The sequence below is a fragment of the Bradyrhizobium rifense genome, from assembly GCF_008123425.1.
Classification (GTDB): Bacteria; Pseudomonadota; Alphaproteobacteria; order Rhizobiales; family Xanthobacteraceae; genus Bradyrhizobium; species Bradyrhizobium rifense.
On sequence record NZ_VSSS01000040.1, the window covers coordinates 1 to 56,240 of the forward strand.

Genomic DNA, 56,240 nt, shown 5'->3' on the forward strand with positions numbered 1-56,240 from the left:
AGATGTGTATAAGAGACAGAAACACCGGCATTCTGCGATGATGGCGTCGTTCGCAAGCGAGGCTGACGATTGGCGCCGCCGCGATGTCCAAGCCACCCCTTTCAGATCCTCACGACCGCGCCACCTCCGACAGTACGGGCAACGCGCCGCGCGACGGCTTCGCCGATCTCGTGCCTGAGCTCAGCGTCTCGGACATCCAGGCCAGTCTGTCGTTCTGGCGAGACCTGCTTGGTTTCGAGATCGCCTATGACCGCCCTGCTGCGCGATTTGCCTATCTCGTCAGGGGACGCGTGCAGGTGATGCTGTGCGAATTGAACGGACGCTGGGAGACGGCCGAGATGCAACGGCCGTTCGGGCGCGGCATCAATTTCCAGATGGTCATCGACCACATCGCACCGATCCTGAGCGCGCTCGGCGAAGCGAAATGGCCGCTCTACGAACCGCCGAACGAGGCCTGGTATCGCGTCGGTGACCAGGACGTCGGGCAGCGTGAAGTCCTGGTCCAGGATCCCGATGGCTATCTGATCCGCCTCGTCGAACGCCTGGGGACACGCGCACCGTCGTCATCCCAAGAGCGCTAGGAGAGCGCCAGGGAGAACGCTAGGCGTTGGCGATGCTCTCGCCGGCCGTCTGCAATGGTGAAACTCCGAGCGTCTGCGACGGACGCTCGCCGAACATCGCAAGGTAGTACTGCGAGAACCGGCCGAGCTCGTAGAACCCCTGCTGCATGGCGACGGCTGCCACGGTGGTCGAGCCGGGCGCGCAGTCGCGCAGGATGGAATGAACCGCACAGAGCCGTTTGTGCCGCAGGAAGCTGACCGGGCCGAGGCCGAACACTTCCTGAAAGGCGCGGTGCAAGGTCCGCCGCGATACGCCAAGCGCCGCGCAAATCTCCGACACATGCACCGGGCGCGTGCCGGTCTCGTCGAGATAATCCTCGACCCTGCGGATCAGCCGTCGCGCCGACGGCAGCCAGCCTTCGTCGTCGGGCGGCAACGATGACATGACATTGGCCGCCATGCATTCAACGATCGATCGCTTCCAGAAATCGGAGGTCGACGGCGTCAGGCTTCCGTTGCACGTGCGCAGATGCGACATGATCCGGACCAGGCGGCGCGAGGCAATCGCACCGGTTTGGAGATCCGCCCGGAAATGACCACGGCTGCGCCAGGTGTCGGGATCGCTGAGCTGCGCTTCGCCACCGAATAGCGAAGTGACCTCGGCGAGGTCGAAGCGCATGGCGGCGTAAGCGGACGCACCGTGGAAAACGCCGTCATGCTCGAGCAACGGCGGTATCACGAGCACGTCGTTGAGCTGCATGTCGAACGACCAGTGCGCGACACGATCTTCGGCTGCGAGCAGCATCCCGATGATCAGCTTGTCGTCACTGGAAACGCGCTGTGTGCGCATGCCGACGTTGAAGGCGCCGATGCTGAGCGAAAAATCGTCGATACCGATATGCGACAACGTTCCGCGCAGCCGCCCGCGGCCGAGCTGCATCACATCGACATGCGAACCGTGAACGGCCTGATGAAGTCCTTCGAAACCGTCCAGCTTGCGCGAATCAACCAGAAGGAATTGCCCCATGGCTGTACCCTGTTACTGAAGGGCGACAATTCTGGGGCAATCAGCCTCAAAATACCACCACAACGCGAAGTGGGTGCGACAATCAGCCTTCGCGTTTTGAGACAAACGCTATCGAAATCAGGCACGCCAAACTCTCTGCATCGCACTGCAGTTTCAAGTCTTTTCGCGATGGGTCGCTAAGTCTCACCCATCCCTCCTGTGTACTGGCACAAACTGCACATCACAGCAGGCCAATCTTCCGATACCGTTTTCAACCTTAGCGTTATCGATCGATAGCGCTCTGCGGATAGCAGAGCGCACGCGGCAAGTATTTGCCGCGTGCTCGAAAGCGTGCGCGCGATGGGAAAGAGATGTTGACGCAATGAAGCGTCGTCCTCTCCTCAAAGCGCCCAAAAGAGGGGACCAGACAATGCGTCCAATGTACCGGGCAATGTGCCGTCGTCGACCTCTGCCAAAGTCTGCGCCGTAGCGTCAGGTGGACTACGTGTATCGGGGTCTCCACCATGCTGCGCGCGGATCTGGATCACTGCGAGTGGTTGCCGGATGATGTGAAGACCGGCGAGATGGTCTTCATTCCCGGCGGAACTTTTCGCATGGGATCCGACCATCATTATCCCGAGGAGGCGCCGAGCCATCGCGTCGCCGTCGACGGCTTCTGGATTGATCGCACGCCGGTCACCAACCGGCAGTTCAAGCAATTCGTCAACGCGACCGGCCATGTCACTGAAGCGCAGATCGTTCCTGATCCCAGGGATTATCCCGGCGCACTGAAGGAAATGCTTTACGCGGGATCGCTGGTGTTCTCGCCCCTGCCCCGCATCACCGATCTCACTGACTGGAGCCAGTGGTGGTCCTTCCTGCGCGGCGCCAACTGGCGCCACCCCTACGGCCCCGGAAGCAATATCAAAGGCCTCGACGACCATCCGGTCGTGCACGTCTCCTATAGCGATGCGACAGCCTATGCGCGCTGGGCCGGCAAGGATCTGCCGACCGAGGCTGAATGGGAGTTCGCCGCGCGTGGCGGCCTCGAGGCCGAAGAGTTCGCCTGGGGCGATGCACTGATGCCGGGCGGCAAGCACATGGCCAATATCTGGCAGGGAAACTTCCCCGTCCAGAACCTCGGCGAGGATGGGTATGAGCGTACCTCGCCGGTCATGGCCTTCCCGCCGAACGGCTACGGCCTCTATGACATGATCGGCAATGTCTGGGAGTGGACCTCCGATTGGTGGTCGGCCCGGCACACAGCCGACGCCGCAAAGCCCTGCTGCATCCCGAGCAATCCGCGTGGCGGCCGCGAGGACGCAAGCTTTGATCCATGTCAACCCAACATCCGCATCCCGCGCAAAGTCTTGAAGGGCGGCTCGCATCTCTGCGCCCCCAATTATTGCCGTCGCTATCGTCCCGCGGCCCGGCACGCCGAGCCGGTCGATACCTCAACCAGCCATGTCGGCTTCCGCTGCGTGATGCGGACGCCTCTCGTCGTTCACCGCGAACAAGAAGGATCTGCTGCAACATAGACATACTGACGGAGGCACAGCGCAGGTCCGATGACGGACGAGAAGACCAACAAGCGCACGATTCGCATCGGCTTCCAGACATCGATCATCACGGTGTTCGTGGCCGTGGTGCTGCTTGTCGGCCTGACCCTGGTCTATCTCAGTTTTGAGCGCGTGACCTCGATCACGCGAACCGCGGCGAGCGGCTTCATCGAGAAGGTGGCGCAGTTGGGCGCCGACCATGTCGACGAGCAGTTCAAGAACGTCCGGGACAATCTCGACATTCTCTCCGGCATCCCGTCGATCCAGGAAGCCGACATCGCCGACAATTCGCGGCTGTACAGCCTGATGGCGGCGATGCTGCGCAACAACCCGCAGCTGTTCAATCTCTATGTCGGCTATGAGGACGGCTCGTTCATCGAGATGGACGTGATCGACCGCGCCAAGCCGGCGTTCCGGGTGGGCCTGAAGGTCGAACAGGATGCAGCGTTCCGGCTGGTCGTGATCTCGCGCACGGGAGGAGCCACGCCGGTCACGCAATATCTGTCGGAGAACCTGATCCAGGTGGCCGAAGTCCCCGGCCCCACCGGCTACGACCCGCGGCAACGGCCCTGGTATGTCGAGGCGTTCAAGAACGACAAGACGCTGCTGACCGGGCCTTACGTGTTCTACGCCACCGGCGAGCCCGGCTACACGCTGCGAACGCCGCTGAAGGAAGGCCGCCGCGGCGTCGTCGCCGGCGACGTGCTGCTGAACCGGTTCGAGGACATGCTGGCGGCGCAGAAGCTCGGCCAATCGGGGCTCGCCTTCCTGTTCAACGATGCCGAGCGCATCGTCGGCCATCCCGAGATGACCCGCCTGATGGCCGAGATCCCGGAGCGGCAGGACGACCTGCCGCAGATCGGCGCGCTCAAGCTGCCAGAGCTCACCCCGATCATCCGTTCCTGGCGCGAAGGCGCTCCGGCGCAGCAATTCTTCGACGATGCCGCGGGCCGGATCTATGTCGCGGCGGTCCACCAGCTCGATACCACGGGCTCGGCCGTTGTCCGGCTCGCGCTGGTCGCCCCGCTCGACGAATTCTATGCCCGGATCATCAGCGAGCGCCGCACGCTGTTTGCGCTGGCGCTGGCCTTCGTCGGCGCCACGCTGCCGTTCGCGTTCTGGCTGGGCTCGCGGATGGCAGAGCCGCTGCGCAAGCTGGTCGAGGAGACCGACGCGATCCAGCGCTTCGACATCGCGGAACGGCCGCGCATCCATTCCGCCATCGCCGAGATCGAGGAGCTCGGCCGCTCGGTCTTCACCATGCGCAGCGTGGTCAGCAGCTTTGCCAGCTTCATTCCGCGCCCGATCGTGCGGCAGCTGATCGAGACGGGCTCCTCGCTCCGTCTGGGCGGCTCAAGGCGTCAGGTCACGGTGCTGTTCACTGATGTCGCCGACTTCACCGCCAAGACGGAGCTGGCCGATCCGTCGCAGGTGATGATCTACACCTCGCGCTATTTCGCGGCGCTGTCGGACGAGATCATGCGGCACCGGGGCACGGTCGACAAATATATCGGCGATGCCGTGATGGCGCTCTGGAATGCGCCGGCGGACGATCCCGATCATACCGTCAACGCCTGCCGCGCCATTCTCGCCTGCCTTGCGGCGAACGAGGCCCTCAACAAGGAATTTCGGCGCGAGGGCTGGCCGTCTTACGACACGCGCTACGGCCTGCATGTCGGCGACGCCGTGATCGGCAATGTCGGCTCGAGCGACCGGATGAACTACACCGCGCTCGGCGCCACCGTGAACCTGGCCTCGCGGCTGGAAGGCCTCAACAAGAACTACGGCACCCGCGTGCTGGTGAGCGCTGCCGTCCGCGCGCGCGTGGGCCATGCGTTCCTGTTCCGCAGCGTCGACAGCATCACGCCGAAGGGCTTTGCCGAGCCGATCGCGGTCAGCGAGCTCCGCGGCGAGCTTGCACAGGCGGGCGAGGCCGAGATCATCATGTGCCAGCGCTGGGACGAGGTCTTTGCGGCGATTGCGCAGGATGGCGCGGCCGACACCACGCTGGTCCGGCTCTCCGGCTTCCTGCACGACTATCCCAAGGACGCCATCGCGGAGTTTCACGCCCAGCGTTTTCGCGGCGCGGCCCGGAATGCGGGAGCAGCGGCATGAGCGCCCGCCCCTTCAGCCGACGGCGACTGCTACGCCATGGCGCGGCGCTGGCCGCGGCCTCGGTGCTCGGCATGCCCGCCCTCGCGCAGGCCCGGACAAAACTCCGGCTCGGCTATCTCCATGTGGTCGCCGTGGACGGGCACATCTGGACCGGGCTCGATCGCGGCTCGTTCGACCGCGAGGGCATCGATTTCGAACTGCACGCGTTCAACACCGGCCCTGAAGTGTTCGAGGCAATGATGCGGGGCGAACTCGACGTCGCATCGAGCGGCGGCGTGATCTCCAACTATCTGGCGCTCGGACGTGGTCGCGGCTTTCTCATCAACGACATCGAGGTCGCGACCGCGCAGCTCTGGGTCCGGCCGTCGCTCGGGGTCAACAAGCTGGCAGATCTCAGGGGCAAGCGGATCGCGACGACCATGAAGACGACCGCGCACATCTTTCTCGGCCGCGCGCTGCGCGCCAACAACATCGCTCCATCCGAGGTGGAGATCGTCAACGCCAGCATGCCCGATGCCGTCAAGGCGTTCATCGCCGGCGAGGTGCCGGCCGTCGCGCTCTGGGTGCCATTCAATATCGCCGTCCGCGAGGCGCTGCCCGACGCCGTGAAGCTGGTCGATGCCTCCGCCTTCTATCCGCAATCCGCCGTGCTCGGCGGCTGGGCCGCGCGGATGGATTATTACACAAGGAACAGGGACGTTCTGAGCCGGATCATCCGTGGCTGGATTGATGCGAACGACCACATGGTGCGCAACCCCGCTTCAGCCGCGGAGGCGCTCCAGGCTCACTACACGCCGTCGCGCCCTGCCGACATCGCGGAAGCCTTCAAGGCGCAAAAGCTCTACTCCGCGCGCGAATGGCGGCGGCTTTATGCTGACGGCACCGTGGTGAAATGGCTGCAGCAGGTCAGCGACTTCTTCATGACGGATGCCGGCATCACCGGCGCGCTGCACGCGTCGGACTATTTTGATACGCAGCTCTATCTGGCTGCGGTTGGATAGAGGCGCGGATCTAGACGAGCCCGGCCACAACGGCGTCGACGTCGATGCGCCCCTTGATCGACGCCGCTCCGCGATCCCTGAATTCGATCCATCCCTCGTTGAAACCATCCAGCATGCTGATGCGCGGCTGAGGGTTTTTCATGCCCTGCGAGCGAAACAGCGCCTCCCAGCTTTCGCGAGGGACAATTTCGACTCGAACCGGCTTGCCGAGCGCGCGGCCGAACGCGGCAGCAAGATCGTTCGGCGAGACCCGGCGCGGCCCTTCCAGTTCGACGATCCGCGTGCCGCGATGGCTCTCCTGGATAAGCTCGCCGGCGACGCGCCCCACGTCCCGTGTGGCAACCATCGGAAAAGGCTTGTCCACCGGTTGCAGGAAGCTGTAGATCACGCCGGCATCCCTGGCGGACGGCAGGTCCCAGAGCGCGTTTTCGATGAACCAGCCGGGATGCAGGATGGTCAGGGGCATCCCAAGCGCCTTCAGGGCATCTTCCATCATCGTCCGCTGCGAGAGCAGATTGTCCCGCGTGGCGTCGGCGCCGATCGTCGACAGGCAGAGCACACGCTCCGGCGCCGCGGCCTTCAGCGCGCTGACCACGCTGTCGATGACGCGCCGGGCTTCGGGATAACCGGGCTCAGGATCGAAGTCCGACGGCGGCAGGATGAAGGCAGCGGTCGCGCCGGTGAAGGCCTTTGTCAGCGCCGCGGCGTCCTCCATCTCGGCCAACGCCAGCTCGCAGCCCAGCCTGGCCCAGGCCTCGCCCTTGTTCGCGTCCCGGACCACCGCCCTCACCGGCGCGCCCTGCGCTAGAAGGTTTTTGGCGAGTTCGCCGCCGACTTTTCCGGTGATGCCAGTAATTGCGTACATGATGGCGCTTTCATTCGTTTTGTCATCGGGCGATGCCCGCGCGCATTCGATAGCTCCGAACCGAAGATTGCTGTGAGTGCCATTATGTCATAGGATTGGTGATCTCTACGCAACGGTGGTCCCCATGACCTTTGACGGCCGCATCATCTCCAATGTCGGCGTGCTCGCCGCGATCGTCGAAGGCGGAAGTTTTGCCCGAGCGGCGGATGCCCTCGGCCTGTCGCGCTCCGGCGTCAGCCGCGCCGTATCGCGGCTGGAGGCTCGCGTCGGCGTGCAACTGCTCGATCGGACCACGCGGGTCGTGTCCCTGACCGACGAGGGCCGGCGCTTCTATACGGGCGTTGCCCCGCTTCTGACCGGGATTGATGAGGTCGTGTCGTCGACCTCGAAATCCGCCGTGTCCGTGCGCGGCCGATTGCGGGTGAATGTCGACGCCTTCTTCTCCAGCCTGCTGCTCGCGCCGCACCTCAGCGAATTTCTGACACGCCACCCCGACTTGAAGCTCGACATCGTCGCGCGGGATCAGCTGGGGGATCTCATTGGCGACGGCTTCGACGTCGCCGTGCGATTTGGCGCACCGCCCGATTCATCGCTGGTTGCCAGGAAACTCCTGGAGACGCGTACCATCACGGTGGCGTCTCGCGGCTATCTCAAGCGTTACGGCAAGCCGGAGCATCCCCGCGATCTCGCACGCCATGCCTGCATCCAGGTGCGGGACTCGCTGACGGGCCAGCCGATCGACGCGTGGGTGTTCAGACAGGGCAACAAGCGAGAGCGGATCGCCATCTCCGGCAGCCTCATGGTGGCCGAATTCGGCACCATGCTGGGCGCCTGCGCGGGCGGCGTCGGGATCGCGCGCGTAAAGGCGATCGGCGTGCAACGCCTGCTGGAGCAAGGCACCCTCGTCGAGCTCTTGCCGGATTGGAGCGGCGACAGCTTTCCTCTCTATGCGCTCACCGCGTCCCGCCAGTTTCCCGCCGCCAAGGTGCGGGTGTTCGTCGACTTCATCCACGACCGGCTGAACGGGCGGAACACAACAGCAGACCGCAAATAGCGACATTCACCCGCAACGATCGTTCGTGCGAGCCAAAGGGAATAATCTCTTACCGAATTTTTCCCGAACGCACGTCTTCGCGCATTTCCGGCAAGTTTCGCCCGTTACAGGCAAGAGCATGCCCAGCAACTCTGTTAAGATGCATCCCGCATCACGTTCGCCAACGTGAGAGCGTGGGAATCCGCTGGATTTGGTCAACTCACGTTGCCTAATGTCGAGGAGAGACGCCATGAAGATCGTCGTGATCGGCGGAACCGGGCTGATCGGATCCAAGCTCGTAGCGAAACTCAAGCAGCAGGGCCATGAGGTCGTCGCGGCCTCGCCGAAGTCCGGCGTGAATGCCGTGACAGGGGAAGGCCTCACCACAGTGCTGGCCGGCGCGGATGTCGTCGTCGACGTCGCCAATTCACCATCCTGGGAGCCTGCCGCCGTGCTTGAATTCTTCGAGCGTTCGAGCAAGAACCTCGTCGCTGCCGAGGCCAAAGCTGGCGTCAAGCATCATGTCGCCCTGTCGATCGTGGGGACCGACCGCTCGCCCGACATCGCCTATTTCCGTGCCAAGCTCGCGCAGGAGACGGTCGTCAAGACTTCTTCGATCCCCTACTCGATCGTTCGCGCCACCCAATTCTTTGAATTCCTCGGCGCCATCGGCGAAGCGGGTGCGACTGGCGGCAAGGTCGTCGTCCCATCGGCACTGTTCCAACCGATCGCATCCGATGACGTGGTCGATTGCCTTGCCGAGGTTGCGACGGCGCGCCCACTGAATGGCACGATCGATCTCGCTGGTCCCGAGAAGGCTCCCTTCAACGAGTTCGTTGCGCGGCGCCTGAAGGCGGCCGGCGACAGCCGTCCGGTGATCGGAGACCCAACCGCGCAGTACTATGGCGCACCGATTGTCGACACGTCGCTCAACCCGCTGGGCGAGGCCCGGCTCGGGAAGACGCCGCTCGCAACGTGGCTCTCGACGATCTGAGGTGAGTATCCCGTCACGACAGCCACGAAGGGAATCCCATGCGTCAAATCCTGATTGCAACGACCGTGTGTGCCGCGTCTCTGCTGACGGCACATGCGGCCGAAACGCCGCCGACAGCTCCATTGGCCAAAATAACCATGGTGTTCGACCAGGCCCTGCCCAACGTCCCCGGCAAGAGCATGAAGGGTGTACTGGTCGAGTACGGTCCCGGAGGCTCGTCGCCGGCCCACATCCACGCGCCGTCGGCCTTCATCTATGCCACGGTCCTGGAAGGAGCGATCCGCAGTCAGGTCAATGACGGACCCGCAAAGGTCTTTCGCAAGGGCGAGAACTTCTCCGAAAGACCTGGCGACCGCCATGCCGTCAGCGCCAATGCCAGCGATACCGAGCCGGCGAAGCTGCTGGCTGTCTTCGTGGTGGATACGGCCGACAAGGACCTGACGATGCCGATGCCGAAATAGCGCGCCGTCGGCACGCGCCGGTCCGAGAGTGGCACGCACTATCCGCCATCCACGAACGCGACCGGCGTCCCTTTCGCGACGCTGGCTGCGACACGTTCGGCGTCCCAATTGGTGAGACGCACGCAACCATGCGATTGTCCCTTGGAGATATTTTGCGGCGACGGCGTGCCATGGATGCCATAGCCGTCGGCGGACAGGTTGATCCACATCGTGCCGACGGGATTGTTCGGGCCGGGCCTGATCTTGAACGGTCTTCGGGAATGAACACCCTTGAAGTGATAGGCGGGATTGTAACGATAGATTGGATTGGGATCGATCTCGGTGACCTTCAGCGTGCCCGAAGGTGACGGCTTCTCCTCGCTGCCGACACTCGCCGGATAGAAACCGATCAGCGCATTCGACTTGTCGAACAGTTTTACGGTTTGCCGCTTCTTGTCGATCTCGACCCTGTCGGCCTTGACAGGCACAGCGCTTCGACCGTCGCTCGTGTCGACGACGGCGATGGTCTCACCGGCGCGGTCGAAGTGGCGCCCAGGGTTGAGCGTCGCCAGCAGCTGCTCGCTCATGTGAAACTTCTCGGCCAGTGCCTCGCGCGGACTGGCGTAGCCGAGCTCGGGAATGTTCTTCATGTCCTCCATCCTTGAAGGAAGCTTGTGCAGGAACGGGCCTGCGACGTCCTTGTCGGTGATTGTGTAGGTCGCCATCGGCGGTCGGCCATCCGCCTGCAGCGCCTTCCAGACGTCATCCGTCAATTCATCCGAGCTCGGCAATTGCCGCGCCTCCGCATAGGCGCGCAGCGCCTTCTTTGCGTTCTCGCCGAATTTGCCGTCGATCTCGCCCGGCGAGAAATGCGCGCGGTCCAGCAGGACCTGCAGGCGCACGCCCGCCGGGGTCGGCTTCTCGTTCGACAGGGTCTTCTTCGAGGGCTCGGCGGAACCGATCGAGGCCGCGTCCATCCCGGCGGCGAACGCCGGTGCGGCCGCCACGGCAAGGAGCGCGGCAGCGAAAGCAATCCTCATTGCCGCGCGTCGCGGCCCCTTCGTGATCATGGTCCAGCTCCGAGTGGAGACATTCGTCGGATTGGCAACTCGATTGATCGCGGAAGTTTCCAGTTTTTCCTGAAAAGCGCCCCGGCCCGGATTAGCCGCCCGGCCGCGCCGCCATCTCCGCCGCCAGCAGCACCGCGGCGCGGCTCGCGCCGGTGGATGCGACGCCCTGCCCGGCGATGTCATAGGCGGTGCCTTGGGCGGGCGTGCAGATCGGAAACGGGAAGCCGCCGAGCAAGGTGACGCCACGATCGAACCCCATCAGCTTCATCGCGATCTGGCCCTGGTCGTGGTACATCGTCAGCACCGCATCGAAGGCGCCGGCCTTCGCGCGCAGGAACACGGTGTCGGCCGGAAACGGCCCCTCCACGGCGATGCCCTCGCGCTGGCCGGCCGCGACCACCGGTGCAATGACATCGATCTCCTCGCGGCCGAAATTGCCGCCGTCGCCGGCGTGCGGATTGAGTCCTGCGACCGCAATGCGCGGCCGCGCGAAGCCGGCGTTGCGCATGCAGGCATCGGTCAGTGTGAGCGCACGATGGATGCGCTCGCTGGAGAGCTTCGCAGCCACATCCCTCAGCGGAATGTGCGAGGTGACCCGCGCGTTCCAGAGCTCGCCCAGCACGTTGAACTCGCTGGCCGGCGTCTTGAGACCGGCGACCTCCGCGGAGAACGCGATCTCGTCGTCATAGTCGGCGCGGGCATACCGCATCGCCTGCTTGTTGAACGGCGTAAAGCAGACGGCGTCGACGCGGCCGTCGCGGGCGAGCTCGAGCGCGTGGCGGTAGTTGGCCAGCGCGAACTTGCCGCCGGCAAGGGTCGCGGTTTTCGGCTGGACGTCCCTGGGATCGAGATGGCCGAGATCGACGAACAGCGCATCGCCTTTCGCCGCGCGAAAGTCGGCGCTGCTCTCCACCGTCGTCAACTGCGGCGCGACGCCGGCGACGCGCGCGCCCTCGTCGAAGATGCGACGGTCGCCGATCACCACGAGCCGGGCACGATTGCGGACGTCGTCCAACGCCACGAGCTTCGCTGTCAGCTCCGGGCTGATGCCGGCGGGATCTCCCATTGCGAGCGCAATGAACGGCTTTGCGGTCATATGATCACCTTTTCCTGGGCTGTTGTCTCGGGTGCGGGCAAAGCGGGCTTGCGCCAGAGGCCCACGAACTGGAGCACGAGCGGAAGCAGCAGCAGCGCGATACCGCCCACCACCAGGCACGTCACCAGCTTGTTGGCAAAGAAGATCCCGAGCGATCCCTTGGACATCAGCATCGATTGCCGGAACGCATCCTCGGCCTTGTCGCCGATGACGATGGCGAGCACCAGCGGCGCCAGCGGATAGAACAGTTTTTTGAAGAGATAGCCGACAATGCCGAAGCCGAGCATCATGACGACGTCGAGATAGGAGTTCGACACCGAATAGGCGCCGACGACGCAGATGATCACGATCAGCGGCGCGATGATCACGAAGGGAATTCGCATCAGGGCGGCAAAGACCGGCACGGTGAGCAGCACGAGCACAACCGCGACGATGTTGCCGACATACATCGAGGCGATCAGGCCCCAGACAAAGTCTTTCTGGTCGACGAACAGCATCGGCCCGGGATTGAGGCCCCAGATCATCAGCCCGCCCATCATCACGGCCGCGGTGGCCGAGCCGGGAATGCCGAGCGAAAGCATCGGCAACAGCGCGCTGGTGCCGGCGGCATGATCGGCGGTCTCCGGCGAGATGATGCCTTCGACCTCGCCCGTGCCGAAATAGCGGCCGCGGCGCGAGAAGCGGCGGGCGATGCCGTAGCTCATGAAGGACGCCGCGGTCGGGCCGCCTGGTGTGATCCCCATCCAGCAGCCGATCGCCGCGCTCCGCAGCAGTGCAACGCTATGCCGCGGCAGGCGGCCGACCGCACGGAACACCTCGCGCCAGTCGATCTTCGAGGAGACGGCGCGGGCGTGAAATTCTTCTTCGACCGCGACCAGGAGCTCGCCGATGCCGAACAGACCCATCACCGCGACGACGAAATTCACGCCCTTGACCAGCTCGTCGATGCCCATGGTGAGGCGCACGCTGCCGGAGACGGTGTCGATGCCGATGGCGGCGATGGCAAAGCCGATCGCGAGCGCCACCACGGTCTTGATCGGCGCCGCGCCGCCCATGCCGACGAAGCTCGCGAAAGCCAGGAAATAGACCGCAAAGTATTCCGCCGGTCCGAAGGCGAGCGCAACCTGCGCCACCCATGACGCCAGGAAAGTGATCAGGATGACGCCGACGAGCGCGCCAAACGCCGCCGAGCCGAAGGCGGTGGCGAGCGCCGTGGTCGGTCGGCCGTCCCGCGCCATCGGATAGCCGTCGAAGGTGGTCGCGACCGAAGACGGCTCGCCCGGAATGTTGAACAGGATCGAGGTTACCGATCCCCCGAACAGCGCGCCCCAATACATGCTGGAGAGCAGGATGATCGCCGACACCGGCTGCATGCCGAAGGTCAGCGGCAGCAGCAGCGACACCCCGTTCGGCGCACCCAGCCCCGGCAGCACGCCGACGAGAATGCCGAGCAGAACGCCCACGGCCATCAAGGCCAGATGCGGCACGGTGACCGCGATGGTGAAGCCGTGGAGGAGTTCCTGGAGATTATCCATCGCCCGCTCCCCCTAGAATCCGAGCGCGGCGGCGAGCGCGCCGTGTGGCAGGCTGACCTGGAACAGGCGCTCAAACACGACGTAGAGCGCGAGCGCGGTCGCGGCCGCCGTCACCGCCGAACGCACCACGGATTGATGACGGGGGATCGCGAGCACCGCGAAGACATAGGCTGCCGACGCCAGATACATCCCGAGCAGCGGGATGGCGGCAACGAAGATCGCGGCCGGCACGAACAGGCCCGCCAACCGCCGCAGCTCAATGGACGTGATCGCGATGGGCACGCTGGCCAGCGAAACGGCCGGCACGATGCCGCGCGCCAAATTGTAGAGGCTGCCGGCGACGATGATGATGCCGGTCAGAAACGGAAATGTGCCGGAATCCACCCCCGCGCTTGACCAGCCGATGCCGTTGTCCAGGCTCTGGACCACCACCGCAACACCAAAACTACCGGTGAGGATGGCGGTTGCAAGTTCAAGGGCGCGTCGCGAGATCATCGAAGGCTCCGGTCGAGTTGCGGACCCAACATTCGACGTCGTCCCGGCAAAGGAGTTTGAGGCGCGCCCTGACTCACTTGACCAGCCAGCCCTGCTCGCTTGCAACCTGCCTGAGGTGCTCAAGATCCTCCTTGATGAATTTGTCGAAGTCCGCACCAGTGAGGAATGTGTCGATCTGCGAGCTCTTGTCGATGTAGTCCTTCCACTCCGGTGTCGCCTGCACCTTCTTCATGAGATCGACATAGTAGGCGGCCTGCTCCGGCGTGACCTTGCCGGGCAGCCAGACCGTCCGCGGCTGCTCATATTGCTTGATGTCGAGGCCCTGTTCGGCACAGGTCGGCACGTCGCCCCAACCTTCGCTTGCCGTGACCTTGGCGCCTTGTGGCAGTCGCTTCGGACTGAAGACACACAGCGGGCGTTGCGTGCCGCCGCGCCATTGCCCAATGCTTTCGCTGGGATTGTTGACGTGAGAGTCGAGGTGTCCGCCGGCGAGCTGCACGGCCGTTTCGGCACCGCTCTTGAAGGGGATGTAGGTCAGCTTCACATGGCCGGCCTTCTCGATCATGCGCGTCAGGACCTCGTCGGTGTCCTTGGACTGCGCGCCACCCATCTTGAAGTCTCCCGTTGCGGCCGCCTTCAGATAGTCGCCCGCCGTCTTGTAGGGCGAGTCCTGCTTGACCCAGAGCAGGAATTCATCCTGCGCCATGGCCGCGATCGGGGTCAGATCGGTGTAGTTGAAGGCGACCTTGGAGACGAGCGGCTGCTGCCACGCATTCGAGGTGCCGAAGATCACCTTGTAGGGATCGCCGGCAGAGGCCTTGCCGTAGACATAGCCTTCCGCACCGCTGCCGCCGGCCTTGTTGACGACGACGATCGGCTGGTCCGTCAGCTTGTACTTGGTGATGATGTTCTGCACCGCGCGGGCGATGTTGTCGGTGCCGCCGCCTGGGCCGGCGGTCGCCACGAACTCGATCGGCTTTTGCGGCTGCCAGGCAGCGCACGCCGGCGCGCTGCCTGAGACAACAGCCGCACTGACGGACAACAAGAATAGCGACGTCCCACGCATGATTTCCTCCAACTGATTTTTTCTGTTTTGTTTGATCAGTCGTCTCGACGTCCGTTCAGGCGACGCGTGCGCTGCGCTCCCTGGATGCCGAGACGATTGCGCCTTCTTTTTCGAGCGCTTCGATTTGCTTGTCGTCGAACCCGTGTTCGGCCAGCACCTCGCGCGTATGTTCGCCATAGACGGGAGCGCCGGACAGGACCTTGCCCGGCGTTTCCGAGAACTTGACCGGCAACCCGATCGTCTTGACCGGGCCCAGCGTGGAATGCTCGACCTCGACGACCATCTCGCGCGCCAGCGTCTGCGGATCGCTGAGCGCCTCCAGCATGTCGTGCACGGGGCCGCAGGGCACGCCCTTCTCGTCGAGTGCCGCCAGCCAATGCGCGCGCGGCCGGGTGCGGAAGCGTTCGCTCAGGACGGCTTCGAGTTCCTTCAAATTCGCCATGCGATCGGCGCCGGTGACGAAGCGCGGATCGGCCGCGAGCTCGCTCGCGCCGAGCGCTTCGAGCATCAACAGCCAGTGCTTTTTGTTCGCGCCGCCGACCACGAGCCAGTCGTCGGAGGCTTCAAACGCCTGGTAAGGCGCGTTCAGCGGATGGGCCGAACCCATCGCGCGCGGCGCCGTGCCCGCGGCGAGCGCGATGGTCGATTGCCAATAGGTCTGCACCAGCGCCGCCTCGTAGAGCGAGGTCTCGACCCACTGCCCCTCGCCGGTCTTGAGACGGTGGGTATAGGCCGCAAGGATACCCATGCTCGCAAGCAGGCCGGCGGTGATGTCCGACAGCGGCGGGCCGCATTTCACCGGCGGGCCATCGGGGCGTTCGCCGGTAAAGCTCATGATGCCGCTCATGGCCTGCGCGACCAGGTCAAAACCGCGACGGTGCTTGTAGGGACCGGTGCGACCGAAGCCCGACAGCGAGCAGTAAATCAGCGCCGGAAATTTTCCGTGCAACGCTTCATAGCCAAACCCAAGGCGCTCCATCGCGCCCGGCGCAAAATTCTCGACCAGCACGTCAGCGTCCGCGATCAGCCGCCGCAGCACCTCCTTGCCCCCGTCGGTCTTCAGATCCAGCACGATGCCGCGCTTGTTGCGGTTCATCATCAGGAACGAGGCCGCCTCGTCGCCGATCTTGGGCGGCACGGAATGGCGGGTATCGTCGCCGTTCGGAGATTTCTCGATCTTGATGACGTCGGCACCCATGTCGGCGAGCATCAGGGTGCAGGTCGGCCCCGCCATGACATGGGTAAGATCGATGACCTTGAGGCCGGCGAGCGGGCCTGCGCGGCGTGAGCCAGATTGCGATCGATCGCTTTGCATCAGGGGGCGCCCTATTGACCGCGCCACTGCGGGGCGCGCTTGTTGAGGAAAGCATCGAGCCCTTCACGAAAATCCTGGCTCGTGTAGCACATCAGGATGAGGTCTTCGCCCTCGTCCCGCGTCAGCCTCTTTTGCAGGCGGGCCACCGCCTGCTTGGTCGCGTTGAGGGTCAGCGGCGCATGGCTGGCAACAAGGCGCGCGACCTCATCGGCGCGCTTGTCGAGCGCTGGAAGATCGTCGACGACCTCGCCGAGCAGCCCGACCTGGGCTGCCTCCGCCGCATCGACCAGACGTGCCGTGAAGATCAAATCCTTGACCCGTGCAGCCCCGATCAGCGCGGTGAGACGGCTGACATTGGACATCGACAGGCAATTGCCGAGCGTGCGGGCAATGGGAAAGCCGATTTTTGTGCTGCGTGTGCCGATACGCAGATCGCACGCTGCGGCAATGCCCGCCCCGCCGCCGGTGCAAAAGCCGTTGATCGCAGCGATGGTCGGCACCCGGCATTGCTCGAGCGTGGTCAGCACACGGTCGATCCGGTTCTCGTAGTCGATGGAGTCCTGCGGCGTTTTGAATTCGCGGAACTGGTTGATGTCGGTGCCCGAGGCGAAGGCCTTGTCGCCGGCCCCGCGCAGCACCAGCACCTTAATGGAGCGATCGTCATTGGCCTGCTCGCAAATAGCGGCGAGCCGCTCGTACATGGCGAAGGTGAAGGCGTTGCGCGCCTGCGGGCGGTTGAAGGTGATCTGCCCGATGCCGTCTCTGCATTCAAAAACGAGGTCGTCCGCCGCTACGGCCTGGTCCATTTCCTCGATCCTTCCTGTTTTTTGTATTTTTGAATGCAAAATTTGGAATTTACAAGATATAATTACTGCTACATCCTATATTGGAACCTTTTTGCATTCAAAAAGAGATATCGCATGCTGCATGAGGAGGTTGTCGGCCGCATTCGCGACATTCTGCTCGACGGCGAGATCCCGCCAGGCGCGCGGATCCCCGAGCGCGAACTATGCGAGCGGCTCGAGATCTCGCGCACGCCGCTGCGCGAAGCGCTCAAGGTGCTCGCTGCCGAGGGCCTCGTGCAACTCCTGCCCCATCGCGGGTCGCGTGCAGCAAAACTGACTGACAAGGACATGCGCGATCTCTTCGAGGTCTGCCAGGGCCTCGAAGCATTGGCAGGCGAGCTCGCCTGCGAGCGCATCACCGATCGTGAGATCGCAGAGATCGCGGCTGCGCACGCCGCGATGGTGCAGCATTATCGCGAGGGCGATCTGATCCAGTACTATCGTGGCAACCGCACCATCCACGAGGGGATCGTCAATGCGGCCGGCAATCCCGTGCTGACCGGGCTCTATGCATCGGTGACCGCGCGCATCCGCCGCGCCCGCTACGTCACGCCGATGACGCCGCAGCGCTGGGCGTTCGCCGTCAGCGAGCACGAAGCGATCCTCAACGCGCTCCAGCGCCGTGACGGCGCCGGCCTCTCCCACATTTTGCGCGCGCATCTGCGGCACAAGCGGGAAGAGGTTTTGCAGGCGGGATTTGCGGAGGCGGACGGGAGCGAGTTCACGCTGAAGATTGCGTGAGACTTGTCACGCGACCCGCCCGCCCCCCCGGGCGCCCCCCTTCCCGGCTGCCTCCTCCGCGACAAGCAGGACGCTTGCCTCGCGCAACCACCGGGAGCATGATCGGGCCAGTCGTGCCGAAGATCGAGACCCCGTGAGGTGAACCGTGAATCTTCCGCAGGGACCAGACCTTCTGATCGAACTCGATGCGTACCGGAACGTCCGGGAGCTGCGCCATTTGCAGACACCTGCGAAGGGCGAGTCCGGCCAATCCGCCAAGCAGGCCGCCCTCGCCTACCTGCAGGATGCTGGTGTGCATCGTCATCTGTTGCCTATCAACGATGACGACTGGCAGCACCTCGAACGTACCATCAACGACGACGGACCGACGAGAGCCGGTGGTTTCAGATTTCGATGGGTGGCCCCTCGCGAACTGAAACGGAATTCGACCATCGAGACCTCGATCGTCTGGGTCCAGCAGACGGCTCCACTGGCAGCCTCCGATTTTGTCCCCGATGTCCTGGGCGGCAGCATACGGCTGGTGGTCCATCACCACGGCGCGATCCCACTGATCACCAGCGCGCGATCGACGACGATCGAGAACGCACAATTGTCGATCGCTCCTGAGTTCATCGAGCGAACATTTCGCCGCCGGGTCCTGGAACCGGCATGGGCAGACTTCCTTCCTCGCGATCTGACCGAGAGCCTTCTGGCTCCCTTGCTTGGCCTTTCCGACGACAAGGCCGGCATCGGAGACGCGCGGCTTGTCGCCTATCGCCTGCGCAAGCGCAGTGCCGTCTATGGCGGCACGCTGGGCGTCGCGGTCAGTGCAACTGCATTCCTGTCCGTGGCAGGCGAGGAGATCGCGCATCGGGTTCTCCTCGATCCTTTCGAGAACGAACTCTTGCGCAAGGCGCCAATCGCGTCGGCATGCGCCGGATACGCCTTTCTCAGCGATCCCGACAGCAAGACCGGAGCTTTCGAGCTGCGTCCCGATACCGGAGCCGACTTGCTCGATCCCGAGCGCGATCCGGTCGCACTGCTCGACCTTGATCACGCCCCGGGCGGCCGCCGCAAGCTCTCCGGTCCGCGCGTTCAAGTGCTGACGCCGGCGGCGCTGGGTGCCGACTACGATCCACCTGTGCAGCGACCGCCTTTCGCGTTCTCGGCGCGCACCAACGCGTTCGCTGCGGTCAGCGCCTATTGTCATTGCGATTCCATGATGCTGCTGGTCGAGCAGTTCGGGTTCACGAACGCCGACTACTTCGCCAAGATCAGGCGGCCTTTGGTCGTCGAGCACAGGGCCAAGATGCTGGCGGGCTCCGGCGCGCGCGACGGCCGCGGCATCAATGCCTATGTGACACCGTTCCGCTCCGATCCGGTCGGGCCGCCCTGGGACGCCCGGATGCTGTTCGGGCTCGCCGATTTCGCCGACACCTGGAGAAATCCGCTCGGACTCGTCGCAGATGTGCGCTTCGTCTGGCACGAATTCTGCCACGTGATGATCCTTGCCGCGACGGGATCGACGGAATTCGATTTCGCCCATAGCGCCGGCGATGCGCTTGCGGCGATCATGGACGATCCATCCTCCAGGCTGGTCAAGCTCGACGACGATGCATGTCGCGGCGTGACCTTCCCCTTCGTTCAACTGCCGCTCCGGCGTCATGATCGCAAGGTCGAGGACGGCTGGGGATGGAACGGAACGCTCTATGAGCGCCCCAATCCCACCTACGGGTTGCGCGATCCGGCCGGATACAATGCGGAGCAGATCCTCTCAAGCACCCTGTTCCGTCTCTATTGCGCGCTGGGCGGGGATGCTCGCCGCACCAACGCGGCAGGTGTTGTCGAGCCGGACGTCGAACGCCGCCGGGCTGCGGCCTATTATTGCGCGTACCTCATCGTGAGCGCGATCGGCTCGCTCGGCTGCGTCCAGACAGAACCGACCAGCGAAGCAAGCCAATTCGCCACGGCGCTCATGGAGGCCGACGTCGGCACCTCAGAAGTCGACGACGACGGAACGCCCCGGCTCGGTGGAATGGTGCACAAGGTCGTGCGCTGGGCGTTCGAACAGCAGGGCCTGTACCAGATCGCATCGAACAGCCCACGCAATGAACCGGGACGCCCGCCGGCGGTCGATATCTATATCGACGACGGCCGCGCCGGGGGCTACGGCTACAGCAACAGCGGCTGGCACGCTCTGCCGGGGGCGGTGTGGGTCCGCCCCAATCCCGATGCCGGCACCGCGGACACACAGCCGACGCCGGGACAGCCCAACTACGTCTACGTCAGTCTGCGCAATCGAGGCGATGATGCGGCGATAGCGGCATCGGTGGATGTTTTCGCCGCCACCGACTCTCACGCCGATACTTGGCAGCCCCAAGCGGGCTATTGGCACAAGCTGCCACCGAACAACGCCCCACAGACCGCTCCAAGCGGAGGCTCCTACACATTCGGCCCGTTCGAGTGGACTCCACAAGCAGGCACCAGGAATGCGCTGCTGGTCCGCACCACCGTTGCCGGCGACCGCAGCAACATCGACGACGACTCCCCGCTGCGCTGCGCCACCGGCCCGACGCCGGTGGAAGATCTCGTCCGCAGCGACAACAACCTCGGTTACCGGGAGTGGCGCCTTCCATAGGGCGTCCGCTACGGCGGGGGAAAGCCCGGGAACGGTTCATTCGTAAGTGGCGCGACCGTATTTGGCGTGACCGATGCGGCCCACTCCGCCACCACAGCGTCGAATAGATGACCGGTCTCCGGACATCGGGTCCGGTCCTTGATCAGGTCCACGCAAGCACGGGCAATGACTTTGCCGGCGGCGCTGTCGCTCGGATAGTGCACGCCCGCGCGCTCGCGGTTGAATGCGACCCGGCTGGCAAGCCATTCGAGCTGATCCGTCCAATGCGGCAGCACCTCGGCGAGCAGGTACGACATCAGCCAGCTCTGGAGCGAATGGCCGCTCGGGAACGAGGCATGGGCTGGCGGGCCGAACGCCGGCAGGAGACCGGGACATATGAACGAGGGCCGCGGCCGCTTGTACTTCTTCTTATAGTAGACCGCGACGACCTGACCGATGCGAACGGCAAGGTTCATGAGCACCAGCGTGTAATAGTGAGCGCGGTTGTTGACCGCCAGCATGCTCACCCAGTAGCCGGGCGCATTGTCGTGCTGAAAGACGATCTCGCCCATATACCGCTCGCGGTCGATCTGCATGAGCTGCTGGAGGTGATGAAGCTCGGCATTGATGAATCCGGTCGGGTTTGCACTGCCCTGCTGCCAGCCCAGCAAATCGGGGGTATGCCCGGCGAGATTGACCTGTTTCCAGCCGGGGCCGCAGTTCTCCATGAACTCGGTGAGGAAGAGCAAGCAGAGCACGTCGGGATCCCAGGGTCCGATCCTGCCCTGCCAGTCCCCCGATGGCAGTGTCTGCGGAGGGAAGCTTGGCGCGCAGTTCGGGCCGAGGTCGAATTGCAGGGTCAGGGGCCGGAAGCTGAGCTCGGCCGGGGTGGCTCCGAAGGCCATCCCCATACCCATCCCCATACCCATGCCCATCCCCATTCCCATACCCATACCCATTCCCATTCCCATGCCCATTCCCATGTCATCCTCCAGAGCTTGTTCTGCGGGAACTTGTTTGTTGACGGCTAGCAGACGTCGCGGCGCAACTCGTCTCGCTGTTAGCGAGGCAGCCCAGCTTCAATCAATCGTTCGGCAAGCAGAGCGCGACGCGCCGGCTGCTTGATCGGGTACCAGCTGCAATATTTTTCGACCGAGAATGACGGATCGATCCGCATGTGCGCGGCGCCCACCTCGCGCGCCCGCTCGAGCGAACCGGCGGCGACAAGGCTTGCCGCAAGCAGTCGCAAATTGGCGACAAACTGAGGAGCCCCCGCCATGACCTTCGTGCCCCAGTGCACGGCCTCATCGAAGGTCTCGTTGGTGTAGTGCGCGTTGGTGAGCGCCGATTGATAGAAATAGGCGTACGGATCGAGCGGTGACAACGATATCCCGTACGATGCGCGTGCCACAGCACGCGGCCCGTCACCGAGATAGCAGTATGTCGACGCGCTCAAGGACCAGGCGATTGCGGAATTCGGCGTTCCGCCGATCGCGCGGTCAAAGGCATCGATGGCGCGGTCATACGCGGCGAAGAGAAAGGAGTTGATATGGCCGAAGATGGCCAGCGCCATGGGATCCGACGGCTCGAATTCGAGCGCACGCGATGCAAGCCTGAGAGCTTCGCGGGAGTCGGCCTTGAAGTCGGTCGTATGCCCTTCGCCGATGTGCAGGATGTACCACTTTGCCATCAGCGCGTAGGCCCCCGCATAATGGGGGTCATGGTCGAGCGCACGCTCGAACAGGGTTCGTGCCACCTGCATGTCGTCATAACCAAGACGATAGAGGCGGTACATGCCCTGCAAGACCAGGTCGTAGGCGTTCATGCTCTGCGGAATCTTGCGCTCGGCATGCTTCAGTTCGGATATGTGGATGTGCGGCAGGAGCGCATATGCGATGTTTGTCGCGATTTTCTCCTGCACGTCGAACAACTGGCTGATCGACGCGTCATATTGGTTGGTCCACAGCATGGACTTCGTATCGACATCGATCAGCTGCACCCGCATCCGCAACAACTCGCCGCTGCGCGTGAGCGTCCCCGTGACGAGATATCGCACGCCCAGGTGATGGCAGACGCTGGCAGCGTCGATGGTCGGGTCGGTGAAACCGAGCGTCGACGTGCTGGACACGACGAACAGATCGCGGATTCCCGCCAGTGACGCCACGATATCGTGGACGATGCCCTGCGCCAGATAGGCATCTGCCGCTTCGAGACCGAGCATCTGCAACGGCAGGACCGCCACGGACGGCTTCAACGCATGAGCCACCGAGATTGTCGGAGCTCGCAGCTCGTGATGCGCGATCTTGAGTGCCCGGATGCGCCGCTCGATATTCTTGAGCGTCAGGAACCCCAGCTCTGCGGCCTGATAGCGCAGATGATCCTTCACCTGATCGTGGATCGCCCCCGAAATCACGATCCCGCCCGGGCCCGCGAATTCCTGAAGCCGGGCCGCAATATTGATGCCGTCCCCGTAGATATCGTCGCGCTCGGCTATGATGTCGCCGACATTGGCCGACATCCGCAGTTGCAGCGGGTTGCCCCCGTCCGATGACGATTTCTCCAAATGGAGCTGCGTGCCGAGCGCGAAGTTGATCGCGTCCAGCGGGCTCTTGAATTCCAGGAGAAGCCCGTCGCCGGTGCTTTTGATGACCTCGCCGCCGTTTGAGGCGACGCGCGGCTCGATCACGTCCGTTCGCATCGACATCCATCGTCGATGCGTGCCTTCCTCATCGCCTCCCATCAACCGGGAATATCCGACGACATCGATGAAGACAGCAGCAGCAGTACGCCTCTTCGGCCGGGTCTGATCCGAGCCGTTGTCCGGGGACCTGTTGTCGACACTGATCATCATGACAGGCACAACAACTGCTGGGCGGCCACAGTGAGTGTGGCGCCGAGAGATTGTAGCAGACAGGGGCTGCCGGGCAAATGTAAGGCCTGCACATCGACTGGGCAGAAATTGCGGTTACGCTAATTGAATTGCACAATTAAAGCGTGCGTATCTATAAAACCTCGTTCAAGAAGGGAATGGAAACACTGGGCTCTTTTCCAAGATGCGAAGGCGCGTCCAACGGAATACCGAGAGCCGTCGCGGACCGGTACCCCGCGACCTCAAGACGCACCACCGGTGGGGTCCTTGATCGCGCTAGGCACGATTGCCGAACAAATCGAGCGTGATCGACCGCAGCCAGCGGTGGGCGGGATCGCGATGGTAGCGCTCGTGCCAATATTGCGCGATCTCGATCCGTGGCAATGCCACCGGCGTCTTGAACACGGTCATTCCGAGCGGCTCGGCGATGATCGCGGCCAGATTCGCGGGCAAGGTCGCGACACCATCGGTCTGCGAGGCCACGATCGCGCCTGCGATGAAGCTCGGCACCTGCAACAGGATGTTGGCGCGGGCGATCGCTCCCGTCAGCACGCGCTGCGTCTCGAGATGAGCCGCATGGCCGGTCTCGGACGCCGTGATCAGGATATGCTTCTCATCGAGAAATCCCCGGCGCGTGCGCGCCGCTGCCGGTCTTGGATGGCCTCGCCTCACGACGCTGGCATAGCCATCCGAATAGAGCCGCTGGGAGCGAAGATGCCCCGCTGCACGCGGCAAGGCGCCGAGCGCGAGGTCCGCCTCTCCCGATTCGAGCTTGAGGGCGAAGTGCCGGGAGTCGAGCGGGATTGCGCGCACCTGAACGCGCGGAGCAAGTTCGGACAGGCGCGCGACCAGAGGCGGCAGGAACCGCACCATGCCGACGTCGGTCAGCAGCAGGCTGAAGGTCTTCTCGGATTTCCGCGGATCGAACGGCAACCGCTCCTGCCACAACCGGTCCGCCATTTCGAGCAAGGCGCGGATCTGAGCCGCCATCTCGACCGCGCGCGCCGTCGGCTGCACGCCGCTGCCGCGCCGCACGAACAGGGGATCGTCGAAACGCAGCCGCAATCTCGCCAGCAGCTTGCTGATCGCCGGCTGCGTGGTCTCGAGGCTCACGGCCGCGCGCGTGATGCTGCCCTCGCGGATCAGCGCATCGAGCACGCGCAGATCGCGAAAGTCGATCCCGGAATATTCCATTTTCGACATGTGAAACATTCCCTTCTGACTATGGATTGAGTTTCACCCTTTGCTATCCTGCAGTCAATCGAACGGCCGAACGGCCGAACGGCCACGCGGAGACGGAGGACGCCATGACCAAATTCGTGATCGAGTCTCACTTTCGCCTGCAGGAATGGGTGGCCGAGGAGAAGGGCTACTTCCGCGACGAAGGGCTCGACTACGAATTTCGCGAGCTGATCCGCTCGACCGAGGGCCAGCATCACAACAAGGTCAATGAGGGCGCCTTCCAGAGCATCGAGAAAGGGCGCAAGGCCGACGTCAGCTGCGCCTGCCACTGGACCGTCAACGTCGCCGCCTCGAACGGCCACGCCAAGCTCTATGCCGACGTCTATTCGGTCGCGCCTTCGGGCATCTTCGTTCCGGCGGATTCGAAGATCCGCACACCTGCCGATCTCGCCGGCGTGCCGATCTCGGTCGGCTTCCAGTCAGGCAGTCATTATTCGGCGATCCAGGCGCTCGAACCGTATCTGGCGCCTGGCCAGATCAACCTGACCTTCGAGGACGGCATGCTGTTCCGCCGGATGGAGCTGCTGTTCGACGGCAAGAGCGAGGCAGCCTCGCTGTTCAACGGCCCCTATTATTTCGCCGAGCAGCTCGGCTACCGCAAGATCATCGACACCACGTTCATGATCGCGTCCATGATCAATGGCGATCCGGCGCCCGAGGACATCAAGCGCTACTTCCGGGCGCTGAAGAAAGCCCAGCGCGACATCGACCTGCGTCCGGAGCTTTTCACGCGCTACTACAAGAACGAATTTCCGGATCGTTTCCACGCGGCCATGGACACCAGGCGCTGGGGGCCCGGCGAGCGGATCGTGTTCGAGCCCTATTCGCGCGAGATCTACGAGCAGTCGTTCGACTGGATCGAGAAGCACGGCATCTTCGAGGCCGGCACGATGGGCGACGGCGCTTACGACAAGGCGACGGTCGCATTCGGGAGGATTTGAGGGGCGGGCGAGGATATGCGCTCGCCCGGGGCTCGCTAGCAACGCGCTTCGCCGCGGCAGCCGCGGTGAAGGCCCCTCACCGCCCCCTTTGCCTGACCGACGGTCACGCTTGTCGTTTCATGCCGTCTTCACGATTGCCCCGATCAACGGCAATCGTCGTCGTCGCGATCGCACGGGCGGCCGCCGTCATGGTCGTCCGCATCACGACCAAGTCCTGTCTCCGGCGTGAACGAAACGCCCCGGAGCGCTTCGGCGAAGCGCGCGGTGCGCACCGTGGTGAACGTCTCGCCCGCAGGCAGCGCAGTCGCGGCAAGCTTGTCCTTGATCACGACAAGCCTGTTCGGATCAGCGCCCTGGTCGCCGCCGCCACTCACAGTGGAGGTGATCGCCCAGATCGATGCCGTGCCGTCGGGATTGACGCGTCCGATGATGTTACGCAGTCCATCGGTTGCGGGCGACCACGGCAGGCCGGTCGCAGCATTGTTGCCGGTCGGGTAGTCCCGCACGGTGTAGGGGATGCCGAGACCAAGTCCAGCCTGCAGCGTGTAGCTCAGCTTCCAGGTCTTGGCCGTGTCATCGAACACCCATTTCTGCAAGCCCGCTCCGGTCTGGGCTGCAGCGGCGGTGTAGGTGTTGGTCGCGGCGCTGAAAGTATTGGTGCCGTCGCCCTCGTCAGCCACATAGAGCGTCTTGGCATCTGCGAACCAAACGCCGAACGGGAACGAGGTCGCTGTCTTGGCGAGATTGGTCGGGAAACCCTTGAGCACGCACATGTTGTAGGGCGTGACGCCGAGCGTCTGAAGCTTCGAGGCATCATAGTAGATCGGCGTCGTCGGCAGCTTTGCCGATGCGCTGGGCAGACCGACGCCATTGGGGCATGCCAGCGGCTTGCCATTGGCGTCGAAGCCCGAGGTGTCGATGAAGTACACCGTGTTGATGCCGTTGCCGCCGCTGCCTTTCGTCACATAGATCACGTCGTTGAACACGGTCAGGCCGCGGAAGTTGGTGTCCTTGCCAATCTTGTCCGCTTTCAGGCTCAACTGGGTAACATTGAAACTGCCGACCGGCGTCGGCAGGCCCGGATCAAGTTGGTTGACGAGCGGAGCCTTCGCAGCTGTCATAATCTGCGCGCCGGCACCGATGATTACGCCATTCGGCTGAGGATTGCTGCCGTTGCCGGCATTGCCTGTGGCATAGAACACGTTGGCGCCAGGCCGGTCGTTCAGAACAGCGGCGCGCCCGTTGTTGCCGCTATAGGCGTTGGTCTTGGTGAAGCGGAAACGGCCATGCTCGTCGACCGTCGCGATCACGCGCGAGAACGCCGATGTCACCGGGTTGGTCGAATCGACGACGTCCGGCGTATTGGAGTTGGATACGTCGACCGCGTCGATCGGAGCGAGGTAGCCCATAAACGATACGCTGTGGCGATCGATCGAGAGGTTCAGCCCGATTTCGGATTTCGACGGGAAACTCGTCACCATCTGGTCCCTGTTCGAGGTGACGCCGTGCTGACCGCTGTTCGGCACTTCCAGCGACTGGACGCGATGGCCGTTCAGCCGCAGTTCGTCGAGCACGATCTTGGCCGTGATGCCAAAAGAGCTGTCGACCAGATCGTTGCTGAACACCATCGGATAGATGCCATCCGTGGTCGCCGCGGCGCAATTGGGCGCCACGCAGTTCGGCGGCAATTGGGTGACGCCAGCCGTGATGTTTGAAGCCTTGTTGTCATAGACCGCCTTGCTCAAGAGCAAATGGCCCGGGCGAAAATGAAAATCGTCCTGATCGGCCCGCGCCGGCATGCTGGCTAGCGCGGTAGACGCGAGCAAGGCAGACACCAACACAGTCCGCGGAAGCCCCACGAACGCGCGCAATCCTTTGGCAGCCATTGGCGTTTCCCAGTTTTATGATTTTCGCAAGACGGACAGCGCGGCCAAATCGCCGCTCGTTGTGCACGCAGTCTGCGAGCGGACTGTTACAGGAATGCGAATGAGATGCGACGCGCCTCAGCTTCCGCTCACGGCACTTGAGTCGCCGTTGTGGGCGACGAGCATCGCACGTCTCGCTTCACGCAAGATAGCCGGACACACCGTCCCACAGCAGCTTCATCGCCGTCACGACCAGCAAGCCATAGCAGGCCCGATAGATCTGCTGCTGTTCGAGCCTGCCGTGCAGTCGCCAACCGAGCCACACGCCCGAGGGAATGGCGAGCAGGCACACCGCCATCACGATCCAGACATTGCCGGCCGGCCGCACCAGCAGCAGCCACGGCATCGCCTTGGTGGCGTTGCCGACGGTGAAGAACAGACTTGTCGTCCCTGCGTAGACTTCCTTGCTGAGGCCAAGCGGCAGCAGATACATCGCCAGCGGCGGTCCGCCGGAATGCGCGACCATGGTGGTGACACCCGAGGCGAGCCCGGCCGCGACCGCCTTCGGCGTCGAACGCGGACGAATGGTGACCTTCGGATCGCTCACGAACCACAGGCCGACGAAGACCAGCGTGACGACCGCCATCACGATCGCAACCGCACGGTGGTCGAGCACGCGGAACAGGAGATAACCAAGCGCAATGCCGACCACGAGCCCGGGCAACAGCAGCACGAGATCGGGCTTCGACCAGGTCGAGGGCTTCCAGTAGCGCAACGCGAACAGGTCCATCGCGATGAACAGCGGCGCGAGCAGGCCGCCGGCCGTCACCGGGTCCATCACGAACGACAGCAGCGGAATGCCAACAATGGAGAAGCCGCCGCCGAACGCGCCCTTCATGAAGCAGATCAGGAACACGCCGGCGAAGGCGATGATGATAGTCGAGACCGTCAACTCCATTTGCGCGTCTCCAATTCCCTCGTGCGCGAGTCCGGCGCTATCGTCCGGTTGGTGCGCTCAGTCCGCCCGCGACCCTGGATGCGAACTGTCCTTGCTCTCAAAAAAAGCGCCGGGCAGCGCTGAGGGCACTCCAAAGGTCAATCCAAGGAACGCCAGAAACAGATCGAAATAGCTGAGGTGCATTGTCGTTGCTCCACTTTCACCGAGCACATTCGGTGCAAGTTTCTCTTTAACTCAACAATGATCCGATCTATCTATCGGTACAATCCAAATATTGTACTCGGTTCAATTTAGATTGCCTCGCATACCGTCTCGGCCACGATGTCAGCCGCAAACCGGCGAGGATCCCAGCGCGAGCTGCACTGCCCTGCATGCCAGCCGGTGCGGAACGCCGTTCCGATTGCGGACGCCATGTCCCTCGCTGACCTGCCCCGATCCGATCACTTCGACGGTTGCGGTGGCTCCGGCCACGAGTTCGCTCCGCTCGGCGGGGTCGAGAGCGATCCGCACCGGGACACATTGCGCCAGGCGCATCGCGACAACTCGCAAACCCCTGGACTAAGCGGCGGCCCGGCCGGGACCGTTTGCGACACCGTGTCGGAGCTCGATCGCCTTGACGGAGTTTTCGAATGCCGTCTTGAGGACGCTTCGACCGATCGTCCCGAGCACGAGGCCGAGGATCCATCCCTTAAGGTTCTTCCCCTCGCGCACGACGACGACGTCGATATCCGTCATGCCATCGATGCGGCGACGGAAGGTGTCGGTGTGGCCCGAGGCGCCGCCCCAGACGTTGGAATCAGTCGTGGTGAGGACGACGCGGTTGGGGTTGGACCAGTCGTAATGCAGCCGCTCCCAAATGCCGCGCGATCCCTCCGTCACGTCGGCGTCGGTGAGACCGAGATGATGCAGCTCGAGATCCTCATCGGCGCTGTTGCCGAACAATTTCTGACGGCCCGGACCGAAGTCGATCAGCCGGGCAATGTACTGCGAGGGCGTCAGGGTGGTGGTTCGATGTAGGCGGATCGTGGACATCTGGGGCTCCCGGAATTCAGTTCGAGGCTGCATTCACATTGCGGATGAGCAGGCTGTCCCCGGTTCGGCTGACTTCCAGTGCGCCTGCCTGGGTCGGCGTCGAGAGCACGACGCGTTGACCGGGCGTCAGCACCGACACGAAGCGGACCGGCGTTCCGGTCTCGCCCTGCGCGAGCGTCGTGACGACGCGGAATCCATCGGGCTGGACCGTGTAATAGGTGACGCCGGACAGTTCGCCGAGCCGGACGCTTCGCCCTTCGATCGGCTTCAGATCGCTGGCGTGGGCAGCACCCAGTGATGCGACGGTGAAAGCGGCTGCGAGAAGTGTGTTGCGGATCGACATCAGACCCTCCGTTGGCTTGGGCGGCGGGCGGGACGCCCGTCTGCTCCCTTGCCGCAGGACATGGGCCGGCTAAGATCATCGATCAAACAGATGGGGTCGATAATGGGTATCGATGCTGTCAATCTCAGCCGTATCGACCTGAATTTGCTCGTACATCTCGGGGCGCTTCTAACCGAGCGAAGCGTGACGCGGGCGGCGGCCCGCGTCGGCATCGGTCAATCGGCGATGAGCCATAACCTCGCGCGCCTGCGGGAGCTGTTCTCCGACGAGTTGTTGACCAGAGGCCCTGCCGGCATGCGCCTCACGCCGCGCGCGGCGATATTGTTCGAGCCGGTGCAGGCCATGCTGGCGCAGGTCGAGGCACTGGTGTCACGCGAGCGGGCGTTCGATCCGGCAACGGCGGTGCGAACGTTCAGGTTCGGATTGCCGGACAGCATGGAGATCCTGTTCATGCCGTCGCTGCTCGCGCGCATGCGCGAGATCGCGCCTGGCATTCACCTCCGGCTCTACAATTTTGACGCGTCGCGACTGCTTGACGACCTCGACTCCGACGAAATGGATATCGCCATCGGCTACGATGCCTTCCAGCAAGGGCAAGTCCACCACAAGCGCCGCAAGCTGTTCACCGAGAGCTATCTCTGCATGTTCAATGCCGAGAAGACGGGGATCACGGCCCCGATCTCGCTTGAAGACTATGTGCGGATCCCGCACGTGCTGACCAGCCTCAGGCCCGGGCGCAGCGTCCGCGGCATTGTAGATGAAGCATTGGACAAACTTGGGCTGACCCGCTCGATTGCCCTCACCACGCCACGCTTCCTGACGGTCCCGTCTTTGGTGGCGCGCGCACCCGTGATCGTCACCATTCAGTCGCGCCTGGCGCGCCGCTTCGCCGCCGAGCTCGGGCTCAGCCTCAGCCCCCTCCCCGTGGAGCTGCGTGAGGTCACGGTCTCATTGCTGTGGCATGCGTCCTATGATCACGATCCGGCCCACGCATGGCTGCGCGAACAGGTGGCACAGCTTGCCGCCGAGCTGTGAGCTCTTGCTCCCCTAGCAGCCGAGCCGATCGGCGACGCCGCCGAAATCCTTCGCCGCGATGTCCCATTGGCCCGTGGCTTCGAAATCGATCTTTTGCAGCGGACCGTATTCGGTCGGCCGTGCGACGAACGCGGTCTTCAGGCCGTATTTCTGCGCCGCCTTGAGGTCGTAATTGTGGGCTGCGACCATCATCACCTCTTCAGGTTTGAGGCACAGCAATCGCGCGGCGCCGAGATAGGTCTCGGGATCGGGCTTGTAATGCTCGAACAGCTCGGCCGACATGATGAGGTCCCACGGGAGACCAGCGAACTTCGCCATGTTGGTCAGCAGCGCGACATTGCCGTTCGACAGCGGCGAGATCACGAATTTCGTCTTCAGCCGCGTCAGGCCGGCGACGCTGTCGGGCCAGGGATGCAGGCGGTGCCAGCCCTTGGTGAGATGATCGAGATCGGCCTCGGTGAGGCCTTTGATCGCGAACTGCTCGACCAGCTTCTCCAGCGAGCGGCGATGCAGATCGTCGAGCATGACATAGCCGCGCTCGGGATGCTTGCGCACGTCGTCCATCGAGGCCGAGTACACGGCGCGCCAGCCGTCGACCAGAGCGGTCCAGTCGGTGCTGATGCCGCGGCCCTTCCCCCACCACATGAAGTCGGTGATCAGGCTGGTGCGCCAGTCGACGACGGTACCGAACACGTCGAAGACGAGAGCTTTAACGCCGGAGAGATCGGACATGTGCGCTTCCCCAAATGTTGTTTGTTCTTGGTCATTCCGGGATGCGCCGCGAGGCACAGCCCGGAATGAGGGTCGCGTGTCGTTGGCTTAGTCGAGGTGGAACTTGGCGAGCTCGCGGTGCTCGGCCTTGATGTAGCGCACGGTGCCGGTGACGGAGCGCATCACCACCGTCTCGGTCTCGATCACGCCGTCCTTGCGGAACTTGACGCCCGAGAGCAGCGAGCCCGTGGTGACGCCGGTGGCTGCGAACAGGCAGTCGCCGCGCGCCATGTCCTCGATGCCGTAGATCATCTTGGGATCGTTGACGCCCATCTTGGCGGCACGCTCGCGCTTCTCGTCGGAATCGAGGATCAGACGGCACTGCATCTGGCCGCCGATGCAACGCAGCGCCACGGCCGCAAGCACGCCTTCCGGCGCGCCGCCGGTGCCGAGATACATGTCGACGCCGGTGTTATCGGGATCGGCGCAGTGGATCACGCCGGCGACGTCGCCGTCGGTGATGAGGCGCACGGCAGCTCCCGTCGAGCGCACGCTCTCGATGATGCTGGCGTGGCGCGGACGATCGAGCACGAGGACGGTGATGCCGTCAGGCTGGACGCCCTTGGCCTTGGCGAGACGGCGGACGTTCTCGGCCGGCGTCGCGTCGAGCTCGACGACGCCCTTGGCGTAGCCGGGGCCGACCGCGAGCTTCTGCATGTAGACGTCGGGCGCGTGCAGCAGCGTGCCGCCGTCGGCCATCGCCATGGTGGCGATCGAACCCGGCATGTTCTTGGCGCACAGCGTGGTGCCTTCGAGCGGATCGACCGCGATATCGACTTCCGGACCGGCGTTCATGCCGACCTTCTCGCCGATGAAGAGCATCGGCGCCTCGTCGCGCTCGCCCTCGCCGATCACGATGGTGCCCTGGATCGGCAGCTTGTTCAGCTCGCGGCGCATGGCATCGACGGCTGCCTGGTCGGCGGCCTTCTCCTGCCCGTGCCCGCGCAGCCGCGCCGACGACACCGCCGCCCGCTCCGTCACGCGCACGATCTCCAGCGTGAGAATACGCTCGAGCAACGCTTGCGGCGGCACTGAAATATGGGTCGACATCGGCTCACTCCTTCGGAACGTTTGGGACGGAAATCTCCGTCCGCATCAACTCGTAACACCCACAGTTCGTTCGAACCGTGCGCTATTGTTTGAGCATGACCTTTCCGGAAAACCGCGTCACACTTTTCCGGGTCATACTCTAGTTCTTCTCGATCCTGATGACCTGCGGCCGTCCGCTGATCACCTTGTCCTTCTGCACGGCGGCGAGTGCGCGGCGCACCGCGTCCTCATGCGTGGCATAGGTGATCAGGATGACGGGCACGGGCACCGCCTTGCCATCGGCCGGAGCAGCGCCGCCATTGGGATGGCGCTGCACGATCGACTCGATCGAAATCTTCTGCTCTGCGAGCCGGGTCGCGATCGCAGCCGCGGTGCCCGGGAAATCGCGCGCCAGGAGGCGGATGTAATAGCCGCCCTCGTGCCGCTCCATCGGTGCCTTCTTGGTGTCGCGCAGTTGCGCGATCGGCCGGCCGAACGGATTGGCGCGGATCCCGCGCGCGACGTCGGCGATATCGGCGACGACGGCGGATGCGGTCGCAGCTCCGCCTGCACCGGGGCCGACCAGCGTGATCGGCGGAATGCCCTCGCCATCGATCGTGACCGCGTTGGTGACACCCATCACCTGTGCGATCGAAGAGGTTTTTGGAACCATGGTCGGATGCACGCGCTGCTCGATACCCTTGGCGGTGCGAACGGCAACACCGAGCAGCTTGAGCCGGTAACCGAGATCGTCAGCGGCGCGCAGATCTTCCGGCGCGATGGAGGAGATACCTTCGACATACACCGCGCTTTGAGCAACTTTCGTGCCGAAAGCGAGGCTGGCGAGAATGGCGAGCTTTTGCGCGGTGTCGTGGCCGTCGACGTCGAAGGACGGATTGGCCTCGGCATAGCCCAGCCGCTGCGCATCCTTGAGGCACTCGGCAAACGACAGGCCCTCCTGCTCCATCCGGGTCAGGATGTAATTGCAGGTGCCGTTGAGGATGCCGTAGACGCGATTGATGCCGGTTCCCGCAAGACCTTCGCGTAACGTCTTGATGACAGGGATCGCGGCGCCGACCGCTGCCTCGAAATTCAGCGCACCGCCATGCTTTTCGGCGGCTTTTGCCAGCTTCAGGCCGTGCTTGGCGAGCAACGCCTTGTTGGCGGTGACGACCGACTTGCCGGCATTCAACGCGGCTTCAACCGCCGAGAGCGCGGGATCGCCGGCGCCGCCCATCAGCTCGACAAAACAGTCGATGCCGGGATGCGTGGCGAGCGCCATCGGATCCTTCGCCCATTCGACTCCGCGCAGATCGATGCTGCGCTTCTTGGCCTTCGAGCGCGCGGTGACGGCGACGACGCGGATGCCGCGGCCGCTACGGCCCGCGAGCACGCGCGCCTGCGTTTCAATCAAACGGACAACTTCGGCGCCCACGGTGCCGAGCCCCGCTATGCCCACTTTCAGGGGTGCAACCATGATGCTTTAGTGAACCTGCAGAAGAGAATTAGCGCCGATTGGCGAGCGGAACGACGTTGTGCAACGTTTCGATGCCGCTTTCAAGGAAGCGGCGAACGCCGCGCGCGGCCTGCCTGATCCGTTGCTCGTTTTCCACCATGGCGATGCGGACATATCCTTCACCATGCTCGCCGAAGCCGACGCCGGGCGAGACCGCGACGCCGGATTTCTCTACCATCAGGGTCGCGAACTGCATGCTGCCGACGCTGCGGAACGCTTCCGGCAGCGGCACCCAGGCGAACATCGAGGCTTCCGGCGGCGGAATCTCCCAGCCGGCGCGGCCGAACGATTCCACCAGCGCGTCGCGGCGCTTGCGATAGATGTCGCGCATCTCCTTGATGCAGTCGTCAGGACCGTTCAGCGCCGCGGTCGCTGCGACCTGCACCGGCGTGAAGGCACCGTAGTCGAGATAGGATTTGACGCGGGCGAGTGCTGCGATCACGCGCTCGTTGCCGACCGCAAAGCCCATGCGCCAGCCGGCCATCGAATAGGTCTTCGACATCGAGGTGAACTCGACGGTGACGTCGATGGCGCCGGGCACCTGGAGCACCGAGGGCGGCGGGTTGTTCTCGTCGAAATAGACCTCGGCATAAGCGAGATCGGACAGGATCAGGATCTCGTGCTTCTTCGCGAAGGCGACGAGATCCTTGTAGAAGTCGAGGCTCGCGACATAGGCGGTCGGGTTCGAGGGATAGCAGACCACGAGCGCGAGCGGCTTGGGGATCGAATGCACGATCGCCCGCTCCACCGCCTCGAAGAATTCCGGCGTCGGCTCCGACGGCACCGAACGGATCACACCGCCCGCCATCAGGAAGCCGAAGGCGTGAATCGGGTAGCTTGGGTTCGGACAGAGGATGACGTCGCCCGGCGCGGTGATCGCCTGCGCCACGTTGGCGAAACCCTCCTTCGAGCCGAGCGTCGCCACGACCTGGGTATCGGGGTTGAGCTTCACGCCGAAGCGGCGCTCGTAATAGGCGGCCTGGGCGCGGCGCAGGCCGGGGATGCCGCGGGAGGCCGAGTAGCGGTCGGTGCGCGGCTTGCCCAGGGTCTCCTTGAGCTTCTCCAGCACATGCGGCGGGGCCGGCAGATCCGGGTTGCCCATGCCGAGATCGATGATATCGGCGCCGGCATTCCGCGCCGCCGCCTTGGCCCGGTTGACCTGTTCGAACACGTAAGGCGGAAGGCGGCGGATGCGGTAAAAATCGTCCATGGCTCTCTGGGCTCCGGGCAACCGGTCAGAACAGAATCGACGGGCGATGACGCCCCTTCGAGGAGATCTCGCCACGCACACGAAAATCGCTCAAAATCAAACACTTGAAGCAATTTTCAGTGACGAGGACTGAACTCCTTCGCCCTGACTCTCGGCTGAATTGAAGTCTTTTTAGCACGGTGTGGCGGGGGCGCCAGCGATTACCTTGCGCCCCGCGATGGTCGTCCCGTGACCAATTTGCGGTCCTTACTTGGCGTCCTTGGCGGCGACGGCCTGGCGGTCGCGGGCGGCCGCAAGCTCAGCCTCGATCTTGGCGCGCTGGTCGGGCGGGATGACCGCCTGGTCACGATCCGGCGGCAGATCGTGCACCGGCAGATAGGCACCGGGCTCCCTGGGATGCGCCGGCGTGTCGGCGGCCGACATATCCGCAAGCTGACTCGAACAGCCGCCCAGCGCGAGCGCCGCCATCAGCAGCGCGCAGGCAGCAAGCCGCGACTTTTGCAGGTCCCACAACGCAAACACCTGGGAATTCCCCTACTCGTCCCATGCGAGGCTGTGGGAGCTTAACCCAACAACCTGCCCAAGCTCAAACCATTGCTGCCCACAAATGGTACGAGCGAGAAATCATCCAAGGCCCACGCCCTGAGAGGTGCACTGCGATTGTGACAAAAGCAAGAAGCCTTGTCGCAGTGCAGCACATCTTCGCGCGTGTTTAACGCGAAACCAGCGAGCTTCGCGGTGACGAATACGGAATGAATCGCTACTGTCGCCTTCATGAGTACCGTCACGACCGACACGCCCAGATCCGGGACAAAATCTGAAACGAAGTTCGATGCGGAAGCCTTCGCGATGAATGTCGCGCGGGCCATGGAGAGCGGCGGCAAGGCGCTCGCCGCGTTTCTGAAGCCGCGCGAAACCGGCGAGGTGCAGGACCGTCCGCCGGCCGAGCTTACCGAAGTCGTCAAGACCTTCACGTCGGTCGCCGAATACTGGCTGTCGGACCAGTCGCGTGCGTCCGACCTCCAGACCAAGCTCGCCAAGGACTATCTCGATCTCTGGGGCGCGGCGGCACGGCGGATGGCCGGCCAGGAGGTTGAGCCCGCGATCGCGCCCTCGCCGCGCGACAAGCGATTTGCCGATCCGGAATGGAAGTCGAACCAGTTCTTCGATTTCATGATGCAGCTCTATCTGCTCACGACCAAATGGGCGCAGGAGCTGGTGCACGATGCCGAGGGGCTCGATCCGCAGACCCGGCGCAAGGCCGAGTTCTACATGCAGCAGGTCACCAACGCGGTCTCGCCGTCGAACTTCGTGCTGACCAATCCGGAAGTGCTGCGCGAAACGGTTGCAAGCAGCGGCGAGAACCTCGCGCGCGGCCTGACGATGCTGGCGGAGGATATCGCCGCCGGCAATGGTATGCTGAAGATCCGCCAGTCCAATCCGGACAACCTCGTCGTCGGCGTCAACATGGCGACGACGCCTGGCAAGGTGATCTACCAGAACGAGATGATGCAGCTGATCCAGTATTCTCCGACCACGGAGAAGGTGCTGCGCACGCCGCTGCTGATCATCCCGCCCTGGATCAACAAGTTCTACATCCTCGATCTCAAGCCGGAGAAATCCTACATCAAGTGGTGCGTCGATCAGGGCATTACGGTGTTCGTGATCTCATGGGTCAATCCCGACAAGAAGCTCGGTGCCAAGAGCTGGGAAGACTACATGAAGGAAGGCCCGCTCGCGGCGATGGACGTGATCGAGAAGGTCACCGGCGAGATGAAGGTCCACGCCGCCGGCTATTGCGTCGGCGGCACCATGCTCGCGACCACGCTGTCCTGGCTCGCCGAGAAGCGGCGCCAGCGCGTCACCTCGGCGACGTTCTTTGCCGCCCAGGTCGACTTCACCCATGCCGGCGATCTCCTGGTGTTCGTCGACGAGGAGCAGATCGCATCGCTCGAGAAGGACATGAAGGCGTCCGGCGTGCTCGAAGGCTCCAAGATGGCGATGGCCTTCAATATGCTGCGTTCCAACGACCTGATCTGGTCCTATGTGGTCAGCAACTATCTCAAGGGCCAGCAGCCGAGCGCGTTCGACCTGCTGCACTGGAATTCCGACGCGACGCGGATGACCCAGGCGAATCATTCCTATTATTTGCGCAACTGCTATCTGGAGAACCGGCTGTCGACCGGCAGCATGGTGCTCGACAACACCCTGCTCGACCTCTCCAAGGTCATGGTGCCCGTCTACAATCTCGCCACGCGCGAGGACCACATCGCGCCGGCGGAATCGGTGCTGTACGGCTCGCAGTTCTTCGGCGGGCCCGTGAAATACGTGCTGTCCGGGTCCGGCCACATCGCCGGCGTCGTCAATCCGCCGGCCTCAAACAAGTATCAGTACTGGACCAACGACAACATCAAGGACGTCAACGTCGCCCAGTGGATGAAGGGCGCGGTGGAGCACAAGGGCTCGTGGTGGCCGGACTGGCGCGAATGGCTGGGCGGGCTCGATCCGGAGGAAGTCCCTGCGCGCAGCGTCGGAAGCGAAGCGCTGCCGCCGATCGAGGACGCTCCCGGCAGCTATGTCAGGGTTCGCGCATAGCGGAATCTGCTGCGCTTGTATAAACTCACGACATCGATTTTGGAGGGGACCGGGTTATGACGCGTGAATTGTTCTGGCTGACGTGCACGGTGATCCTGACGGGGATCCTCTGGATTCCCTACACCATCAACCGCTGTCAGATTCGTGGGCTCGGTGGCGCGATGGCCAATCCCTCGCGTGCTGACAAGCCGCAATCGGAGTGGGCGAACCGCCTGATGTTCGCGCATGACAATGCGGTCGAGAACCTCGTGCTGTTCGCCCCGCTGGTGCTGATCCTGAACGCGATCGACTATTCCTCGAAATGGACGGTGCTCGCCTGCGTGGTCTATTTCTGGTCGCGCGTCGCGCATCTGATCGTCTATGCGCTCGGCGTCCCGGTGTTCCGCACGCTGGCCTTCACGGTCGGCTTCCTCGCGCAGGCAGTGCTGGCGCTGGCGATCTTCAAGCTGTTCTGAGGCAACCGAAGCGAGGGATTCCCGATGCGGACCCTATTGCCGGTCGTCGCGATGATCGCCCTCGCCGGATTTGGCGGCGAGGCGCGCGCAAGTACAATGCCCTGAATTGACCCGCCTCCGCAGCGAGGCCGTCGATGCCTCAAAGCCGATGACACGCGCCCTGGTGTCGGGACGCTGCAACGCCTATATCCGCGCCTCGCTCGCCTGGAGCGATTTGATCGCTTACGCAAGTGATCACCAGGAGATGTGCGACATTTCCGGCCCTGCGTTGAGCGCGTGGGAGAAATCGCAGCGCGAGGCTGTGGTAGCTCGCAACAACGTCTGCGCCGGCCGCCCCGTTCGGCCGTTTCCGCCGGACGTCATTCGGCCGTGAGTGAAAGTCAGCCGGCCGACTTGCGGACGACGAGATTGAGCATGTTTGCCGGCGTCTGATCAAAGCTCTGGATCACAGACGTCTCCGACGTCAGCGTGGTCCATGGACCCGCGCTGGCGTAGGTGGCTTCCAGCCATTCGGGCGATGCGTAGTTGTAGTAGCGCCCGAGACTGTCCCGGCCGTCGCCCTCGCCCATCTTGTAGCTGGCGTAGAACACGCCTGACGGCTTGAGCGCGCGATGAACCCGCTTCAGGATTCCGGCGAGTTCCTCGCGCGGGACGTGCAGCAGACAGGCGCTGGCCCAGACACCGTCATAGGCCTGTTGCGCGTCCAGTTGGTCGAACCGCATCGCTTCGACGGGATGACCGAGTCGTTGCGACGCGATCTCCGCCATCTCCGGCGAGCCGTCGGTCGCGCGCAGCGAAAAACCTTCCGCCAGCATCACGGCTGCATGATTGCCGGCGCCGCAACCGAGTTCCAGGATCGCGCCACCGGGCGGCAGCAAAGCGAGGAAGCCCTTGAGCCGTGTCGACGGCGCCTTCGCCCAATCCGCGTAGGACTGGGCGTTCTGCCGATAGAATTGCAGGGTGGTCTCATCCACGGCGTCACTCGCTCCGGAAGGCTCCAGCACGCCTCCCTACTCCGCCGGCCGCCTGCCATCAACCGTAGCTGTTGCAGAAAGATAACACCGCGGCAAAAACAACCCGGCGCGGCAGATTGCCTGTACAGGTTGTCACCCATCCACAGCCATATTCACGCATCGCAATTGATCGATTCGGAACAGACATGAATTGGAAGATGATTTTCGCGCTCGGCGCGGTTTCGCTTGCCACCGTCGCGACGCAAGCCAACGCTGCCGATCTCGCCGCCCGCCCCTACACCAAGGCGCCGCCGATGATCGCCGCGGTCTACAATTGGAGCGGCTTCTACATCGGCGCTAACGGCGGCTATGGCACGTCGCGCAATTGCTGGAACCAGACCGCTGGTTTCGCCCCCGGCGTCAACGAAGGCTGCCACGATGCGACGGGCGCCGTCGCCGGCGGCCAGATCGGCTATCGCTGGCAGAGCAGCGCCTTCGTGTTCGGCCTCGAGGCTCAGGGCGACTGGGCGGACCTCTCGGGCCGGAATACCAGCACCGTGTTCGGTGTCGCGAACCGCACCCACATCGATGCCTTCGGCCTGTTCACCGGCCAGGTGGGCTACGCCTGGAACAATGCGCTGCTCTATGTGAAGGGCGGCGCCGCGGTCACCAGCAATCAATACCGCGGCATCGGTACGGGCGGCTTGGCCGGGGCCGAGTTCGATCGCGCTAACGACACCCGCTGGGGCGGTACGGTCGGCGTCGGCTTCGAATACGGCTTTGCCCAGAACTGGTCGGTCGGCCTCGAATACGACCACCTGTTCATGGGTCGGCACGACGTCACGCTCACGGCCAATGGCGTGCTGGCGCCGGCGGTGCCTGCCGGTGCGTTCTCGCGCACTGATAGCATCCGTCAGGACGTCGACCTGATCACGGCCCGCATCAACTACCGCTTCGGCGGCCCGGTCATTGCGAAGTACTGAGATCTCGTGTCCCGGACGCGCGAAGCGCGAGCCGGGACCAGAGCTAAGGGCAATGCAAACGTGGGCCCCGGCTCTGCAGCGCATCACTCAAGAAGTGCTGCGCTGCGTCCGGGGCACGAGCGTGCCCTACTCCTCCGGCAGGCCCAGCATCAGCCGCATGTTCTGCACGGCTGCGCCCGAGGCGCCCTTGCCGAGATTGTCCAGCCGCGCGACCAGCACCGCCTGATGGTACTTGTCGCTGGCGAAGACATAGAGCTCGAGCATATTGGTCTCGTTGAGGGCCTCCGGTTCGATCCGGCCGCCCTTGGACGCTTCATTCTGCAGCGGCATCGCCGAGACGTATTTTGAACCCGCGTAACGTTTGGCGAGCGCCGCCTGCAAATCCGCGCCGCTCGGCTTGCCCGGCAGCGTGTCGAGCTGGAGCGGGATCGAGACCAGCATGCCCTGCCGGTAATTGCCGACCGAGGGAATGAAGATCGGCCGCCGCGTCAGGTTCGAATAGAGCTGCAGCTCCGGCAGATGCTTGTGCTCGAAACCGAGGCCATAGAGCTCGAACGACGGCGCGCTGCCCTCTTCAAAGCTCGCGATCATCGACTTGCCGCCGCCGGAATAGCCGCTCACCGCGTTGACGCTGATGGGATAGTCGGGCGGCAACAGGCCGGCATCGACGATCGGCCGCAGCAGCGCGATGCCGCCGGTCGGATAGCAGCCGGGATTGGAGACCTTCGTCGCGGCCTTGATCTTGCCGGCCTGGTCCGGTGCCAGCTCCGCAAAACCGTAGGCCCAGTCGGGCGCGACCCGGTAGGCGGTCGAGGCGTCCAGCACCTTAGGGCCCGAAGGGCCCATGCTGTCGATCAGCGCGACCGTCTCCCTGGCAGCATCATCAGGCAGGCAGAGGATGACGAGATCCACTTCCTCCATCAGTGCCTTCTTGGCCGCGGGATCCTTGCGCCTGTCGTCGGCGATGGTCTTCACCACGACGTCGCTCTGCAGCTTGAGCCGCTCATTGATGCCGAGGCCGGTCGTGCCTGAGCCGCCATCGACGAAGACGGTGGCGGGCTTCTTGGCGGCACCCGACTTCGGGGCGTTCTGGGTATCAACGAGGCTCATGATACGCTCCTTTCGAGCTTGTTCGTGTCGTGTCCGAAAACTTGCGGCCTGGCCCGCCGCATCAACTGTGAAATCTGCTTCGCGTCGGCATCGCCCTCGCCGAGCGCAGTCGCGATCGCCGCATGGTCGGCGTCCGATTTGTGCTGGTTGAGCTTGAAGCTGCCTTCGACCTCTTCAACCGTCATGACCAGACCCACGATCGCCTTCTTCAACGTCTCGAACCGGCCTGCCGTCATCTTGCCCGAAGTCCACGGCGTCTTCGGCAACAGCCAGCTCTCGAACTTGTCGCTGAGCGTGTCGATCTGCACCGCCAGCTCGTCGTCCGACAACAGCCGCACGGGGCCGCTCAGATGCACCGACTGGTAGAGCCAGGTCGGCACTTGGTCCGGCGAGACGTACCAGTCGGGCGATACATAGGCATCGGGGCCATTGATCGCGAGCAGCCAGGACGTCGCGCCGTCCGCAAGCTTTACCAGCGGATTGTGACGGGCGACATGAAAGGCCGCCTGCGGCGTGCCGTCGGCGGCGTAGGTCAAATAGAACGGCAGCGGCGATGCGACCGGCTTATGGCCGTCGAAGGCGCACATGGTGCCGAAACCGCGGTCGCCTGCGAATTTCAGGCTCGCGGCGCGGTCCGGCTTGAAAAAGGGTGGCGTGTACATCGTGGTCTCCTGCTGGCTCCTTGGGGGGCCGCCGGATCAGATCGCGCTGACAGGAGAGAGAATGCCGCGGATCGGGTCCAGCGGCAAAGACGATGATCTCAAACGCGATCGACCGCCCAAACCGCTAAAGAGCGGCGGCGGCGACGGGCGAACAGGATGGTCGCAGCGTTGATCATGGCGCGCGGCTATAAGGCCGGATCTGGTTCCCGTCAAGTTTCTCGGCGTCAGATGATGCGCCAGAGCCATTCCATGATCTTTGCGATCACATCGCCGAACAGCAGCAGCGCGGCCGACCAGACCAGCGCGGAGACGAAATTGGCGGCCTGAAAGCTCCAATACGGCATTTCGAAAATGCCCGCCGCGAGCGGCACGGAGGCGCGCAAGGGGCCGAAGAAGCGGCCGATGAAGATGCTGGGCACGCCCCAGCTCCGCACGAAGGCCTCGCCCTTGGGCAGGATTTCCGGATAGCGCGAAAGCGGCCACATCTGCGCGACCTGCTCCTTGTAGCGGTAGCCGAACCAGTAGGAGACCCAGTCGCCGAGGGCAGCACCAATCGCTCCCGCAATCCAGATCGGATAGAAGCTGATGCCGCTCGCCCCGATCAGCGCGCCGATGGCGACCAGCGCGCCCCAGGCCGGGATCAACAGCGAGATGAAGGCCAGCGATTCCCCGAACGCCAACAGGAACACGATCGGAGCAGCCCAGGCCTGGTGAAGGCGCACGAAATCGGCCAGCGCGTGCGCGTACTGCTCCATTCCAGAATAGCCTTCCCGCCCCGCCTCGAGGTCCTGCCAGATGGAAAAGACTGGTAAGCCAAGGACTTGTGTGACATCAAGTCACAAAACCCGGCTCGGGTGGACCGGGGCGTCAAATTGCCGGCACTTGGTTAGCTTGCGGCGTAAATTCGCCGGGATTAGCTACCACCCCACGGCGCCCGGGCTGCCCTGCGGTAACCTTTCGAGGCCAGAAGTGGCATAGTCAGGCCAACCGATTCGCCGCCCTCGCGGCCCTCAAAACGCATCAAGATATATGTCCAAGCAGTTGAAAACAAAAAGCAAAGACGATTTGTTCGACGGCAGCGAGCCGAAGGGGCGCACCGCCGCGAAGGCAACCCCGCGCGGAACTGGCGGGGAAGCCGACTACACCGCAGCCGACATCGAGGTGCTCGAAGGCCTGGAACCGGTGCGGCGTCGGCCCGGCATGTATATCGGCGGCACCGACGAGAAGGCGCTGCATCACCTCTTCGCCGAAGTCATCGACAACTCGATGGACGAGGCGCTGGCCGGGCACGCGACCTTCATCGGCGTCGAGCTTTCCGCGGACGGCTTCCTCACCGTCACCGACAACGGCCGCGGCATCCCGATCGATCCGCATCCGAAGTTCCCCAAGAAGTCGGCGCTTGAAGTCATCATGTGCACGCTGCATTCGGGCGGCAAGTTCGACTCGAAAGTCTACGAGACCTCGGGCGGTCTGCACGGCGTCGGCATCTCCGTGGTGAACGCACTCTCCTCGCGGCTCGAGGTCGAAGTCGCGCGCAGCCAGAAACTCTACCGCATGACATTCGAGCGCGGGCACCCGAAGGGCAAGCTCGAGGATCTCGGCAAGATCAACAACCGCCGCGGCACGCGCGTGCGTTTCAAGCCCGACACCGACATCTTCGGCGCCAAGGCCGCGTTCAAGCCGCAGCGCCTGTTCAAGATGACGCGCTCGAAGGCCTATCTGTTCGGCGGCGTCGAGATCCGCTGGAACTGTGCGCCCGAACTGCTCAAGGGCGTCGAAGATGTTCCGCCGGAAGCGACCTTCCGCTTCCCCGGCGGCCTGAAGGACTATCTGGCGGCGGCGATCCACGCCGACACGCTGGTGCATCCCGACATCTTCTCCGGCAAGTCGGGCCGCAACGGCGCGCACGGCGCCTGCGAATGGGCCGTGGCCTGGACCGCGGATGCCGATGGCTTCCTCTCCTCCTACACCAACACCGTGCCGACGCCCGACGGCGGTACGCACGAATCCGGCCTGCGCAGCGCGCTGTTGCGCGGCCTGAAAGATCACGCCGAGCGCGTTGGCCAGGGCAAGCGAGCCTCGTCCATCACCTCGGAAGACGTGATGGTGGGTGCCGCCGTGATGCTGTCAGTGTTCGTGCGCGAGCCTGAATTCCAGGGCCAGACCAAGGATCGTCTCGCCACCGCAGAGGCGCAGCGCATCGTCGAACAGGCGATGAAGGATCCGTTCGACCATTGGCTGTCGGGCAATCCGAACATGGCCAACCGGCTGCTCGACTTCGTGATCGACCGCGCCGAGGAGCGGCTGCGCCGTCGCCAGGAAAAGGAAACCGCGCGGAAAACCGCGGGCAAGAAGTTGCGCCTGCCCGGCAAGCTCGCCGATTGCAGCGATGCGGGCCTGGACGGCTCAGAACTCTTCATCGTCGAGGGTGACTCGGCCGGCGGCAGCGCCAAGCAGGCGCGCGATCGCAAGACCCAGGCCGTGCTGCCGTTGCGCGGCAAGATCCTCAACGTCGCCTCCGCCGGCAAGGACAAGCTGACGGCGAACACCCAACTCGCCGACCTGGTGCAGGCGATCGGCTGCGGCATGCTCGCGCAGTATCGTGAAGAAGATTTGCGCTATCAGCGCATCATCATCATGACCGACGCCGACGTCGACGGCGCCCACATCGCGTCGCTGCTGATCACGTTCTTCTACCGGCAGATGCCGCGGCTGATCGACGAGGGACATCTCTTCCTCGCCGTGCCGCCGCTCTACAAGCTGACGCATGGATCCAAGTCGATCTACGCACGCGACGACGCGCACAAGGAAGCGCTGATCAAAAGCGAGTTCAACGCCAACGCCAAGGTCGAGGTGAACCGCTTCAAAGGCCTCGGCGAGATGATGCCGGCGCAGCTCAAGGAGACCACCATGGATCCGGCCAAGCGGACCATGCTGAAAGTCGTCCTGCTCGCCGACGATCGCGACACCACGGCGGATTCGGTGGAGCGCCTGATGGGCACCAAGGCCGAAGCGCGCTTCGCATTCATCTCCGACAAGGCAGAGTTCGCGAGCGAGGAGCTGCTCGACGTCTAATGCGGCGATTCCCGTTGAAAACCCCGGCCCGAGGCCGGGGCTTTTTCATTTGGGAGGACAATTGAGCCCTCTACGGACGATTCATCCGCAACATTTCGCGTCTCCAACGCGCGACTCGGCCAACGACTCACGTGGCCGGTCGGCAAGCCCAGGGCCGAGGCAGGATTGCCTCCGTTTCGGACAAAGGCGCTTTCCTAACGAAAACTTACCCGAACCGAAGACCCGACGCCCCAAATAACGCATTGAAATTGCGTTGTTTTTCGCACATCTGGCGACGACGCCTCAAAATCCTGCCGGCGGCGTTTTCCGGCGACTGTGCCTGCCCTGCAACAGCATTTCGGCGAGAACCGTCTATAGTCCGGGCATCAGATCACACGGACTTCAGTGCGCTCGCGCCTGCTACGGACCAAGGTTGGGGATTTTATCATGAAGAAGATTGTACTCGCACTGACAGCGGTTGCGGCCATGACCGGTTCGGCTTCGGCGGCTGACCTTGCGGCCCGTCCCTACGTCAAGGCCCCGGTGGTTGCGCCGGTCGCCAGCTGGACCGGCTTCTACATCTTCGGCGGTGGCGGCGGTGGTCTCTCGAACTCCGATCAGTCCATCCAGTCGACCGTCGGCGCGGTTCCGCTGACCATCACCCAACGTCAGGGTGGTTCGGGTTGGTTCGGCACCGTTGGTCTCGGCTACGACTGGCAGTTCAGCGGCACCTGGGTCGCCGGCGTGTTCGCTGACGGTCAGTTCGGCAGCATCCGCTCCACCGTGCAGGATCCGCTCCTCGGCTACACCGGCAATCAGAAGCTGGAAGACTCTTGGGCCGCTGGCGTGCGCCTCGGCTGGCTGGTCGCTCCGAACGTTCTCTCCTATGTCAACGGCGGTTACTCTGGCGCCCACTTCGGAAGCACCGGCTTCACGACCCTGGCTGGCGGTCCGACTGGCGTGCACCTCAGCGGCTACAACCGCAACGGCTTCTTCGTCGGCGGCGGTGTCGAGAACAGCCTGAACTTCTTCGGCATCTCCTCGCCCGGCTGGTTCATGAAGACTGAATATCGCTCGGCCTTCTACAACGCCAAGACCCGGGATGAGCTCTCCGACGTCACCAACCTGCCGACGGGCGTCAACAGCATCCGCGCCAACAGCTGGAACCAGACGATCTCGACCTCGCTGGTCTATCGCTTCAACTGGACCGGCCCGGTCGTCGCCAAGTACTGAGCTGAAAAGCACTGATCTGAACTCAACTTCAGACGTCAAAGCCCCGGCATCGCCGGGGCTTTTTCGTTTGGCCGCAACACCCGACGGTCGTCGCCTCCAGCCATCCGCATCAGGGATCGCTACACCGCGCGCCTCGCGTTACGCAGTCGCCGGGCCTGACAACCTTGCGCATGGACATGCGTCCTCCCCGCGGCCTTGCGTCCGCGGCCATTGTATCTGAACCGAAGCTACGGCTAGTCTGGAGGGAAGTTTTCGTGACCGGCGGAGATCGGTGATGCCGGCGGTCGCGACAGAATCAGACCGACAGGGAGGAATGCATGCGCAGATTTCTGCTTGTAGCAGGCCTGTTTGCCCTCGCTGTCGGGCTGCTCTGGATCGGACAGGGCACGGGCACCGTCGCCTGGCCCAGATCGAGCTTCATGGTCAACCAGCTGCAATGGGCCGGCTATGGCGCGGCCATGGCAGGCTTCGGGCTGGTGTTGATCTGGCAAAGCAACCAATAGAAGAAACCAGGAAGTGAAAGCATGACATCCAACCGGTTCGATCTCCGCGGCAAGGTCGCGATCGTCACAGGAGGCAATGGCGGCATCGGACTCGGCCTCGCCCATGGGCTTGCCGACGCCGGCGCCGATATTGCCGTGGTCGGACGCAACGAAACCAAGTCGGCCGCAGCGGTTACCGATCTCAAAGCGCGCGGCGTGAAGGCGATTGCTGTCACCACCGACGTGACCGACAAGGCGGCGATCGCCGCGATGGTCGAGCGTGTCGTCAAGGATCTTGGCCGCATCGACATCCTCATCAACAATGCCGGGATGAGCATCCGCAAGCCGCCGCACGAGCTCGAGCTCGACGAGTGGAATACGGTGATCAATACCAACCTCACCAGCGCCTTTCTGTGCTCCAAGCTCGCCTATCCGGCGCTGAAGGCGTCGGGCAACGGCAAGGTGATCAACATCGGCTCGATGATGTCGATCTTCGGCGCGAGCTTTGCGACCGCCTATGCGGCGAGCAAGGGCGGCATCGTGCAGTACACGCGCGCCTGCGCCAATGCCTGGGCGCCCGACAACATCCAGGTCAATGCCATCCTGCCGGGTTGGATCGACACCGATCTCACCCGCGGGGCGCGGCAACAGGTGTCGGGCCTGCACGAGCGCGTGCTGGCGCGTACGCCTGCGGGGCGGTGGGGCGATATCGACGACTTCGCCGGCATCGCTGTGTTCCTTGCCTCGCCCGCCTCGAACTTCGTCACGGGCACCGCGATCCCCGTCGACGGCGGCTTCTCGGTGATGGCGTAAGGCGCTATCGCATCGCCCCAAAAAAAAGCCCCGGCCGAAGCCGGGGCTTTGAATTTTTGGCAGTGATCGTTTCTTGTCTTCCTAGTCGTCCGTTGCGTCGAACTTCGTTGCTCAGTAGCGGGCGATGACCGGGGCGTCGAACTTGTAGCTGGCGCGGACGACGGCCCACTGGATGTCACGCGGCTTGGCATCGAACGTGTAATTGCCCGAGGTGCCACCGAGCTGATAGGTCTGGCTGCCGAAGGCCGCGTAATTGTACTCGAGGCCGACGATCCAGTTGCGGGTGATGCCGTATTCCCAACCGGCGCCCACGGTCCAACCATTGGCCCAGTGAGTCTGACCGCCGTTGCCCGTCGCCGGGCCGACCGTGTCGGTTACCGACAGGCGGTTGTTGACGCCGGCATAGCCGCCCTTGATGTAGAACAGGTTGTTCTGAACAGCGAAGCCGGCGCGGCCGACGATGGTCGCAAGCACGTTCGCACGCCAGGTGAACACGTCGTCGCCCGCGCCGAACGCGGTGTTCACGACGGTGCCCTTGTTGTTGAGGCCGGAGATCGTGCCTTCCATGCCGAACACGTAGTTGTTGGCCTGCCAGTTATAGCCGATCTGGGCGCCGCCCATGATGCCGGTACCACGCTGACGATAGCCCTGGCCCGGCGTCAGATCGCCGAACGGCGCGCCGACGCCATTGTTGATGAACTGCTCGTTGGTCCAGGCGCCACCGATGTGGCCGCCGACATAGAAGCCGGTCCAGTTGAACAGGGGCTCCATATAAGCGGGTGCCTTCGTGTAGGGACGCGCGGCGAGATCGGCGGCGGAAGCAGCGCCGGTCGAAACCAGAGCGGTCGTGCAGGCGAAGGCAGCAATCAATTTGTTACGCATGGTACACCCCGTGTCCTTTGATGGGCGCACGCTCACACGCAGTTCTTACTCAAATTTGAATCAAGAGAGTTAAGACGCCGGATTGGCAAATTGCGGTCTTTGAATCCGCGTGCGCTGTTGCGCGAACGCAACGCAAGGCGCGCAATTTAACGCGACATTATCCCTACCAAATCCCTGTGTTACGACGCTGGCGCAGTCTTCGAATGCACATGCTCGGGCCGCACACCAAGCGCGAGGAATCGCGCCGGAATCCCCTGAAGCCACGGCAGTGCGGAGATCAAGCGCAGCAGCAGCGGCACCTTGAGCGGACGATTGCTGCCCTGCAGCGCGCCGCTGATGATGTGGTTCTGCACGATCACCTGCATCCCCTGCGTCATCTTCACCGGGAACTCGCGGCGGCGCCGCACGGCATCGAGCTCATCCTCCGATGGACAGCCGCGCGCCAGTCTGTCCGCGAGCAGGTTTGCTGTCGCGACCGCATCCTGCACGGCAAGATTGACGCCGACGCCGCCGATCGGCGACATCGCATGCGCGGCGTCGCCGATGCAGAGCAATCCGGGCCGCGTCCAGCGGCTCAGGCGATTGATCGCGACCGTCAGCAATTTGACGTCGTCAAAGCTCTTCACGTCGGCAATTCCCTGCCTGAGGACCGGCGCCATGCGCACGACGTCGTCGAGCAGTGCCTGCAATCCCCTCGCCTTCACCGCATCATACTGTCCCTTGGCGATGACATAGGCGCATTGCCAGTAATCGCCGCGGTCGAACGTCACCATCATCTTGCCGGGCTCGATCCGCGCGAACAAATTCTCGGTCTCGTCGGGAGTCCGGCCGGCACGGAACCACAGCACGTCCATCGGCGCACCGATTTCCTCGACCTCGAGGCCCGCGCGCTCGCGCACAATGGAATGCCGGCCGTCGCAGGCGATGGTGAGGTCGGCCTCGATGTCAACGATGCCATCCGGCGTCTCTGCGCGCACGCCGGCGATGGTCTCGCCGCGGTGGATCAGGTCGACCGCTTCCGTGCTCATCATCACCTTCAGCGAGGCGAAGCGTTGACCTTCCTCGCGCAGGAAGTTCAGAAAATCCCATTGCGGCATGAAGGCGATGAAGGGGTACTTCGTATCAAGCCGAGCGAGATCGGCGATCCGAACCGGCGTGCCGCCGAACAGGCCGTCCATCTTCTGCAAGCGCTGATGCGGCAGCTTCAAAAATCCGTCGATCAGTCCGAGCTCGTCCATCACCTGGAGCGTCGATGGATGCACGGTGTCGCCGCGAAAGTCGCGGAAGAAATCGGCGTGCTTCTCCAGCACCACGACATCGATTCCGGCGCGCCCCAGGAGATAGCCGAGCATCATGCCCGCCGGCCCGCCGCCGACGATGCAACACCGGACTCTCACGGAGTGACGCACGGTGTGCCGAGGCGTATCTGTTTCAACCATCAGATCCTCGCTTACGACTTTAGTCCGCTGTGCGGTGCAACAAGCCCGAATTGGTTTGCCGCGAGAGCGAATGGTCCGTAGCGTTGCTGACAAGTTCGATTGATTTAAGGATGATCTTGTTGTGCGCACCTTCCTCATAGTGCTTGGCATCTGGTTGTTGATCAACGTGCTTTTTGTCGTGCTCATGCTTCCGGCGCGCAAACCGCGTAGGCTGGAGTCGCGGGCAACGGGTGCGCTTGCACCGGTGCGGATCAATCAGAACGGTTATCCGTTTGAGGAGCAGGAGAGGCTCCTGCTAAGCCATGTCATCATCTCGATCGCCATGGGAACTTTCTTCTCGCTGGCGCCGCCCTTGATCGAGGCCATCGACTCCGCCAAGCGCTTCTTCAGGAATCGTCGGGCCTAGCGGACCAGTACCCGCCCTCCTCGATACAGCTCAATTGTTGCTGCGGTTCGCGGTACGAAAGCTCTTGACCTCCGAGACGCTACCGTCGCGATAGGTCAACTCGACCGACATGAGCTGCGTTGTTGGTGGAAGCTTCTGGTAGAGCAGCATGCCGGCGGAGATTGCGGAGGGGTCCCTGAGATCGCAGGGTGGCAGCTTCAGCACCTGGTTGGGCACGGCACTATCGATGCCGATGCGCACCTCGCGGATCGCGCAGCGGTACGACACCAGATGCGTGTAGTAGACCAGCAGCCCGTTGAACTCGCGGAACGAGAGCCAACTCGTGGCGGTCATGTCGAGGATCTTGCGCTGGTCGCGGATCAGCGCGGCCTCAGGGTCGAACTTGATCGGAAACGGTCCCTGCATGTCCCCGGACGCATCGACGTAGCGGACCTCGATGGTGCCGGCCTGCGCATCCGGAGGCAGTTCGATCGACGGGTTCGGCATCCGCTTGCGCGTGCGTGGATCGAGCGTATCGATGAAGCCGGTTTCGCGGAAATCGCCACTGCCGGCCATGCGCCAGGAAATTCCGATCGTGGGATCAGCAAAGGAAAACACCACCGACCAACCGCCATTGTGGCGCGAGAAGCTCGCGATCGGCGCGTTGGTTGTCTCCTCCTTCGGCACGCGCGGCACCGACACCGGCGGCAGTGCCGCGACCTTCTGCGGCGGCGGATCGGCGGGCCGGGCCGCAGTGGCGGCGGCCGCATCCTTGGCGATGCCGCTGAGGAAGACGTCGTCGACCATCTGGTCGAAATAGACCGGCACCTGCTTGTGCTTGACGGTGTCGGCCATCTCGCTGACCAGACGGCGCGTGCGCTGCGCCACCTGCACGAGGTTCTCGCCGGGCTGCAGCAGCTCCTTGGCGAAGGTGCGCGTGAACACCGAATTGGGGTTGGCGTCGTCATTGGACAGACGATCGAGCGCGGTCTGCCGCGGACCGGCGGAGAACACCGAGAACACGCCTTCGGGCAGTTGCGTCATCGGCGCGAGCCCGCCGCCGCCGGCCACCGCGCGGGTCCCGCTGCGCTCGAACGGATTGTTGCGGCAGGCGTCGAACACCAGGATCGAGGTTCGCGCCTTCTTGTTCTGGAGCCGCTCGACAACGCGGTCGGCGAGAATGGAGGCGTCGCGCACCAGCTCTTCCTGGCCTTCGGTCGCCGCCGGCACGTCGGTCGGCAGCAGATAGTTCTGGCCCGCGATCTCGAAACCATGGCCGGCGTAAAAGAAGAACGCGGTGTCGCCGGGCTCGATCGCCCGGTCGAAGGCGAGCAGCGTCTCGGAGAATTGCTGACGGTTCTGGTTTTCGGCGACCATCACGGTGAAGCCGAGCTGCTTCAGCGTATCGCCCATGGTGCGGGCGTCGTTGACGGCCTTCAGGAGTTTTGGAACGTTCTTGTAGTCGTTGTTGCCGACGACGAGCGCGACCCGCTTTTCGGCATGCGCGGCACTTGCGAAACCGCTGAGGCTCGCGGCCAGTCCAAGTGCTGCCAAAATCCTGAAAACCCGACGCGTCATCGCGATATTCCCGTTGCAGAACGGCTCCCCGTTGGCTCCATGCGGAACCTTACGCCGTTGATGTGATAGTCGGTCCAGCCGTAACGGCGGTTCAACCGGTCCGTCCCTGCGGTTCCATGAACTGGCCTATGGCAGATTCCCGTGGAATCTGCTTTTTCTTGGGCGGAATTCCGTTCGAGACGAGGGCTGCCGTGTATCGATGGTGCACTGACGAGGTCGAGCCTCACGATCGCTTCGATTTTTGGCGCGAGGTGCGCGCCAAGGGGCTGTTCGGAGTCACGGCGGAGCTCGAGCGCGAGCAGCGCGCAGGCTTTTACGGGGAATTCTCGCTAAGCCATGTCGGCAATGGCGCCCTCGTGGAGCTGAAGGCCTCGTCCTATGCGGTCGAGCGCAGCCAGGCCGACATCGGCTACGCGCCGGGTGACAGCATCTGCGTCTACCAGCAGCTCGGCGGCGGCGGTTGGTTCGGCGGCATGCGCTCGAGCGATTTCGCGATCGCCAATGGCGCCTTTGCCACCAGCCACACCGACCTGCCCTACCGCACGAGGCCGCTTGGCGATGCCGGTTTCCACCTGCGGATCCTGAAGATCCCCGTCAGCGGCCTCGCGACGCAGGACAAGCGCACGCGCGAGCTTGCGCCCAAGGTTTTCAACGATCCCGCTCTCGCACCTCTGCTCGATGCCTGCTTTGCCGACCTCGGCGAGGCGGCCGCGCATGATGGTTCGGCCGGCGCCGTCCCGCTTGTGCAGGCCTTGGGGCATCTGGCGCTGATCGAGCGCGGCATCGTCCGGCCGGGCAGCCGGCGCGGACAGGCCGCGCTCCGGACCGCCCGCCTCTCGCTCGCGCGGCGCCTGATCGCGCACCGTCTGCAAGACCCCGATCTGGCGCCGGCGCGTGTCGCCGATCTGCTCGGCGTCTCCGTGCGCCATTTGCACATGCTGTTCGAGGTCGCCGACCGCAGCTTCTCCCAGACCGTGACGGAAGAGCGGCTGAAGAGAAGCCGCCGCTTGATGCGCGAAGCCCCGGAGCGGCTGATCGCCGACATCGCCAGCGCCTGCGGCTTCGAGAGCCTTGCGACCTATTACCGGGTCTTCAACGCCGCCTACGGCATGGCGCCTGGCGATTTCCGGGCCCAGGCCGCAGGGGCGCGTTAACCCTCGGGCTGGCCGCCGCGGCGAAAAGTCGAGCCGCGCCCGGTATTTGGGCAAAAACCCTAGGGTTTTTAGGGCCTTCCCGCGGCTGCTCCATTGACTTTGGCCGATTCCGCCCTATGTTCCGGGTCGACGCGGCTCGGTATCGAAGAGCGATTCCTGAGCTTGGCGCTTTGTTCGCGTGAGTCAGCACCCCCAGCTTCTTTGAGAGCGCGCCGTTTCGGGGTGGAACGCGACAGCCTTATTACCCTCGATTCCGAACGGCGGTTTCGACCAGAGGCTCAATGTCCTTTTCCAATCTCGGACTATCCGAAAAAGTCCTCGCCGCAGTGGCGGCCACCGGTTACACCACCCCTACCCCCATCCAGGAACAGGCGATCCCCCACGTCCTCGCACGCAAGGACGTACTCGGCATCGCCCAGACCGGCACCGGCAAGACCGCGGCCTTCGTGCTGCCGATGCTCACCATTCTCGAAAAGGGTCGCGCCCGGGCACGCATGCCGCGCACGCTGATCCTGGAGCCGACCCGCGAGCTCGCAGCGCAGGTGAAGGAAAACTTCGACCGCTACGGCGCCGGCCAGAAACTCAACGTCGCCCTGCTGATCGGCGGCGTCTCCTTCGGCGACCAGGATGCCAAGCTGACCCGCGGCGTCGACGTGCTGATCGCAACGCCAGGCCGGTTGCTCGACCATACCGAGCGCGGCGGCCTGCTGCTCACCGGCGTCGAGTTGCTCGTCATCGACGAAGCCGATCGCATGCTGGACATGGGTTTCATCCCGGACATCGAGCGCGTTTGCAAGCTCGTCCCCTTCACGCGGCAGACCCTGTTCTTCACCGCGACCATGCCGCCGGAAATCCGGCGCATCACCGAGACCTTTCTGCACAATCCGCAGAAGGTCGAAGTCTCCAAACCCGCCACCACGGCCGTCACTGTCACGCAGTGTCAGGTCCCGGCCGGGCGCGAGGCGCATGAAAAGCGCGAATTGCTGCGCCGCCTGCTGCGCGAGGCCAAGGATCTTCAGAACGCGATCATCTTCTGCAATCGCAAGCGCGAGGTCGCCGTCGTTCACAAATCGCTGCAAAAGCACGGTTTCAGCGTCGGCGCCCTGCATGGCGACATGGACCAGTCGGCCCGCACGGCGGCACTCGAACAGTTCCGCAAGGGTGAGCTGCCGCTGCTGGTTGCCTCCGATGTGGCCGCCCGCGGTCTCGACATTCCCGAGGTCAGCCACGTCTTCAATTTCGACGTCCCCCACCATCCCGACGATTACGTCCATCGCGTCGGCCGCACCGGCCGCGCCGGCCGCAGCGGCATGGCCATCTCGCTCGTCACGCCGCTCGACCAGAAGTCGATGGTGGCGATCGAGAAGCTGATCGGCCAGAGCATTCCTCGCGCCGAGGGCGATTACGAAGTGCAGGCTGGTTCGGGTGAGCAGAGCGACCGTCCGCGCGAATCGCGAGGCCGTGATCGCGAACGTTCCCGCGGCGGACGCGGCAAGCCGCAGCGCGGTCGCGACCGTGAGCGCAGCCACGAGCCGCGCGAGGCGCGACACTCCTCCGAGGCAACGCCTTCACCGGATGCAGGACCTGCTGCCGAAGCACGGCCCGCGCGCGAAGCGAGACCTGCACGCGAGGCAAGGCCTCCGCGCGAAGCCAGGCCATCCTCCGAGCCGCGTCATGGCGCGCGCCAGCCGGCCAATCCGTCGCATGTGCCGTCGATCGGCCGTCCCGAGCCACGCCGCCAGCGCGAGGCCGATACCGAGCCCGGCGATCACTCGCATCTCCCGGCCTTCCTGCTCCGACCGGTCCGCTCCCCCGCCGGAGCCTGATACCACGATACACGCGTAAGTTGAACGGTCGACCGTTTACCGACCGTTCATGATCGTCCGTTAGCCTACGAACATAATTTAAGCATTGCTGCGGTCGCTAGCGCACCGACCGCTGTGGGGTATGTTCTGTGGTCAAGGTTCTCGATGAACATGAACGCACGATGGCGTTCGCCGAGGTGGCACTCGGTCAGATCCGGTCGCTGAAGCAAACCGCAATTCCCCGCAATTACGAGATCTGGTACGTCTACGCGACCGGCTATAACGCGCCGCTCAACAAGATCATCAACGAGACGCTGGCACGCAACGGCAAGCTGACCGAGGCCGATCTCGAGCAGATCTACGACACCTATCTCTCCCACATCAAAACGACCGACCGCATCGACAAGGTCGGTGCGCGCGTCATCGGCGAGATCGACGACGTCGTAGATGTGTTGAGCGAAGCTCTCGGGATGACCAGCTCTTACGACGCGAGCCTGTCGGGCGCGGCCAAGGAGCTGTCACTGGCCAAGAAGGCCGACCAGCTCCAGTCGATCATCGCATCTCTGCTCCGTTCGACAAGCGACATGCGTGAGAGCAACAAGACGCTTGAAGATCGGCTCATCCTGGCGAAGAGCGAGATCAGCAATCTCCAGCAGAGCCTGGAAGCGATCCGCGCCGAGAGCCTGACAGATCCACTGACGGGCCTCGGCAACCGCAAATATTTCGACCGCATGATCGGCATGGCCGTGCAGAGCGCGCTCGCGAGCGGCGAGCCGCTGTCGCTCCTGCTGTTCGACATCGACCATTTCAAATCGTTCAACGATTCCTATGGCCATCTCACCGGCGACCAGGTGCTCCGGCTGGTCGGCCTGTCCCTGAAGCAGACCATCAAGGGCCAGGACATCACCGCGCGCTATGGCGGCGAGGAATTCGCAGTCGTGCTGCCCAACACCGCGCTGCGCCAGGCTCTCACCGTCGCCGACCATATCCGCCGTGCCGTAATGGCGAAGGAATTGAAGAAGAAGTCGACCGGCGAGATCCTCGGCCGCGTCACCATCTCCGTCGGCGTCTCCATGCTGAAGCAGGGTGACGACACCGAGACGCTGATCGATCGTGCGGACGCCTGCCTCTACGCGGCCAAGCGCAACGGCCGCAATCGCGTGATCTGCGAAGTCGACCCCGAATACGCGGTCGAGACGCACAACCGGGTGGTGGCCTGAGCCGCCAGTCGCGCCTGCGACATCTCCCCTTCATGCAGCCGTAATAGGCCTGAGCGACACGTCGAGCACGTGACGCGCAATCGACGCTCGACGGTCGCGATCGAAAGGCCCAGCGTCTTGCCCCATCCGCACGACTTTCACACGCCGCAATCCTCCTACAGCGGGATCGACCTGCTCAGGGCCAGCGACGGCGGCTTCTTCGGCCCGGGCAACGCGCAATTGCCCGCGCCGCCCTTGCTACTGATGGATCGCATTCCCGAGATCAGCCTGGACCGCGGCGCGTTCGGCAAGGGC

The 56,240-nt window shown here is 63.7% G+C and carries 53 protein-coding genes and 1 pseudogene (1 of these 54 running past the window's edge); 24 read left to right on the forward strand and 30 right to left on the reverse strand.

Annotated elements, in window-relative coordinates:
- The first annotated feature begins 83 nt into the window (after positions 1-83).
- Positions 84-581, forward strand: a complete 498-nt coding sequence (locus FXB40_RS25760; RefSeq protein WP_148774956.1) for a bleomycin resistance protein — start codon at positions 84-86, stop codon at positions 579-581.
- Between the two features lie 19 nt (positions 582-600).
- On the opposite strand, the gene FXB40_RS25765 is transcribed toward FXB40_RS25760, so the two are convergent.
- A complete protein-coding gene (locus tag FXB40_RS25765) occupies positions 601-1,587 on the reverse strand; it encodes a helix-turn-helix domain-containing protein (RefSeq protein ID WP_148774957.1) in 987 nt (328 codons plus the stop codon).
- 503 nt (positions 1,588-2,090) lie between these two features.
- Here FXB40_RS25765 and FXB40_RS25770 point away from each other — a divergent pair.
- Genes FXB40_RS25770 through FXB40_RS25780 form a run of 3 tightly spaced genes read left to right on the forward strand, consistent with a single transcriptional unit; the run spans position 2,091 to position 6,241 of the window.
- Positions 2,091-3,104, forward strand: coding sequence for a formylglycine-generating enzyme family protein (locus tag FXB40_RS25770; RefSeq protein ID WP_148774958.1), 1,014 nt, complete (start codon positions 2,091-2,093; stop codon positions 3,102-3,104).
- Between the two features lie 30 nt (positions 3,105-3,134).
- The gene (locus FXB40_RS25775) at positions 3,135-5,240 is read left to right on the forward strand and encodes an adenylate/guanylate cyclase domain-containing protein (RefSeq protein ID WP_148774959.1); all 2,106 of its coding nucleotides are present in this window, start codon (positions 3,135-3,137) and stop codon (positions 5,238-5,240) included.
- The gene (locus FXB40_RS25780) at positions 5,237-6,241 is read left to right on the forward strand and encodes an ABC transporter substrate-binding protein (RefSeq protein WP_148774960.1); all 1,005 of its coding nucleotides are present in this window, start codon (positions 5,237-5,239) and stop codon (positions 6,239-6,241) included. The genes FXB40_RS25775 and FXB40_RS25780 overlap by 4 nt, the downstream gene beginning before the upstream one ends.
- Positions 6,242-6,251: 10 nt before the next feature.
- Here FXB40_RS25780 and FXB40_RS25785 read toward each other — a convergent pair whose 3' ends face one another.
- Positions 6,252-7,106 carry an NmrA family NAD(P)-binding protein gene (locus FXB40_RS25785; protein WP_148774961.1) on the reverse strand — a complete coding sequence of 285 codons (855 nt, stop codon included), beginning with the start codon at positions 7,104-7,106 and terminating at the stop codon, positions 6,252-6,254.
- Between the two features lie 124 nt (positions 7,107-7,230).
- Between FXB40_RS25785 and FXB40_RS25790 the strand changes: the two genes are divergently transcribed.
- The 3 genes from FXB40_RS25790 to FXB40_RS25800 all read left to right on the forward strand — a co-directional run bounded on the left by FXB40_RS25790 (position 7,231) and on the right by FXB40_RS25800 (position 9,594).
- Positions 7,231-8,160, forward strand: a complete 930-nt coding sequence (locus tag FXB40_RS25790) for a LysR family transcriptional regulator (protein WP_148774962.1) — start codon at positions 7,231-7,233, stop codon at positions 8,158-8,160.
- A 229-nt stretch (positions 8,161-8,389) separates the two neighbouring features.
- The gene (locus FXB40_RS25795; protein ID WP_148774963.1) at positions 8,390-9,133 is read left to right on the forward strand and encodes an SDR family oxidoreductase; all 744 of its coding nucleotides are present in this window, start codon (positions 8,390-8,392) and stop codon (positions 9,131-9,133) included.
- Positions 9,134-9,171: 38 nt separating this feature from the next.
- Positions 9,172-9,594, forward strand: coding sequence for a cupin domain-containing protein (locus tag FXB40_RS25800; RefSeq protein WP_148774964.1), 423 nt, complete (start codon positions 9,172-9,174; stop codon positions 9,592-9,594).
- Positions 9,595-9,632: 38 nt separating this feature from the next.
- On the opposite strand, the gene FXB40_RS25805 is transcribed toward FXB40_RS25800, so the two are convergent.
- From FXB40_RS25805 to FXB40_RS25835, 7 genes are all read right to left on the reverse strand, one after another.
- Positions 9,633-10,613 carry a L,D-transpeptidase family protein gene (locus FXB40_RS25805; RefSeq protein ID WP_246207950.1) on the reverse strand — a complete coding sequence of 327 codons (981 nt, stop codon included), beginning with the start codon at positions 10,611-10,613 and terminating at the stop codon, positions 9,633-9,635.
- A gap of 121 nt (positions 10,614-10,734) precedes the next feature.
- On the reverse strand, positions 10,735-11,739 hold the full coding sequence (locus FXB40_RS25810; protein ID WP_148774966.1) for a 4-hydroxythreonine-4-phosphate dehydrogenase PdxA: 1,005 nt from the start codon (positions 11,737-11,739) through the stop codon (positions 10,735-10,737).
- Positions 11,736-13,274 (reverse strand): tripartite tricarboxylate transporter permease, encoded by a 1,539-nt coding sequence (locus tag FXB40_RS25815; protein ID WP_148774967.1) that lies wholly within the window; start codon positions 13,272-13,274, stop codon positions 11,736-11,738. The genes FXB40_RS25810 and FXB40_RS25815 overlap by 4 nt, the downstream gene beginning before the upstream one ends.
- Before the next feature lie 12 nt (positions 13,275-13,286).
- Entirely contained in the window at positions 13,287-13,769 is a 483-nt protein-coding gene (locus FXB40_RS25820; protein ID WP_148774968.1) for a tripartite tricarboxylate transporter TctB family protein, read from the reverse strand.
- 73 nt (positions 13,770-13,842) lie between these two features.
- Entirely contained in the window at positions 13,843-14,835 is a 993-nt protein-coding gene (locus tag FXB40_RS25825; RefSeq protein ID WP_148774969.1) for a Bug family tripartite tricarboxylate transporter substrate binding protein, read from the reverse strand.
- Positions 14,836-14,890: 55 nt separating this feature from the next.
- Positions 14,891-16,150, reverse strand: coding sequence for a CaiB/BaiF CoA transferase family protein (locus tag FXB40_RS25830; protein WP_148774970.1), 1,260 nt, complete (start codon positions 16,148-16,150; stop codon positions 14,891-14,893).
- 11 nt (positions 16,151-16,161) lie between these two features.
- Entirely contained in the window at positions 16,162-16,956 is a 795-nt protein-coding gene (locus tag FXB40_RS25835) for an enoyl-CoA hydratase/isomerase family protein (protein WP_148774971.1), read from the reverse strand.
- Positions 16,957-17,070: 114 nt separating this feature from the next.
- Here FXB40_RS25835 and FXB40_RS25840 point away from each other — a divergent pair, with 114 nt between their 5' ends.
- Together FXB40_RS25840 and FXB40_RS25845 are read left to right on the forward strand one after the other, a co-directional pair.
- Complete coding sequence (locus FXB40_RS25840) at positions 17,071-17,736, forward strand: GntR family transcriptional regulator (protein ID WP_187437138.1); 666 nt, start codon at positions 17,071-17,073, stop codon at positions 17,734-17,736.
- Between the two features lie 145 nt (positions 17,737-17,881).
- Complete coding sequence (locus FXB40_RS25845; RefSeq protein WP_148774973.1) at positions 17,882-20,353, forward strand: hypothetical protein; 2,472 nt, start codon at positions 17,882-17,884, stop codon at positions 20,351-20,353.
- Between the two features lie 8 nt (positions 20,354-20,361).
- Here the strand turns inward: FXB40_RS25845 and FXB40_RS48120 are convergent, their stop codons facing one another.
- From FXB40_RS48120 to FXB40_RS25860, 3 genes are all read right to left on the reverse strand, one after another.
- Positions 20,362-21,315, reverse strand: a complete 954-nt coding sequence (locus FXB40_RS48120; protein WP_187437139.1) for a phosphatase PAP2 family protein — start codon at positions 21,313-21,315, stop codon at positions 20,362-20,364.
- A gap of 77 nt (positions 21,316-21,392) precedes the next feature.
- A complete protein-coding gene (locus FXB40_RS25855) occupies positions 21,393-23,183 on the reverse strand; it encodes an adenylate/guanylate cyclase domain-containing protein (RefSeq protein ID WP_148774974.1) in 1,791 nt (596 codons plus the stop codon).
- Positions 23,184-23,477: 294 nt separating this feature from the next.
- Positions 23,478-24,404: a LysR family transcriptional regulator gene (locus FXB40_RS25860; protein WP_187437140.1), complete on the reverse strand. Its 927-nt coding sequence runs from the start codon at positions 24,402-24,404 to the stop codon at positions 23,478-23,480.
- Between the two features lie 104 nt (positions 24,405-24,508).
- Between FXB40_RS25860 and FXB40_RS25865 the strand changes: the two genes are divergently transcribed.
- Positions 24,509-25,384 (forward strand): ABC transporter substrate-binding protein, encoded by an 876-nt coding sequence (locus FXB40_RS25865; RefSeq protein ID WP_148774976.1) that lies wholly within the window; start codon positions 24,509-24,511, stop codon positions 25,382-25,384.
- Between the two features lie 143 nt (positions 25,385-25,527).
- Here FXB40_RS25865 and FXB40_RS25870 read toward each other — a convergent pair whose 3' ends face one another.
- From FXB40_RS25870 to FXB40_RS25890, 5 genes and pseudogenes are all read right to left on the reverse strand, one after another.
- Positions 25,528-27,219: a hypothetical protein gene (locus FXB40_RS25870; protein WP_210352186.1), complete on the reverse strand. Its 1,692-nt coding sequence runs from the start codon at positions 27,217-27,219 to the stop codon at positions 25,528-25,530.
- Between the two features lie 229 nt (positions 27,220-27,448).
- Entirely contained in the window at positions 27,449-28,207 is a 759-nt protein-coding gene (locus FXB40_RS25875) for a sulfite exporter TauE/SafE family protein (protein ID WP_148774978.1), read from the reverse strand.
- A gap of 324 nt (positions 28,208-28,531) precedes the next feature.
- Positions 28,532-28,741, reverse strand: a pseudogene (locus FXB40_RS50485) (efflux transporter periplasmic adaptor subunit); the annotation flags it as partial.
- 24 nt (positions 28,742-28,765) lie between these two features.
- Complete coding sequence (locus FXB40_RS25885; RefSeq protein WP_148774979.1) at positions 28,766-29,239, reverse strand: hypothetical protein; 474 nt, start codon at positions 29,237-29,239, stop codon at positions 28,766-28,768.
- Between the two features lie 16 nt (positions 29,240-29,255).
- Positions 29,256-29,582, reverse strand: coding sequence for a hypothetical protein (locus FXB40_RS25890; protein WP_148774980.1), 327 nt, complete (start codon positions 29,580-29,582; stop codon positions 29,256-29,258).
- 102 nt (positions 29,583-29,684) lie between these two features.
- On the opposite strand from FXB40_RS25890, the gene FXB40_RS25895 reads away from it, so the two are divergent.
- Entirely contained in the window at positions 29,685-30,617 is a 933-nt protein-coding gene (locus FXB40_RS25895; protein ID WP_148775012.1) for a LysR family transcriptional regulator, read from the forward strand.
- A 12-nt stretch (positions 30,618-30,629) separates the two neighbouring features.
- On the opposite strand, the gene FXB40_RS25900 is transcribed toward FXB40_RS25895, so the two are convergent.
- The 6 genes from FXB40_RS25900 to FXB40_RS48125 form a co-directional block, all read right to left on the reverse strand.
- Positions 30,630-31,349, reverse strand: coding sequence for a haloacid dehalogenase type II (locus FXB40_RS25900; protein ID WP_148774981.1), 720 nt, complete (start codon positions 31,347-31,349; stop codon positions 30,630-30,632).
- An 87-nt stretch (positions 31,350-31,436) separates the two neighbouring features.
- Positions 31,437-32,438 (reverse strand): class II fructose-bisphosphatase, encoded by a 1,002-nt coding sequence (gene glpX / locus FXB40_RS25905; protein WP_148774982.1) that lies wholly within the window; start codon positions 32,436-32,438, stop codon positions 31,437-31,439.
- A 139-nt stretch (positions 32,439-32,577) separates the two neighbouring features.
- On the reverse strand, positions 32,578-33,894 hold the full coding sequence (locus tag FXB40_RS25910; protein WP_148774983.1) for a homoserine dehydrogenase: 1,317 nt from the start codon (positions 33,892-33,894) through the stop codon (positions 32,578-32,580).
- 28 nt (positions 33,895-33,922) lie between these two features.
- Entirely contained in the window at positions 33,923-35,143 is a 1,221-nt protein-coding gene (locus FXB40_RS25915; RefSeq protein ID WP_148774984.1) for an LL-diaminopimelate aminotransferase, read from the reverse strand.
- Positions 35,144-35,389: 246 nt separating this feature from the next.
- On the reverse strand, positions 35,390-35,665 hold the full coding sequence (locus FXB40_RS25920) for a hypothetical protein (RefSeq protein ID WP_148774985.1): 276 nt from the start codon (positions 35,663-35,665) through the stop codon (positions 35,390-35,392).
- Positions 35,666-35,706: 41 nt separating this feature from the next.
- Positions 35,707-36,027 (reverse strand): hypothetical protein, encoded by a 321-nt coding sequence (locus FXB40_RS48125; RefSeq protein WP_210352187.1) that lies wholly within the window; start codon positions 36,025-36,027, stop codon positions 35,707-35,709.
- On the opposite strand from FXB40_RS48125, the gene FXB40_RS25925 reads away from it, so the two are divergent.
- From FXB40_RS25925 to FXB40_RS25935, 3 genes are all read left to right on the forward strand, one after another.
- Complete coding sequence (locus FXB40_RS25925) at positions 35,918-37,738, forward strand: PHA/PHB synthase family protein (RefSeq protein WP_148774986.1); 1,821 nt, start codon at positions 35,918-35,920, stop codon at positions 37,736-37,738. The genes FXB40_RS48125 and FXB40_RS25925 overlap by 110 nt on opposite strands.
- A gap of 56 nt (positions 37,739-37,794) precedes the next feature.
- Complete coding sequence (locus tag FXB40_RS25930) at positions 37,795-38,193, forward strand: MAPEG family protein (protein ID WP_148774987.1); 399 nt, start codon at positions 37,795-37,797, stop codon at positions 38,191-38,193.
- 106 nt (positions 38,194-38,299) lie between these two features.
- Complete coding sequence (locus tag FXB40_RS25935; protein ID WP_148774988.1) at positions 38,300-38,566, forward strand: hypothetical protein; 267 nt, start codon at positions 38,300-38,302, stop codon at positions 38,564-38,566.
- A gap of 7 nt (positions 38,567-38,573) precedes the next feature.
- Here FXB40_RS25935 and FXB40_RS25940 read toward each other — a convergent pair whose 3' ends face one another.
- Complete coding sequence (locus FXB40_RS25940) at positions 38,574-39,167, reverse strand: class I SAM-dependent methyltransferase (protein WP_148774989.1); 594 nt, start codon at positions 39,165-39,167, stop codon at positions 38,574-38,576.
- A 185-nt stretch (positions 39,168-39,352) separates the two neighbouring features.
- On the opposite strand from FXB40_RS25940, the gene FXB40_RS25945 reads away from it, so the two are divergent.
- A complete protein-coding gene (locus FXB40_RS25945; protein ID WP_148774990.1) occupies positions 39,353-40,129 on the forward strand; it encodes an outer membrane protein in 777 nt (258 codons plus the stop codon).
- A 126-nt stretch (positions 40,130-40,255) separates the two neighbouring features.
- On the opposite strand, the gene argC is transcribed toward FXB40_RS25945, so the two are convergent.
- The 3 genes from argC to FXB40_RS25960 all read right to left on the reverse strand — a co-directional run bounded on the left by argC (position 40,256) and on the right by FXB40_RS25960 (position 42,656).
- Positions 40,256-41,239, reverse strand: a complete 984-nt coding sequence (gene argC, locus FXB40_RS25950) for an N-acetyl-gamma-glutamyl-phosphate reductase (RefSeq protein WP_148774991.1) — start codon at positions 41,237-41,239, stop codon at positions 40,256-40,258.
- Positions 41,236-41,901 (reverse strand): FMN-binding negative transcriptional regulator, encoded by a 666-nt coding sequence (locus FXB40_RS25955; protein ID WP_148774992.1) that lies wholly within the window; start codon positions 41,899-41,901, stop codon positions 41,236-41,238. The genes argC and FXB40_RS25955 overlap by 4 nt, the downstream gene beginning before the upstream one ends.
- 224 nt (positions 41,902-42,125) lie before the next feature.
- Positions 42,126-42,656 carry a DedA family protein gene (locus FXB40_RS25960; protein WP_148774993.1) on the reverse strand — a complete coding sequence of 177 codons (531 nt, stop codon included), beginning with the start codon at positions 42,654-42,656 and terminating at the stop codon, positions 42,126-42,128.
- 274 nt (positions 42,657-42,930) lie between these two features.
- Here FXB40_RS25960 and parE point away from each other — a divergent pair, with 274 nt between their 5' ends.
- From parE to FXB40_RS25980, 4 genes are all read left to right on the forward strand, one after another.
- Positions 42,931-44,976 (forward strand): DNA topoisomerase IV subunit B, encoded by a 2,046-nt coding sequence (gene parE, locus FXB40_RS25965; RefSeq protein ID WP_148774994.1) that lies wholly within the window; start codon positions 42,931-42,933, stop codon positions 44,974-44,976.
- 426 nt (positions 44,977-45,402) lie between these two features.
- On the forward strand, positions 45,403-46,188 hold the full coding sequence (locus FXB40_RS25970; protein ID WP_187437141.1) for an outer membrane protein: 786 nt from the start codon (positions 45,403-45,405) through the stop codon (positions 46,186-46,188).
- 317 nt (positions 46,189-46,505) lie between these two features.
- Entirely contained in the window at positions 46,506-46,691 is a 186-nt protein-coding gene (locus FXB40_RS25975) for a hypothetical protein (RefSeq protein ID WP_007591540.1), read from the forward strand.
- 21 nt (positions 46,692-46,712) lie between these two features.
- On the forward strand, positions 46,713-47,483 hold the full coding sequence (locus FXB40_RS25980) for an SDR family NAD(P)-dependent oxidoreductase (RefSeq protein WP_148774996.1): 771 nt from the start codon (positions 46,713-46,715) through the stop codon (positions 47,481-47,483).
- 111 nt (positions 47,484-47,594) lie between these two features.
- On the opposite strand, the gene FXB40_RS25985 is transcribed toward FXB40_RS25980, so the two are convergent.
- Both FXB40_RS25985 and FXB40_RS25990 read right to left on the reverse strand, forming a co-directional pair.
- Entirely contained in the window at positions 47,595-48,365 is a 771-nt protein-coding gene (locus FXB40_RS25985) for an outer membrane protein (protein WP_148774997.1), read from the reverse strand.
- 179 nt (positions 48,366-48,544) lie between these two features.
- Positions 48,545-49,804, reverse strand: coding sequence for an FAD-dependent oxidoreductase (locus tag FXB40_RS25990; RefSeq protein ID WP_148774998.1), 1,260 nt, complete (start codon positions 49,802-49,804; stop codon positions 48,545-48,547).
- 121 nt (positions 49,805-49,925) lie between these two features.
- On the opposite strand from FXB40_RS25990, the gene FXB40_RS25995 reads away from it, so the two are divergent.
- Positions 49,926-50,210, forward strand: a complete 285-nt coding sequence (locus FXB40_RS25995) for a hypothetical protein (protein ID WP_148774999.1) — start codon at positions 49,926-49,928, stop codon at positions 50,208-50,210.
- 30 nt (positions 50,211-50,240) lie between these two features.
- Here FXB40_RS25995 and FXB40_RS26000 read toward each other — a convergent pair whose 3' ends face one another.
- Positions 50,241-51,767: a caspase family protein gene (locus FXB40_RS26000; protein WP_148775000.1), complete on the reverse strand. Its 1,527-nt coding sequence runs from the start codon at positions 51,765-51,767 to the stop codon at positions 50,241-50,243.
- Between the two features lie 191 nt (positions 51,768-51,958).
- Between FXB40_RS26000 and FXB40_RS26005 the strand changes: the two genes are divergently transcribed.
- The 4 genes from FXB40_RS26005 to fabA all read left to right on the forward strand — a co-directional run.
- Entirely contained in the window at positions 51,959-52,921 is a 963-nt protein-coding gene (locus FXB40_RS26005; RefSeq protein WP_148775001.1) for a helix-turn-helix transcriptional regulator, read from the forward strand.
- A gap of 281 nt (positions 52,922-53,202) precedes the next feature.
- Positions 53,203-54,747: a DEAD/DEAH box helicase gene (locus FXB40_RS26010; RefSeq protein WP_148775002.1), complete on the forward strand. Its 1,545-nt coding sequence runs from the start codon at positions 53,203-53,205 to the stop codon at positions 54,745-54,747.
- A gap of 128 nt (positions 54,748-54,875) precedes the next feature.
- The gene (locus FXB40_RS26015; protein WP_148775003.1) at positions 54,876-55,946 is read left to right on the forward strand and encodes a GGDEF domain-containing protein; all 1,071 of its coding nucleotides are present in this window, start codon (positions 54,876-54,878) and stop codon (positions 55,944-55,946) included.
- A gap of 117 nt (positions 55,947-56,063) precedes the next feature.
- Positions 56,064-56,240, forward strand: partial view of a bifunctional 3-hydroxydecanoyl-ACP dehydratase/trans-2-decenoyl-ACP isomerase gene (fabA, locus tag FXB40_RS26020; protein ID WP_148775013.1) — the 5' end (the start) only. 354 nt of this gene lie beyond the right edge of the window; 177 of the gene's 531 nt are visible here — the first part of the coding sequence; its start codon is at positions 56,064-56,066; its stop codon lies off the right edge, out of view.

Excerpts from the sequence above, each read along its gene's own strand:
- FXB40_RS25970 (WP_187437141.1), top strand. The coding sequence starts at position 45,403 with ATGAAGAAGATTGTACTCGCACTGACAGCGGTTGCGGCCATGACCGGT.
- FXB40_RS25785 (WP_148774961.1), bottom strand. The coding sequence starts at position 7,106 with ATGTACGCAATTACTGGCATCACCGGAAAAGTCGGCGGCGAACTCGCC.
- FXB40_RS26000 (WP_148775000.1), bottom strand. The coding sequence starts at position 51,767 with ATGACGCGTCGGGTTTTCAGGATTTTGGCAGCACTTGGACTGGCCGCG.
- FXB40_RS25990 (WP_148774998.1), bottom strand. The coding sequence starts at position 49,804 with ATGGTTGAAACAGATACGCCTCGGCACACCGTGCGTCACTCCGTGAGA.
- FXB40_RS25800 (WP_148774964.1), top strand. The coding sequence starts at position 9,172 with ATGCGTCAAATCCTGATTGCAACGACCGTGTGTGCCGCGTCTCTGCTG.
- FXB40_RS25975 (WP_007591540.1), top strand. The coding sequence starts at position 46,506 with ATGCGCAGATTTCTGCTTGTAGCAGGCCTGTTTGCCCTCGCTGTCGGG.
- FXB40_RS48120 (WP_187437139.1), bottom strand. The coding sequence starts at position 21,315 with ATGGGAATGGGCATGGGAATGGGAATGGGTATGGGTATGGGAATGGGG.
- FXB40_RS25890 (WP_148774980.1), bottom strand. The coding sequence starts at position 29,582 with ATGTCGATCCGCAACACACTTCTCGCAGCCGCTTTCACCGTCGCATCA.
- FXB40_RS25860 (WP_187437140.1), bottom strand. The coding sequence starts at position 24,404 with ATGTCGAAAATGGAATATTCCGGGATCGACTTTCGCGATCTGCGCGTG.
- glpX (WP_148774982.1), bottom strand. The coding sequence starts at position 32,438 with ATGTCGACCCATATTTCAGTGCCGCCGCAAGCGTTGCTCGAGCGTATT.
- FXB40_RS26010 (WP_148775002.1), top strand. The coding sequence starts at position 53,203 with ATGTCCTTTTCCAATCTCGGACTATCCGAAAAAGTCCTCGCCGCAGTG.
- FXB40_RS25865 (WP_148774976.1), top strand. The coding sequence starts at position 24,509 with ATGACCAAATTCGTGATCGAGTCTCACTTTCGCCTGCAGGAATGGGTG.
- FXB40_RS25855 (WP_148774974.1), bottom strand. The coding sequence starts at position 23,183 with ATGATGATCAGTGTCGACAACAGGTCCCCGGACAACGGCTCGGATCAG.
- FXB40_RS25805 (WP_246207950.1), bottom strand. The coding sequence starts at position 10,613 with ATGAGGATTGCTTTCGCTGCCGCGCTCCTTGCCGTGGCGGCCGCACCG.
- FXB40_RS25770 (WP_148774958.1), top strand. The coding sequence starts at position 2,091 with ATGCTGCGCGCGGATCTGGATCACTGCGAGTGGTTGCCGGATGATGTG.
- FXB40_RS25915 (WP_148774984.1), bottom strand. The coding sequence starts at position 35,143 with ATGGACGATTTTTACCGCATCCGCCGCCTTCCGCCTTACGTGTTCGAA.
- FXB40_RS25830 (WP_148774970.1), bottom strand. The coding sequence starts at position 16,150 with ATGCAAAGCGATCGATCGCAATCTGGCTCACGCCGCGCAGGCCCGCTC.
- FXB40_RS25815 (WP_148774967.1), bottom strand. The coding sequence starts at position 13,274 with ATGGATAATCTCCAGGAACTCCTCCACGGCTTCACCATCGCGGTCACC.
- FXB40_RS25775 (WP_148774959.1), top strand. The coding sequence starts at position 3,135 with ATGACGGACGAGAAGACCAACAAGCGCACGATTCGCATCGGCTTCCAG.
- FXB40_RS25835 (WP_148774971.1), bottom strand. The coding sequence starts at position 16,956 with ATGGACCAGGCCGTAGCGGCGGACGACCTCGTTTTTGAATGCAGAGAC.
- FXB40_RS25985 (WP_148774997.1), bottom strand. The coding sequence starts at position 48,365 with ATGCGTAACAAATTGATTGCTGCCTTCGCCTGCACGACCGCTCTGGTT.
- parE (WP_148774994.1), top strand. The coding sequence starts at position 42,931 with ATGTCCAAGCAGTTGAAAACAAAAAGCAAAGACGATTTGTTCGACGGC.
- FXB40_RS25955 (WP_148774992.1), bottom strand. The coding sequence starts at position 41,901 with ATGTACACGCCACCCTTTTTCAAGCCGGACCGCGCCGCGAGCCTGAAA.
- FXB40_RS25820 (WP_148774968.1), bottom strand. The coding sequence starts at position 13,769 with ATGATCTCGCGACGCGCCCTTGAACTTGCAACCGCCATCCTCACCGGT.
- FXB40_RS25780 (WP_148774960.1), top strand. The coding sequence starts at position 5,237 with ATGAGCGCCCGCCCCTTCAGCCGACGGCGACTGCTACGCCATGGCGCG.
- FXB40_RS25790 (WP_148774962.1), top strand. The coding sequence starts at position 7,231 with ATGACCTTTGACGGCCGCATCATCTCCAATGTCGGCGTGCTCGCCGCG.
- FXB40_RS25980 (WP_148774996.1), top strand. The coding sequence starts at position 46,713 with ATGACATCCAACCGGTTCGATCTCCGCGGCAAGGTCGCGATCGTCACA.
- FXB40_RS25765 (WP_148774957.1), bottom strand. The coding sequence starts at position 1,587 with ATGGGGCAATTCCTTCTGGTTGATTCGCGCAAGCTGGACGGTTTCGAA.
- FXB40_RS25910 (WP_148774983.1), bottom strand. The coding sequence starts at position 33,894 with ATGGTTGCACCCCTGAAAGTGGGCATAGCGGGGCTCGGCACCGTGGGC.
- FXB40_RS25875 (WP_148774978.1), bottom strand. The coding sequence starts at position 28,207 with ATGGAGTTGACGGTCTCGACTATCATCATCGCCTTCGCCGGCGTGTTC.
- FXB40_RS25945 (WP_148774990.1), top strand. The coding sequence starts at position 39,353 with ATGAATTGGAAGATGATTTTCGCGCTCGGCGCGGTTTCGCTTGCCACC.
- FXB40_RS25895 (WP_148775012.1), top strand. The coding sequence starts at position 29,685 with ATGGGTATCGATGCTGTCAATCTCAGCCGTATCGACCTGAATTTGCTC.
- argC (WP_148774991.1), bottom strand. The coding sequence starts at position 41,239 with ATGAGCCTCGTTGATACCCAGAACGCCCCGAAGTCGGGTGCCGCCAAG.
- FXB40_RS25885 (WP_148774979.1), bottom strand. The coding sequence starts at position 29,239 with ATGTCCACGATCCGCCTACATCGAACCACCACCCTGACGCCCTCGCAG.
- FXB40_RS25825 (WP_148774969.1), bottom strand. The coding sequence starts at position 14,835 with ATGCGTGGGACGTCGCTATTCTTGTTGTCCGTCAGTGCGGCTGTTGTC.
- FXB40_RS25760 (WP_148774956.1), top strand. The coding sequence starts at position 84 with ATGTCCAAGCCACCCCTTTCAGATCCTCACGACCGCGCCACCTCCGAC.
- FXB40_RS25795 (WP_148774963.1), top strand. The coding sequence starts at position 8,390 with ATGAAGATCGTCGTGATCGGCGGAACCGGGCTGATCGGATCCAAGCTC.
- FXB40_RS25810 (WP_148774966.1), bottom strand. The coding sequence starts at position 11,739 with ATGACCGCAAAGCCGTTCATTGCGCTCGCAATGGGAGATCCCGCCGGC.
- FXB40_RS25900 (WP_148774981.1), bottom strand. The coding sequence starts at position 31,349 with ATGTCCGATCTCTCCGGCGTTAAAGCTCTCGTCTTCGACGTGTTCGGT.
- FXB40_RS25930 (WP_148774987.1), top strand. The coding sequence starts at position 37,795 with ATGACGCGTGAATTGTTCTGGCTGACGTGCACGGTGATCCTGACGGGG.
- FXB40_RS25960 (WP_148774993.1), bottom strand. The coding sequence starts at position 42,656 with ATGGAGCAGTACGCGCACGCGCTGGCCGATTTCGTGCGCCTTCACCAG.
- FXB40_RS25925 (WP_148774986.1), top strand. The coding sequence starts at position 35,918 with ATGAGTACCGTCACGACCGACACGCCCAGATCCGGGACAAAATCTGAA.
- FXB40_RS25840 (WP_187437138.1), top strand. The coding sequence starts at position 17,071 with ATGCTGCATGAGGAGGTTGTCGGCCGCATTCGCGACATTCTGCTCGAC.